The sequence below is a fragment of the Bacillus sp. HMA207 genome, from assembly GCF_003402455.1.
Classification (GTDB): domain Bacteria; phylum Bacillota; class Bacilli; order Bacillales; family Bacillaceae_G; genus Bacillus_A; species Bacillus_A cereus.
Window position 1 is genome coordinate 3,455,998 of the sequence record NZ_BEZT01000001.1, and the last position, 57,671, is coordinate 3,513,668.

Sequence of the window (57,671 nt, forward strand, 5' to 3'; positions counted from 1 at the left end):
AGATGGCCCAGCTCCCCTTCTGCCTCTTATGACTTGCAGTGGATTGACTCATAATGAAGCACGCCGAGAAGCCGGTTTAACAGGAATTGAAACATATGTAGCAGAAATCATTCACCGTCTTATTCCTGAACATAACGATATCGGTATCGGTGCTGGAGAAACGATGACAGAAGGATTTTACCGGGCACTACAACAACATTTAAACAATAAACTGTATGAGCGGCAGTCACATATGCTAGAAGAACTTACAACGATTGATTTAACTGATATTCACGATAAACATTGTAGATTTTATTACGATGCTCTTGCTACAATTCATGAAACACCTAAAATTGCAATGAGTGAAGAGATTCTCAGTTTTCCAGTCATTTGGATTGGTATAAATGATAGATGGTACGGTGCATCTAATATTAATATGACGTTAGCGTTACGAAGCGCACTACAACTATCACTGCTCCACATTCAAAGTGAAGAGACTCCTTACAGAGCTAATATCTTGCCTGAATCATCTATTATTTTATATGACACGGATTCTTTTAGAGTGGAAATACAAGCGGAAGAAGAAATTCCAAGTGTGCAATCTTTACAGCTTGCCTTACAGCATTTAGAAGAACATAATTTTTATCCCTTCGTGTTTGATTTAGCAATCGAACCATTTTTGAAAGAAAACTTAGACGGTGTGTATGGGGTATTAATTGCAAAGGAGGACGGTCTATGACTCAAAATATATTACTTATAGGGGATGGCCTTCTTGCAGACTATGTACATGATCAATTATGCAAACAATATTCCATCATTCGTCAGCATACCCTTACAGAAGAACTTCCTGAAAATATTCATCTCGCTCTCGTATTACATGACGGATCTCCTTCTACTATTCATCATGACGCTGAGCTAATTTTTCGGTCAAATCATATTCCGTGGTTACGTGGTTTTACTTCATTTGGCGAAGGTATTATCGGTCCTTACATTCATCCTCTTACGCCCGGATGTTCCCATTGTTCTGATGGACGCCGTTTTATCGCTGGCTTTGATCAAAAAGAAATGTGGGAACTACAGCGGAAATATGCCTTTAAAGCAGATAATGTAACGAGGCGTGATGTACGTGCCACCCAAAATGGAATGTTACAAATGTGCCATCTTATTTGCGCAGAAACAGAAAAAATATTAACTCATAACCATTCTTCTTTAGAAAATGAACTTATTTTACTAAACTTACAAACATTACAATGTACGCGGCATTCTTTTCTTCCAGATCCTCTCTGTCCTGTATGTAGTAATTTACCTGATGATACTGCGGATGCGGCGGAAGTTTCTTTACAACCGAGTTTAAAAGTAAGCACCGAAACGTATCGCTGCCGTTCCATTCATGAATTAAACACATTTTTAACGAGAGACTATTTAGATTATCGGGTCGGTATGTTGAACGGCAAAATGCAGCATTCTGTATTACCATTCGCTGACGTCATTATAAACATGCCATTGATGTTTGGAAATGAAGGTGTTGCAGGCCGAACCCATTCATTTGCAGTGAGTGAAGCAACTGCTATTTTAGAAGGTTTAGAACGATATTGCGGTATGTCGCCTCGCGGGAAAAAGACAAATGTGCATGGTAGTTTTCATGATTTAGAGGAACATGCACTAAATCCCCTCTCGCTCGGTGTACATACAAATGAACATTACAATCGTGATAATTTTCCATTTAAACCGTTTGATCCTGATTATGAGCAAAACTGGGTATGGGGATATTCTTTATCACAAAACAGACCGCTTTTAGTTCCTGAATCAATTGCTTATTATAGCCTCGGTCATCGAGATGCTTTCGTGTATGAAACATCAAATGGATGTGCAATTGGCGGTAGTTTAGAAGAAGCGATTTTTCACGGTATTTTAGAAATTGTAGAGCGTGATGCCTTCTTACTCACTTGGTATGCAGAATTACCTCTTCCCCGCCTTGATCTGAGTTCAGCAAATGATACAGAATTACAATTAATGATCCAGCGGTTACGTACGATTACCGGGTATGAATTACACGCTTTTAATGCGACGATGGAACACGGCATCCCGAGCTTATGGGTAATTGCAAAAAATACGCGTGAAAATGGAATGAACGTTGTTTGTGCGGGAGGCGCTCATTTAGATCCTATTCGAGCCTTAAAAAGCGCCATTCAAGAAATAGCAGGCATGTTACTAATAACAGACGATGAGCTCGAGCACAAAAGAGAATACTACGAAAAGTGCTTACAAGATCCTTATTTCGTTAATAAAATGGAAGACCATAGTATGCTGTACGGATTGAAAGAAACGGAAGAACGTCTTCACTTCCTTTTACGAGAAGATGCACCGGTGCAAACGTTCCAAGAAATAAATGTATCACAATCATTTGATATGGATTTAACATCCGATCTCCACCAACTTTTAAATCGTTTGCATCAATCTGACCTTGAAGTAATCGTTGTAGATCAAACCGTTCCCCTTATAGAAAAGAACGGACTACACTGTGTAAAAGTTATTATTCCAGGTATGTTACCGATGACGTTCGGACACCATCTTACTCGGGTTACAGGACTGGACCGGGTATATACCGTACCGATGACACTTGGATATACAGACGAACCTTTAACAAATGAAAGATTAAATCCACATCCACATCCGTTTCCATAGTAAAGGAGGGATTTCATGCAGCTAGATACTTTTTTACATCATCTCCATTTCTCTATCGATGAAATTATGCCAAATCATGAGGTGGACTGGAAAGACGCACCGCTTCCTTATAAATTATATCGAAATGTACCTACCATCCCGCTCTCCTTAGAAATCCCGTTATCTTTATCGAACTCTTCTACTACACCTACTCTAAATGAGATTGGTCACTACCTTTGGTATTCATTTGGTGTAACACAATTATGTCAGCTAAATAGCGAGAGAAATGTATTACGTAGATCCATTCCTTCAGGCGGTGCCTTATACCCGAATGAATTGTATATCTATTTAAAGATTGACGATTATCCAGACGGCATTTACCATTATGACGCCGCGCATCACCGACTTATTTTACTTCGCGAAGGAAATTTCGATTCTTATTTAGCAGACGCACTCGGTAATCGCTGTAACATACAGGATTGTTTCGGTGCTGCATTCGTATCCACTATGTTTTGGAAAAACTTCTTTAAATACAATAACTTTTCATATCGACTTCAAGGATTAGATAGCGGGGTCCTCATTGGACAATTGCTAGAATGTGCAAAGCAATTCGGTTATACAAACGGCGTATACTTTCAATTTCTAGACCGTGCACTGAACCATTTACTCGGATTGTCAGAAGGTGAAGAAAGTGTGTATGCCGTTATTCCTTTAAGTACAGAGCCAGAAACTAATTGGTTTCACAATGATTACCGTGAAAATAAAACAGTTACTTCTCATGAGTTGTTGCAACAAATTCCGCCGCTCGCACATGAACATTTCATTCGCTCAAAACATGTAGGTGAATATCCGATGATAACAAAAATAAATGAAGCTTCTATGATCGAATCAACAGCACACTTCCAAACACTACATCATGAAGAGCACTATCAACATAATCCGTACGCTGTACAGCTACCAAAAGTAGAACGGTTATCGTATGATTTCCTACAACTTTGTAAAAAACGATATTCTCCTGATGCGGATTTTATTTTAACGAAATGGGATGCAGCTGAGCTCGCTACTTTACTACAAGAAGCGAGTCTCTCCTTCCCCTATTACAACGACCTTGACGGTAAGTATACAAATGAAAATACACGCGTCTCCGTATACGGATGTTTTTATAACGTGAAAAATATTAAAAACGGGGCTTACGCTTATAACAGTAAAACACATTCCATACAACCAATTCGATATGGAGACCTTCGCTACCCACTTCAGTCTAGTATGACGATGGATAACGTAAACCTTTTTCAAGTACCACTTTGCCTACATGTAGTCGGAAAGAAAGATTATTATACAAATGCATTAGGCTATAGAGGGTACCGTATTCATCAAATGGAAGCAGGTATACTCGTTCATAAACTCGTTTTTGCAGCGACCGCGATGGGGATGGGCGGGCATCCTTTACTTAGTTTTGATACAAATTCATGTGATCAATTGTACGGAATAGATGCTGGGAATGAAACATCTCTTATTCAAGTTCCAGTTGGGGCATATCGAGCGCGGAATTGGTTAAAAGGGGCTTTGCATTGTTAGAAGCACGCCGTCTATCGGCGTGCTTTTTTACTAGATTAACTTAAAAATACTCTTAATTTGTCTTGCAAATAACCAATTTTTCGTACCGTAGTTATCATTTAAACTATCTAAATTGATAGATTGTCCGTTAGCAAACTTTAATTCTAACGTAGTATTTTTGTCATTTGTTTTTAAGTTACTATTTGTAATGTCATCATACTTTAATTTTTCAATCTCAATATATTCGTCTTTTTCTTGTCCAATCACGACATGGTCTTGGAAGAAGAAAAATACTTCTACTTTTTTACCGAAACAAAATACATTTTTCGTATAAATTAATGTCGCGTTATCAAGTCCGACACATACTTCTTTCATTTCTTCCACAACGTGTCCAAAGTCTTCTTCATGTCTTGTATTTGATTCAACAATCCATTCTTCGATTGTTTTCATGTTAATTGCCATACTGCGCCCCCTGGTTCGTTCATTGCTTCGTTTAAAAAATAAATACTATATGACAATATAAGCGATACGTACTATGTTTTCAAGGGGAAAGGGTATATTCAAAATAAAGTGAAACTTTATTTACTCCCTCATTGTAAAAAAAATAGCACTTTAAAAAGTGCTATTCCGCTCTCCTTGCCGCTTGCTGAATTGGGTCCCAAACGCTGTTATATGGTGGTGCATAACTTAAGTCGACATCTTCTAAATCGTGAATACTCATTTTATTGAAAAGTGCCATTGCAATCACATCAATCCGTTTATCTACGCCTTCTTCTCCAATTACTTGCCCGCCCAATAATTGTTTCGTATCGGATCGATATAGTAATTTCAAGTAAAGTGGTTTTGCATTTGGATAATAGCCCGCCATATTTGTAGAATCTACTTTAACTGTTTTATACGGGATGTGTAGCCCTTTCGCTTCTTTTTCATTTAATCCTGTTCTTGCAAGCGTCAAATCCATAAATTTAATAATACCTGTACCTAACGTACCTTTAAAGGCTCTTCGTTTATCCAGCATGTTCAGTCCAGCAAGTCGCCCTTGTTTATTGGCAGTCGTTCCGAGCGGGATATGATCATGAATTTCCTTTATAACGTGGTAATGTGTTGCGCAATCACCAGCTGCATATACGTCTTGCACATTCGTTTGCATATATGCATTTACTTCAATTGCCCCTTTATGATTCTTACGTATATTTGTCCCTTCAAGGAAATCAGTATTTGGCTTCACTCCGACAGATACTAAAACAAGATCCGCTTTATACGTACCTTTATCCGTTTCAACTACTTCTACTCGTTCATTCCCTTTGAATGCTTTTACATTTTCATTCGTTAAAATTTCAATATGATGCTTATCTGCTTCTTTATGTATGTACTCTGCCATATCTGCATCATAAATCGTACCGATATGATCATTTCGCTCAATCATTCTTACTTTCTTACCAAGTTCGACGAATGTTTCTGCCATCTCAAGTCCAATGGCACCACCGCCAATAATCGTTACATCTTCAACTTTATTCGTTTCTAGCGTTTTTAATATGCGCTCAGCATCAGGAATTGTTTTTAAAAGATGAACGCCTTGTAATTCCCGTCCTTCCCATTCTGGCATAACAGGACGCACTCCAGTCGCAATTAATAATCGATCGTACGGAAATTCAAAGACATCTTTCGTCTTCGTATGCTCTGCGTACACCATTTTCTTTTCCGTATCTACTTTCGTTACTTCATGACGCACTTTCGCATCAATTCCATATTTCTCACGAAACGTCTTTACGTTACGCGCGATTAACTTTTCAGTTGAAGCGATAGCACCACTAATGACGTACGGTAATCCACACTGAGCGTACGAATAAATTTCACCTTTTTCTAAAGTTACAACATTTGCATTTTCATCGTTTCTAACAATTTGCATAGCTGCACTCATACCAGCTGCATCTCCGCCAATAATGACATAGTTCACTTTACCACTCCTTCTTTTTTACATACTCTTTACGTTTTCCATATTTTATAGAAATAACACCTACTTCCATTGTAAAGAAAGAGAATTTCATCTTCAAATTTTGTGCACAAACCTATGCTTGAATAGGTAACTGTCGTGTCTTATAAACAATATGTTTAATATGCTATAACAGTAACAATTGAAAGTAGGTGAAACATACATGTGCGCCGGCCTTCTCGCTCAAACTCCAGAGGAACCGAAAGAACCAAAACCCGCCTTGTCGCTTGATCAAGAATTCTCTATTAACGCAACCATCTATAGTGCTCGTGCTTGGTTATCTAATGATGAGACTTTCCCACAAACGATTTGGAAAGGCTCTCGCTTCGCTTCAGCATCACACGCTGGCAAGTCCATCTTACCAATCGGCACTGTAAAAATTTTGAACTTATCTGATGATACAATAACAGTTACTGCATCATCAGAATCAGATGATAATCTCAAAATAGTCGTACCCCCTCATTCTGAAGGTGTTTTAACATCTAATGGTTTATCTGATGTGCAAGCAAGTACATCAGGAGGAGCAAGTAAAGTCACATTTCTCTTTCATATCTTTTTCTCAAGGGATCCTGGTTCAGATAAAAAACCATAAAAAAGGTACAGTTATGCACTGTACTTTTTTCATGTGTTCTATTCTCTTGATTTGATTAGTTCAATATTATAAGTTTCGATATCTGTTAACGTTCCTGTAAAGTAAGGATTTTCTCTATACCAAGACTGTTTTGCAAAATACGCTTGCATATCTTTCGTTTGAAAAATATGTCCATGCCTTGCATATATTTCATTTCTAGCAATTTTCAACTGCTCTTTCGATAAATATGTTAAATCTGCGCTCGTTAATTTTCGAATATCACTATCAGGAAAGATGAAACCATTATATACATACCCAGTCGCGGGCGTTGGAGTAACATTATAAACAACTGTTTTTTCTGTACTTTTCTTTTGGAATGGAAGATTATAAGACGAAAGTGCCGTTACCGTCTCTACTTGTGTCGTTTCCCGTCCGCTTTCTCCATTTCGTTCTAAATAAATCGTCGCACTTCCATCAGTCGCTACTGGCCCCCATGTAATTTCTTCTCCTGCCAGCGCTGTAACCGGTTTTTGATTTACGTACAATGTTGCACCCGGCGCGTTCGTTTGAACTGTAATATATTGACCTTGCAACGTTAAATCTATCGTTACGTTATTTTGGCTCTGTTTCATAAGTACAACCTTTTCCTCACGAGATAATTTTACATAGTCATTTTTATAATCTGATTGAAACACTTGATTTCCCGGAAGAAATGGCCCATATTGCTTCTCAAACCTTTTGTCATCTGTCTTATCAATTTCTTTTCCGTTCATTTTTAACGATACGCCTTTTTCATTTGTAAGCAAAGTTGTATAGTACGTCTTCGCTTTCAATTTATATCGATCAAATATAAAGAAATACTTTCCGTCTTTCGTTAATGAAAAATCAGCTCTTTCTATTCCGTCCCGTTGTTTTTCACCTTGTCTCAAATATCCTTTTAATTCATTTACGTAAGATGGATTTTCTTTTATATATGAAAATAGGGGCTTTACACTCTCTCTCGTTATCATAACCGATGGATCATCTGCCGTAACGATCTCAGCTAATTTCTCTCCGTCCCTCTCTTGTAAAATCGTAATCATCCGGTCTACTTGTGCCAGCTGCGTATAATACGACGATCCGTACAAATACAATCCAATAATCACTATAACAAATAGCGCTAACAGTGTAATGCCAACTTTTGCACCACCGCTCATGTTCTTCTTTACTACAGGACGTCCCCTCTTCGACCCGCAGTTTTGACAAAATTGCAAACCATCTTCAAACTGAACTCCGCACTTTGTACATACATTCATTCAGTCAACCACCTTTTCATTAGAAGCCAGTTATTCCCTGTGTTAAGGCTTGAATTATCGTGCTAATGTAAGACCAAAGTACAATGAACGTTGCAATTCCAATTAAAACATTTGCAATAATAAGTGTGTAAACGAGATCTAATCCGCCATTGTCTAGCTTTAATACGGCTACAGTTATACTAATCCCTATATAAGTTGCAGCTACGGATAATAATATAGGTAAGAAAAAGATTAATAAGAAACTAAAAAGAAAAGAAAGGACTAATATGACAATAGCCGGCGTCGCTATCGTTCCCCATATACCAAATACTTCAAGAAACGAAAAAGATGATTTCATCATCTTGCCACTTACAAAAATAATAAATCCGACAAATAAAGTTAAAATTAATAAAAAGAAAAAGACCGTTATAGATTCTCCAAAAAACGTGGGAGTAGATATATCTGGTGCAAATGTTCTCGTAACTGCTGATGCTGCACTCATCATTCTATAAAAAATACATGCTCCTAAAAAACAAATAAGAACAAGACTTACAATTCCATTTCGCACTTCAATAGCGCCGCTTTTCATAATCGCTGTCGGTGCTTGTAATGCATGTTTAAAAAATTGAAAATAGCCGCTCGCAAACCGTTTCGCTTGCTCTACCGTTTCATTTGGCCGAGCTTCCTTTGCTTGTGCCGCACGTGCTTGTTCCGGCCCTTCTTCTTGGCCACTACTTGCCACTACTTCTTCCGTTAACGAATGTCCACAATTCCCGCAAAACTTTGCCTCCGCTGCATTTTCTGTATGACATGACGGACATTTCATTCTCTTATCCCTCCTTAAGCATATACCATATAGGGTGTTACAAGTTCAATATATGACTTTGGACATAAAACATGACTACAAGAAAAAGATTCTGAAATCCTTCTTCCGAAAGAAAATATATGTGCTAGTAATCTTGAAAAAAAATGCTATTATGAAACAGAATAAATAATATTTTTAACAGATTGGATGACTGGCAATGGAATTGGTAAACTCAATTTTTCAAATACTCCTTACAAGCGTAATCCAATTATTATCTTTAATTGGCGTTATCATTGTAATTGGATTTCTATTAGGCTATTTAGAATCTCTCACACGCATGTATTGGTCGAGAGCTTTCGGAAGAAAAGGATTCCTATTAACGGCTTGGATTGGTGTTCCGATTCACGAACTTGGACATGCCATTATGTGCGTGCTGTTCCGTCATAAGATTGTAGCAACGCAGTTCTTCCCGACAGATACAAGTCAAGGGGCTTTAGGTTACGTACAACATCAATACAATCAAAAAAGTGTGTATCAACGGATTGGGAATTTCTTCATCGGCATTGGGCCTATTATTTCTGGTATTACTGCACTAATCCTTTTAATGCGCTATTTCGTACCAGAATCATATTTTTTATTTAATACAACTCTCGAAAAAACGATTGCTTCTACCTCTATTAATATAGAAATGATCCAAAACATGCTCTTGTCGACGTTTGTATTATTGAAAAGCTTATTTACAATCGGTAATTTATTGAATCCTTCCTTTTGGTTATTTTTATTTATCGCCATTTGCATTTCCGCACATATCGCTTTAAGTAAACCAGACATTAAAGGATCAATAGACGGAGTTATCGTCATGTTTATCGTTTTATTTTTATTCAACATCATCGCGGGACTGTTTCAATACGACAGTAACCAGCTACTTGGACAGGTTATGAAATATAATATGTATCTCATTGCGTTTTCTAGTGTAGCACTGCTTTTCTCTTGTATTTCTACACTTGTAAGTTTTGGGTTTTATAAAATAAGAAGAGGGCGTTCTTTTTGAACGCCCTCTTCTTATTAATTATTCCCCTTATAATCACAATGCTCAACCGGAACACGAGCATGCCCCTCTTCATCGGTACACCATGACTGTGATTGGAATGCAAGAAAGATACCAATCCATTCTTCTTCCTTCTCGAAGTGAATGAGTATTCCTCCGTCTTGCCATATGCCATCATCACCTTGCCATTTTTCTACATTCCCTTGATTCATGTGAATATCATGTATACCGTTTCCTGGTTTGAAATGAAAATAGGAATCTGGTGTATTTTCTTCTGGTCCCCATCTTTCGCCAAATGCGTAAATAATTGCTTTTTCTTCTATCGCTCGTTTTATATAACGTTCTATTTTTTCATTTAAATCATTATCTGCTCCTGCTTTTTCGGGAGGCAAAGGAATCATTTGTTTTGAGTCAAATAGATTTCCTCTTACATAATCTAAAGCTACTTTCGGTTCATTGTTTTTTATTTCTGTAAAACCGAATGGTAATGTCGGTAAAATATGAATCGCCTCTGACCTAATATTGTTACTCGCAAAATATAAAACTTCTGACGGATAACTTTGCGATTTTACGTTAATTGCAATACGATAATCTACTCCTGTCTCGCCCTGTAAATGAACTTGATAATGAGGTGTTTTCCCTTTTCCAATCTTTGATTGTATAACTGTACCTTTTAACACACCGTAGTTTTTTAGGGGCATACATTTCATCTCCTATTCATTTAGTAGCAGCTATTCATATTTAAATCATTATCCATTCATAAAAAAAATCCTCCTATGTTAGGAGGATTTTTAATTTCTCAACATATACCAAACAATAACCTCTACCACTACAAGTAAAACCGCACCAAAGATCATTAACGTCGTCTTCTTTAATAGTTCATTTTCACGGTAAGGGATATTACATAAGTAAGCACCTAATGTAATCCGTGATGGACAAGCGATTGTCGCTACTGATGATGCGGTGTTTTGAAGTGTTGTGACATATTGCCACGGGAGTGCTACGTTTTGTGCAGTTTGCATTTGTAGTTTTATAAACATTGCATTTGATCCTGCGTTACTACCTGTTAAAAATCCACCAATAGCGCCAATAAACGGAGCAACGAAAACGAAAAACGTTCCAAATGTGTCACCAGCTGTCTTTGCGAGTAATGAATGCATGCCTGATGCACCCATTAGTTCTGAAATGGCGATAAACATTGTCGTCGTAATCGCAAAAGGAATCCATTGTTTTATCGTTTGTGAGAGTGATTGTTTCATAATATTAGACGGGATGCGGAAGAAAATAATAGTAAATAAGCAAGTCATACCGAGCCAAAATCCTGGTGAATATAGTAACTCTAGTTTGTAAGAGTATGATTTCAAATCAAGAACCGCATATGATCTAAACAAATCATGTAATGCTGGAACGAGGCGGGAGAGTAAAATACAAACTGTTAGAAATATATAAGGGCTAATAATTTTTATAATGGATATTTCTCTTTCCGTTGCCGCCGCATGTTCTGTTATAAGATTTTGCCCACTTTTTCCTTTTAATTTAATGATAAGAAAGCCAAATGTAATCGTAACGATAGAACTTAATATCCCGGCTAGTTCAACACTTACGTACGCATTAGAAAGATAGATTCCGAGAGAAAATAATAGAAAGAATCCTACTCCTTCTTTCCACTTTTCTATAACCGCTTGCCAGCCGCCAACAACGTGTAAAGAAAGAATAACAAAGTAAGCAAACATCGGAATACTTAATAGCGCTGTATTTGTACCAAGTGTTGTAAGAGGCATATTTATTAGCTGCGAACCGATAATCGTACCAGTTGCCATTGCGCCCCATGAACTAGCTAGTAAGCCGATGAATGAGAGCAGTACAGCTTGAAATGGTTTATATCCTAGTGAAAGAAAAATAGGTGCTGCAACCATGAAGCCGATACCGAATCCACTTACTGATTCAATAAGCGGGCAAATGCCAAAACACATAAGCAGCATTTGTAATAAGCGATCCTGAGTAACTGCTTCTAGAAAACGTGCTACTTGATCGATGTACCCCATTTTGTTCATGAGGTGAAATAAAAAAATACCGAAAAATAAAACGTACCCGACAATAAAACAAATTAACCATCCTTTAATCGTTGCGTGCACAGTTTCACTTATCCCTAATTGAAACGTTGGCGAGAGTAAAACGATTCCAACAGACACAGCATAAGAAATTAACGAGGACCTTAATGACGTTTGTTTAAATAAAAATAAACAAATGAAAATCATCATAATTGGGATAAGTGCCAACAATATGGCCATGTTATCATCTCATTTCTTTTAAAATACAATTTTTAACTATTATATAACAGATGCTATAATTTTCAATTGTTTTTACAACAGATTCAAAAAAGGAACCAAACGGCTCCTTTTCATTCACTCCCATTTTCTATTATCCTGAAAAACTGTCTGCTTTCCGACTATTTCTTTCAACACAACAAACACAATGTAAGTACATATTGCTTGCAATATAATATTCCAAAATTTCATTAATGTAAATGAATGAATCCGTAGAAATAATTCGTTTAATAATACAATCGAAACGATACTAAATAATTCTATACTAATCGAAAATAGACATATTTCTAAAATAGACTGTTCTTGAATGCGATTTAAGTTAGAAAAGATGAATACATACCCTAAAAATAGAGCCATTAACTCTATTTTCGTCATGCTAATAAGCCAAGCGTATAATGGTACAGTTAAAAATAGATATAGTAATTTACGTCTTAGCATGCCTTCTCCTCCTCTGAATTATATGTATTTTCTGTATATTTTAACATTTATTACGCAAAACAAAAAGAAGAGACTACGCCTCTTCTTTTTGTTTTGTTGCATATATTAATTCACATATTTCTTCTCGCTTTTCATTTTCTAAAAGCTCAATGACCTTACTTCCAACGACAACTCCGTCGCATATTGTAACCATTTCTTCTACATGTTCTTTTGTTGAGATGCCGAATCCAGCGACTACTGGTAAGTTGACGTGTGATTTTACTTTTTCTAAGTAACTATGAATCTCCTCTTTAAAGTTTTGACGTACTCCCGTTACGCCCGCTACTGTAACAGCATAAACGAACCCTTCTGATTCACTCGTAATTTTTTCAATTCTTTCAATAGGACTCGTTACGGTAACGAGTGGAATGAGCGCAATGTTTACCTCTCGAAGTAACGACGCAATAATATTTTGTTCTTCATACGGTAAGTCTGGAACGATGATGCCGTCTACACCTGCTTCTATACAGTTCTCAATGAATCTTTCTTTTCCGAATGCAAGTACCGGATTTAAATATGTCATGAGTACAAACGGAATTTGCACTTCTTTCCTTACCTCTATTAATGCTTGAAAAATACCTTTTACTGTTACGCCGCTATCTAGCGCTCGTTTCCCTGCTCTTTGAATCGTTGGACCGTCTGCGACTGGATCCGAAAAAGGAATGCCGATTTCAACGATGCTCGCTCCTGCTTCATCAAGAAAACGAATTCTTTCTTTTAATTTTTCAAAGCCGCCATCTCCGCCCATTACGTACGGAATAAATGCTTTCTTTCCATTTTCAAACGCTGCTTTAATTTTTTCTACTCCCATTTTTTACACCTCTTCCATATAACGTTTTATACTCTCTACATCTTTATCACCGCGGCCAGATAAACAAATGACAAGCCCTTCATCTTTCTTCATTTGCGGCGCTAATTTTAATGCGTATGCGACAGCATGCGAGCTTTCTAACGCCGGGATAATGCCTTCTTTTTTCGTTAATAATTGAAATGCTTCTAATGCTTCTTCGTCTGTTATCGAATGATAAGAAACGCGGCCAATATCTTTTAGCAAGCTATGTTCTGGACCAACACCTGGATAATCAAGTCCTGCTGAAATAGAGTGTGCTTCTTGAATTTGTCCTTCTTCGTTTTGCAGAAGATACATCATTGATCCGTGGAGAACACCAACGCTTCCTTTCGTTAAAGTTGCTGCATGCTTTTCTGTATGAACGCCTTTTCCAGCTGCTTCTACGCCGTAAAGAGCAACTTCTCCATCGTGTACGAACGGATAAAACATCCCCATCGCATTACTGCCACCGCCAATACAAGCAACGACTGCTTCTGGTAACTTTCCTTCTAACGTCTCATATTGTTTTTTCGTTTCATTTCCAATTACACTTTGGAAATCACGGACAATTTGCGGGAATGGATGTGGTCCGAGAACAGATCCCATAATGTAGTGCGTATCATGCACATGTGAAACCCAGTAACGAAGCGCCTCGTTTACCGCATCTTTTAATGTACCGCTACCTGCCGCTACACTTTCTACTTTCGCTCCGAGTAATTCCATTCGGAACACATTTAATTTTTGACGTCTTACATCTTCTTCTCCCATAAAAATGACGCATTCTAATCCGAGAAGAGCACATACAGTAGCTGTTGCAACTCCGTGTTGTCCAGCTCCTGTTTCAGCGACAACTTTTTTCTTGCCCATTCGCACTGCAAGTAGTGCCTGACCGATTGTATTGTTAATTTTATGAGCTCCTGTATGGTTCAAATCTTCACGTTTTAAATAAATTTTTGCCCCACCGCAATACTTCGTCATATTTTCAGCATAATATAGCGGTGTTTCTCTTCCGACGTACGTTTTTAAATAATGATTTAATTCCTTTTGAAATGCTTCATCTTGCATCGCTTCTTTATATGCTTCTTCTAGTTCTAGTACAGATTGCATTAACGTTTCTGGAACGTATCGTCCTCCGTATATACCGTAATGTCCTTTTTCATCTGGATATGCGTAGTTCATTTGGAACACTCCTTTGCTTTTATAATAAATTGTTTTATTTTCTCTACATCTTTCTTTCCTTCTGTCTCTACTCCGCTGCTCACATCGACCATATAAGGCCGAACAGTTCGAATTGCTTCTTCTATATTAAGAGCGTTTAATCCACCAGCTAATATCGTTTTCTTTCGCAATTCTTTTGGCATATGCCCAAGTAGTTCCCATGAAAATGTCTTTCCATTTCCTCCATGAAACTTTTCTTTCGGGCTATCAAATAATATATAATCCGTTTCATACCTTTGAGCGTTTTTCATATCACTCTCTGAAGTTACTCCTAGCGACTTTATAGACGGAATATTCAATCTTCTAATTTGATGATTGTTTTCATCCCCATGTAGTTGTACATGTGTTAACCCACACTCATCTGCAATTTTCCGGATCACTTCTACTGATTCATTTACGAAAACACCAATTTTTAACACGTTGGCTGGAAGCTCCTGAATGATTTCTTTCGCTCTCTTTGGAGTGATTTTCCGTTTACTTTCTGCAAAAACAAATCCGAGTGCATCTGCGCCGTATTCGCACGCACTTTTCGCTGTTTCCACATCAGTGATGCCGCAAATTTTCACTTTCATATATTCACCTTACAATCTTCAAAAAAACTACTAATAGAAGATGATGTCATAAGCGCCTCTCCAACTAATACACCTTTGGCCCCAGCTCTTTTAACACGAATAATATCTTCTTTTGAATGAATGCCACTTTCACTAATCCAAAGTAGTTTCTCCTCATTCAATCTTTTTCCAAGCTTTTCAGTTTGGCTTAAATCTACTTCGAACGTTTTTAAATTACGATTATTAATGCCAATAACGTGCGGATTTAATACAATCGCAGTTTCTAATTCCTGTTCATCATGAACTTCAACAATCGCTTCCAATCCTTTTTCTAACACGTAGCTATACAACTCTTTTAACTTCTCTTTCGTTAACGCTGCTACAATTAGTAAAATAATATCTGCTCCCGCTTCATATGCTCTATCAATTTGAATCTTATCGATTATGAAATCTTTACATAAAAGCGGAATGTTACTTTCTTCTCTTGCTGTTTGTAAATCGTGAAACGACCCTTTAAAAAATTGACCATCTGTTAAAACAGATACTGTTCCTGCACCACATTTCTCATATGTTCCCACTTGTTTTCGTACGTCAACGTGTAAATTGATATCTCCTTTTGATGGTGATGCTCGCTTTACTTCTGCAATGACAGTAAACTGCTGTAACGCTTCTACAAGTGAATGTGTCTTTCTTTTTGTTTTTACTGGTGTATATATTTCATACAACTCCGCAACTTCCTTTTTCTTCTGTTCTACAATTTCATCTAAAATCGTCCCCACTTTAGTTCACCCTTTCTAATTTTTCATTGCTTGCTGCAATTAATAAGTTTAATTTGGTTAATGCTTTTCCAGAGTCAATGCTATGTGCCGCGAGTTTAATTCCTTCTTCAATCGTTTCCGTTTTTCCATTTGCGAAAAGAGCTAGACCTGCATTTAATAAAACTGTATCACGATAAACACTCTTTTCTCCGCTCAATACTTCAAGCGTAATCTTTGCATTTTCTTTTGAATTCCCCCCTCTAATTTCTTCATTTTTCACTCTTGAAAAACCATACTTTTCTGGATCAATACTCATTTCTACTATTTCATTATCTTTTAAAAGGACTACGTGATTTTCCCCTTGTAATGACGCTTCATCTAAAAAACCACTTCCATTTACGACAAGCGCTTGTTTCCGGCCTAACTTTTGTAATACTTCTGCAACTGGTAATAACATATCTCGTTTATAAATACCGACAAATTGTGTTTCTAAATTCACTGGATTTGTTAAAGGACCAATTAAATTAAAGATCGTCGGCACGTTTAACTCTTTTCTTATTTTCATAATGCGCCTTAGTGCTGGATGCATCACTGGTGCAAATAAAAATGCAATGCCCACATGCTCTAGTAAATAATCAATTTCGTTTGGCGTACTACTAATATTTACACCTAGTTCTTCTAATAAGTCTGCACTTCCTGTTTTACTAGAAACAGCACGATTACCATGTTTTGCAACCTTTACACCTGCTCCTGCCAGTACGAATGCTGATGTTGTGCTAATATTAAACGTTTGAGCACCGTCACCACCCGTCCCGCAATTGTCCATTGCTCCTTGTATATGGTTCGAAAACGGCAATGCCTTTTCGCGAAGAGCTCGAACGAGACCGTATATTTCTTCTGCAGTTTCACCTTTCGCTTTCAGTAAGACTAAGAAAGCTGCAATTTCACTTTCTAATATGTTTTCACTTAATAAAAGTAGTCCTGCTTTATACATTTCCTCTTCTGTTAAATGTTGACCCTCCACTAATTTACGAAGATAGTTATTCATACTCTTTCCTCCTCTTTTATTTCTGTTAAAAAGGCACGTATTAACTTTCCGCCTTCTTCTGTTGCGATTGATTCCGGATGAAACTGTAATCCGAAGAGCGGATAATAATTGTGACGGACTGCCATTATCTCTCCGTCGTCCATCGCTGTTGCTAATATGTCAAAACACTCTGGCAAGCTCGTTTGCTCTGCAACAAGGGAATGATAGCGCATTGCCGTTAGCGGCTGTGTAGCGTATGAAAAGATTGACGTTCCGTTATGTTTCACACGCGATGTTTTTCCATGTTTAATACATTCTGCTCTAACAATGTCTCCTCCAAATGCAGCTATGATCGCTTGGTGGCCAAGACAAATCCCTAATATGGGAACGTTCTTATAAAAATGACGGATGACGTCGATACAAATGCCAGCATCCTCTGGTTTTCCTGGTCCTGGTGAAAGTACAATTCCTCTTGGATTCACCTCTTCTAACTGTTCTATCGTTATTTCATCATTTCTTACAACTACAATTTCTTCTTCATGTTCGCCTAACAGTTGATACAAGTTATATGTGAACGAATCGTAATTATCGATAAGTACAATCATTTCATTACCTCCAAAAGCGCTCTCGCTTTATTTAATGTTTCTTCATATTCAGCTACTGGATCTGAATCGTAAACGACTCCTGCTCCTGCCTGAACATATGCTTTTTCATCCTTTACGACCATCGTTCGAATGGCGAGCGCCATATCAAGATTTCCTGAAAAACTAACGTATCCAACTGCACCAGCGTATACATTTCTTTTTTCATTCTCTAGTTCATTTATAATTTCCATCGCTCTAATTTTCGGAGCTCCAGAAACCGTCCCTGCTGGTAAGCAATACGCTAACGCATCAAATCCGCCCATTTGTTTTTGCAATGTTCCGTAAACTTCGGATACAATGTGCATAACGTGAGAATATTTTTCTACTTTCATATATTTATCTATCGTAACCGAGCCGATTTCACTCACTCTACCAATATCGTTTCGCCCAAGATCTACAAGCATCATATGCTCTGCTCGCTCTTTCTCATTGCCTAACAGTTCTTTTGCGATTTCCTCATCTTCCCTCTTCGTTTTCCCCCTCGGCCTTGTACCAGCAATTGGATTCGTCATCACTTTATCCTCCCTTACTGATAGTAAACTTTCCGGCGAGGAACCGAGTACAACATAATCTTGAAAATCGATATAGAACATATATGGTGATGGATTTGCAATTCGAAGTTTTCGGTATAACGCGAATGGATCACCAATACATTCACTTTGTAAACGCTGTGACAGTACGACTTGGAATATGTCTCCGGCTCTTATATGTTCTTTCGCCATTTCTACCATCCCACAAAACTCTTTTTCCGTTATAGAAGAAGTGAATGATAATGTGGATTGTATTGCATTTACTTCAGTTTCTTCTCCTTGTAGCACTTCCTCTTTGTATACTCGTAGCCTTTCGTATACTTCCTCATAATCTGCTGAATCATCTTCCCTGCATACATATACAAACGACAACCTTTGGCGTAAATGATCGTAAACGATAAACTCACGATATAGTAAGAGGTGTACTTCCGGAATATTTAATGGGTCGTGTAAATCCGCTCCAATGTTTTCATACTGCCGAATGACATCATATCCAATATAACCAACTGCTCCTCCGCAAAATGGAAATGGGCTGTCTACTTGTGATGGTGCGATTATTTCTTCTAATACTTGTAGTACGTTACCTTGTAACTTTTCTGCCCGGCCGAAAATCGTTCGTTCCACTTCCGTACCAACGCTTTTCACTTCTCCATAAGGATTACATCCTAAGTAAGAATAACGCCCTTTATCTTGATGAAGCTGTGAACTTTCTAATAAGAATTTCTTCTTCCCTTTCATACGTCTATATAAAGAAATTGGCGTAATGCTATCTCCTTCTTCTTCATCGATTACTAAAAATGTCTTTCTCTCTCTTTTTTGTTTTATAAATTCTTCTTTCGTCATCATGTCCTTCACCTCGCTCTGAAAAATAAAAAAGTCCTCTACATATCGAAAATATGTAGAGGACGATAAATATACCGCGGTACCACCTCGTGTTGGATGCAAAAGCATCCCGCTTTGTTCAGGTACAAAATTTATACCTTATCCTTGTAACGGCGGAACCCGGGTTGCCTACTGAATATAATTGTTCAGCATACCTCTCGTAAGCCCATTCCGTATATGGCACCGTACCGGGCTCCCACCTATTCCCGGCTCTCTGTAACGTCTCCAATATACGTACTCTTCTTACTTAAACGATTTCATTTATTTCATTTTTTATACACAAAAAGGGAGTACTCATCCTATAGAAAGGACGGGTACTCCCGTGGTGCCACCTTAATTCGTTACAAATGTAACGCACTTTACCGTATCAAAAACAATACGTGTCTCTTGTATCGATGAGATCATGTCGCCAAAGCCTACTTCTTTCGTTTCGGTTTGGAAGCTCCGAAGCCCATTCCACATCAATTCCATACTGATTCGCACCAACCATCAGCTCTCTGACATGTTCATCATGTGTACTCTTCTTCATCAACGCTTGCATTTTTTTAAGTTGCACTCATTATAGACCTGACTTTTTTCACAAGTCAATACTTTTTTAAAAATTTTATTTTTCTTTCCTTTCAATATTATATTGACAAAACAACCTCTTTTTATGTAAATATAATAAATACTCTATTAAAAATAAGGTTTTTTGTATGAATATTATATATTAAAAAAGTAAAATGACATCAAAAAACGCTTACATTTCTGAAAATTCATATTTCTATATGGATTTTCCAGAATAATCATGATAGATTATAAATATGCATAACGCATCAAAAGACATGACAAAAGGAAGGGGAACTACATGAGTACGCAGATGTTAACTTTAACTTCTATCTCTATCTACATGCTCGGGATGTTAGTAATTGGCTATTTCGCCTACAAACGAACGTCCAACTTAACAGATTATATGCTTGGCGGGCGTACACTAGGCCCCGCAGTAACAGCATTAAGTGCTGGAGCATCCGATATGAGTGGTTGGCTTTTAATGGGATTACCCGGTGCAATGTTTAGCGTTGGATTAAGTAGTAGTTGGATTGCGATCGGCCTAACACTAGGCGCATACGCAAACTGGCTTTATGTCGCTCCTCGCTTACGTACCTACTCAGAAATTGCAAATAACTCTATTACTATCCCAGAATTTTTGGAACACCGTTTCCACGACAAATCTCATATGCTACGTTTAGTATCTGGACTTGTTATTATGATTTTCTTTACTTTCTATGTAGCTTCAGGATTAGTTTCAGGCGCTGTATTATTTGAAAATTCATTTGGCATGAACTATCATGTTGGATTATTCATTGTAGCAGGCGTTGTTGTAGCTTACACATTATTTGGTGGTTTCTTAGCAGTAAGTTGGACAGACTTCGTGCAAGGAATCATTATGGTAGTTGCTCTTATTCTTGTTCCTATCGTAACAATTATGAATTCGAACGGACTTGGACCTGCATTTGATACAATTCGATCTGTAGATCCAACACGTCTAGATATTTTTAAAGGTGCCTCTACTTTAGGAATGATTTCTCTATTCGCATGGGGCCTTGGTTATGTCGGACAACCTCATATTATCGTACGCTTTATGGCAATTTCTTCTGTAAAAGAACTTAAAAGCGCACGAAGAATTGGTATGAGCTGGATGATTTTCTCTGTTGTTGGAGCTATGTTTACTGGTCTTATTGGTATTGCTTACTATTCACAACAAGAGTTAACATTATCTAACCCAGAAACAATTTTCCTTGAACTTGGGAAAATTTTATTCCACCCACTTATTACTGGATTTTTATTAGCCGCTATTTTAGCAGCAATTATGAGTACAATCTCATCTCAGTTACTCGTTACTTCTAGTGCCGTAACGGAAGACTTATATCGTACATTCTTCAAACGTTCTGCATCTGATAAAGAACTTGTATTTGTCGGTCGTATGGCTGTACTTGTTATTGCATTAGTTGGGTGCGCTTTAGCGTTTAAACAAAATGATACGATTTTAGCTCTTGTTGGATACGCTTGGGCTGGTTTTGGTTCTTCATTCGGACCTGCTATTTTATTAAGCTTATATTGGAAACGTATGACGAAATGGGGCGCGCTTGCTGGTATGATTTCTGGTGCCGCTACTGTTATTATCTGGACTCAATTCAAATTCTTAAAAGATTTCTTATATGAAATGATTCCAGGTTTCGCTATTAGTTTACTAGCCATCGTAATTGTTAGTTTACTAACACAACCTTCAAAAGAAGTTGAAGAGCAATTTGAGGATTTCGAAAAACAACATCGTCATAATTTATAAAAAAATCTCTGCTGTTATCGTAACAGCAGAGATTTTTTTACAGTTCGACAATCTTCTTATCAAATTTAACAAATTCTTTATGTTTCGTTAAATTTAACATAACACTACTCCTTTATAGTATGAATATCAGCACTTATACAGAAAGGGGACTCCAACATGTTAGCAGCTTTCCAGCAACAACAAACACGAAAATTTTCACCTATCACAAATACTTCTGCATCTTGTTTAAACATGCAACCTAACCCGCCTAAAATTTCAATTGCTCCTTCTGTTATTTCAGTCATCGGTGTTCATATGGAAAAACATAAATTAAAAATAAAAACGGGACAAAACATTGTGTTAGCAGCTTCCATTTTGCCAATACAAGCAACGAATAAAGAGCTTATTTGGTCAAATATGAATTCTGATATCATCACCATATATCCAAAAGGTGACACCGTGACGATTACTGGAAAAAGTGCAGGTAAAGCAGTCGTAATTGTCACAACTGCTGAAGGCAAATTCCGTGACCTATGTGTCATTCACGTACAACCTTATATGACAAACCCAAAGTAAAAGAGTGGCTTCGTAGCCACTCTTTTACTTTGTTTCAATATTTGAGTTTTTACTTTTTACAAAGTTAATAAATTGTTCTTTATTTCTTGGAGAAATAATTTCTGTTTTTATGTGTATCGTAAACAATTTCAAGTCAGTCAAATGATAATGCATGAGTTGCTATTGGATTTTTCGTATTTGAAATTTGTTTTATATCTCGTATAAATATACGTTTTGTAATGAGACCCGATCTAATCGTAATTGTTTCTTTCCCGGCAATATATTTTGCCAAAAATCAACTCCAACTAAACAACATTGCTAATGGAATTGTAAAAAGCAAAAGAAAATATTCTCTCCCTACAAAAATTGGATATAACCATGTATCTTTTTTGATGGAAATTCGATTTCCATCCCCCTTCTATGCCCATATTCCTATAAAACAAAAAGAGAAGTATCACAACTTCTCTTTTCTCCCCTAACACTATAATTCCTGTGTATACACCGGCTCGTTTACGACATTTTTTGCTGTTCGCTTTTGTTGCTGTAGTAAGAAAACCGATACACCAAACAATACGAGCATGCTACCGATAATTTGCATTGCATTTAATTTTTCTCCAAGTAAGAAGAACGCAAGTATAGATGCTCCAACAGGTTCTCCTAAAATACTCATTGAAATTGTCGTTGCATTTACATAATTTAATAGCCAGTTATTAATTACATGTGACACTGTCGGCACAACCGCAAGTAAAAGAAAAACAGTCCAATCCCACTTCGTATAACCTGTAAAGGGTACTTGTAATATGACATTATAAATCCCCATAAAAAGACCTGCGAACGCAAAGACTGTAAAGCTATAAATCCAGTGCGATACTTTCTTCACTGTCGTTTGCCCGATAAATAAATAACCGACAACCGCTATTACACTTAGAAAGGATAATATGTCACCATAAATTGCTTGCTTACTTAAACCTAAATCTCCCCAACCAATGCACATTACTCCTAAAATAGCAATTCCCATCGTTGCAATGGCTGAATATGTTGTTCTTTCTTTAAATAGAAAAAAACCTCCAACTAAAGATACGATTGGTTGAAGTGCCAAAATAATTGTTGAACTAGCAACTGTTGTATGCTTTAAAGATTCAAACCATAAAAGAAAATGAAGTGCTAAAAAGAAACCAGATCCAATTAAAAAGCCCCAATCTTTCATTTGAATCCTATTAAATTCCTCTCTTTTTTTCCATACGATAGGCAGCATAATAAGTACGATAATCCATAAGCGGTACATACTTAATATTGAAGATGGTGCTGAGGACATCTTTACAAAAACTGCTGCAAAGGAAATGGCAATTATAGAAATAGCCAATGGTAGTGCGATTGATTTTTCTTGTTTCAAATCCTGTCTCCCCTCTCACCTGTCAAAAATCCCACTTCATTATATCCGTTTTCTTTCGTAACTTAAATACTAATTTTTTAGATTCTTCGTACCATTATGGTAAAATAGAAATTAAGGCACCAATTAGTGAATATTTCTTTCCTTTTCACTACAAGCGTCGCTCTTACAATCGTTACAGTAAATTTTTATTTAGGGGGATCTACATGAGTCAAACAATAGGGAGAATTGAAGAAATTTCATTTTATAGCGCATCACTTCAAGAAGATGTTACACTTCTCGTTTATTTACCAGTAAATTACACACCACTGCACAAACATACAGTTGTAATTGCACAAGATGGTAGAGATTATTTTCAGCTTGGTAAAGCGCACCGTGTAATTGAGCGCCTTCGTGAAACCGAAGAAATTGACCGTACAATTATTGTCGGTATTCCATATAAAAATGTACATGATCGTAAAGAAAAATATTTCCCAAATGAAATAAAAAATGTTGCATATATTCGTTTCCTTGCTCATGAACTTGCACCATATATTGATGAAAATTATCCAACGTACCAAATGGGAAAAGGTCGTGTTTTAATTGGTGATTCTCTTGGCGGAACAGTTTCCTTTATGACTGCACTTATGTATCCGCATACATTCGGTAAAGTCGTTATGCAATCACCATTTGTGGATGAGACAGTGATGAACTTAGCAAAAGAATTCAAAGATCCACAGGCGTTAGAACTGTATCACGTCATCGGTACAGAAGAAACGGCTGTAAAGCGTACTGATGGACAAGTATCTGATTTCGTAGGGCCGAACCGTGAGTTAAATACGCTTCTTACAGATAGAAACTTCATCACGCATTACGAGGAATTTGAAGGCAATCATACTTGGAAATATTGGCAGACTGATTTACCGAAAGCCTTCTCTCATATTCTATCAATGAAATAATAGAGAGCAGTATTCAGAATAATTTGATATAATAGATAAAGAGATTTATTTATCTCAAAATCTAACTAGACTTACAAAGGGAGGAATTGGAACATGAAATTAGGCATTGTAATTTTTCCATCTAAAATGATTCAAGATAAAGCGAACGGATTGCGTAAACGTTATGACCCGCACTACGCATTAGTTCCGCCACATATTACATTGAAAACACCCTTTGAGGCGCAAGATGAACAATTAGAGTCGATTGTAAACGAGTTACATACAATCGCAAGTAAAACGAACCCTTTCACCCTTCATGTTGGGAAAGTTGGTTCATTCGCACCTGTTAATAACGTCCTTTACTTTAAAGTAGAAAAAACACCTGAACTTACTTTCTTAAATGAAGAAATGCATGGCGGGTTATTCACGCAAGAACGCGAATATGCTTTCGTACCTCATTTAACAATCGGACAAGGCTTATCAGACGCAGAGCATGCTGATGTATTGGGCCGACTACGTATGAAAGATTTCTATTATGAACAACCAATTGATCGTTTCCATCTTCTATATCAATTAGAAAATGGAACATGGACTGTACACGAAACATTCCGTCTTGGAAAGGGGAACAACTAATTTGCACGCACAGATTGTACAAACGGACGAACAACTAAGAGATGCATTCTCTGTACGTAAACAAGTGTTTGTAAATGAACAACGTGTCTCTGCTGAAGAAGAGTACGATGAGTTTGAAGAAACTTCAACACACGTTGTTATATATGACAATGATGTTCCAGTTGGTGCTGGACGTTTTCGCATCCTTGATGGTATAGGAAAAATGGAACGCATTTGCGTGCTAAATTCCCATCGCAAAAAAGGGATTGGAAAAATTGTTATGGATTCGCTTGAAGCGTATGCAAAAGAAAATTCGCTACCAAAATTGAAACTTCACGCTCAAACACATGCTGAAGATTTCTATAAAAAACTTGGATATGTAACAAGTTCTGATGTATTTATGGAAGCAAATATCCCGCACGTCGTAATGATAAAAGAATTGTAATTTGAAAGCAGGAGGTGACCCCTCCTGTTTTTTTACATTGCTATTTTCTTTTTCTTCCGCTAAAGTTAAATGTTGATGCTATAGTTTTGAAGGTGAACATATGACACAAGAAAAATTTTCACAAAAATCGTTAACACACGCTGATATTCCGCGTGCGACATATCATATTCCGAAAACATCTACCCATTTAATTATGGAAGAAGATGTAGATGCGGCTTATTTCCGCGCTCTTGAACAACAAAATGTTTTTTTAAACGAAAAACAATTAGAAGCCGTGCGCACAACAGAAGGTCCTGTTCTTACACTAGCTGGTGCCGGAAGCGGGAAAACATCTGTTTTAACAACTCGCGTTGGTTATTTAGTAAATGTAAAACAAGTTCATCCACGAAATATTTTATTACTTACATTTACACAAAAAGCAGCTGAAGAAATACGAAGTCGTGTTGCGAAGTTACCAGGCATGAATCATGCAGCAAGTAGCTACGTAGTTGCTGGTACATTCCACTCTGTTTTCTTAAAATTGCTTCGTAGCCAAGGGTATAATCAGCAAATTTTAGCAAATGAAAAACATAAACAAATTATGATAAAGAAAATCTTAAAAGAATTGCGTTTAAAAGACGATTATGATGCGGAAACGATGCTCGCGATGATTTCACTTGAGAAAAACAAATTAAATCGTCCGAAAGATGTAAAAGCGAAAACACCAGTCGAACAAGAATTTAAAGAAGTATACGAACGTTTTGAAGAGGTAAAACAAAGATACAATTATATTGATTTCGATGACATCTTATTGGAAACATATTATATGTTAGAAAATAATGCTCCTTTACTAACTCAATTACAACAACGGTTTCACTACATTGAAGTAGATGAGTTTCAAGATACATCGTATGCACAATATGAAATCGTAAAATTGTTAGCCACGCCAAGAAATAATTTATTTATCGCAGGTGATGACGACCAGGCGATATACGGCTGGCGAGGAGCAAGTCACCAAATTATTTTATCTTTTCCCAAAGAATTTGATAACACAACAATCATTGCACTAAATACGAATTATCGATCCAATCCCTTTATCGTCGGGCTTGGAAATGAAGTTATAAAATTAAATCAAGAACGTTTTGATAAAGAGCTATACTCTGTTCGTGAGGAAGGTGTACAACCTTTTTATGCAAGACCTGCTACGACTCTTGACGAAGCAAATCAAATTTTGCAGCTTATTCAAGAAAAAGTAGAGAGTGGTGAACGTAACTTTAAAGATTTTTGTTTACTGTATCGCACACATTCTGTAAGTCGTTCGTTACTTGATCAGCTTACCATTCATAAAATCCCGTTTATTAAACACGGGGCGAGCCAATCATTTTATGAACATTCTTTAATCAAGCCTGTATTAGATCATTTAAGACTCGTGATTGAGCCGTTTCGACTAGAATCACTTTCAAACATATTGCCGACGATGTATATCGGACGTGATGATTGTATTTCATTTATTGAACGTGAACAATGGAAATATGGTGAGGGACGCTTCCCTTCTCTTCTTCATTTCTTACTATTAAATCCAAGCTTAAAACCTTTTCAAGTGAAAAAGGTAAATGAGCGCATCGATTTTATTAAGTTTATTAAAGAATTAGAACCGAAAAAAGCATTAAAAGAAATCATTCATGGTAAAGGAAAATATTTAGAGTACTTACAAAGTAACGATCGTTCTTCCTTTACGATGCATAAAGACATACAAGAAGAAATGTTGGAAGAATTAATGGAGTCTGCAACTCGTTTCACCGATATTCCAGCTTATTTACAATTTATCGACGAGGCGATTCAAGGTCAAAAAGAAATGGAAGCATTAAAAACAATGCCGCAAAAAGATGCCGTTTCACTTATGTCAATCCATAACGCAAAAGGCCTTGAATTTCCATGTGTCTTTTTACTTGGAGCAAGTGATGGAATCCTGCCTCATACTTCTTCTTTAAAAGATGCAAATGATCGTGTTACGGAAACTTCTGAAGCGTTAGAAGAAGAACGCCGATTACTGTATGTCGCCATTACACGTGCGAAAGAAGAACTTTATATTTCTTCTCCGCAATTTTTCAGAGGAAAGAAATTAGATATATCTCGTTTTTTATATACTGTGCGAAAAGATTTACCTGAAAAGACATCCACTAAATAAGGATGTCTTTTTTTATATCACGTTATGTACATCCCTCCTATATAAATTCCTTGTTTTTATCGTGAGAATTAACGTAATATCAGCCATATTCCACTCATATTGTAATAGTGTATGTCAGAACTCACGAGAAGGAGTGAACATAATGAGCTGCAATTGTAATGAAGATCATCAACATGAGTGTGATTTCAACTGTGTATCGAATGTTGTTCGTTTTATACATGAACTACAAGAATGTGCAACGACAACATGTGGATCTGGTTGCGAAGTTCCATTTTTAGGTGCACATAACAATGCATCAGTAGCGAATACACGTCCTTTTATTTTATACACAAAAACTGGAGAACCTTTTGAAGCATTTGCACCATCTTCAAGCCTTACTAGCTGCCGTTCTCCCATTTTCCGCGTAGAAAGTATAGATGATGATGACTGTGCTGTATTGCGTGTATTAACTGTAGTTTTAGGTGATGGTACCGCTGTACCACCTGGTGACGACCCAATCTGTACGTTTTTAGCTGTACCAAATGCAAGACTAATATCAACCTCCACTTGCATTACTGTTGATTTAAGTTGCTTCTGCGCTATTCAATGCTTACGCGATGTTTCTATTTAAAACTAAATAATGAGTTAAGCATGGATTGGGTGGCAGATAATTCTGCCACCCAATCCATGCTTAAAGAGTATTCTTATGTAAATTTCTTAAAATTGGGAACTTGTCTAGAACATAGAACCTGTCCTTTTCATTAACTGAAAGTAGAAACAGATAAAGGAGTGAAAAACATGTTCTCTTCTGATTGCGAATTTACTAAAATCGATTGCGAGGCGAAGCCAGCTAGTACACTACCTGCCTTTGGTTTTGCTTTCAACGCGTCTGCACCTCAGTTTGCTTCACTATTTACACCACTATTATTACCTAGCGTAAGTCCAAACCCAAATATTACTGTTCCTGTAATAAATGATACAGTAAGTGTCGGAGATGGCATTCGAATTCTACGAGCTGGTATTTATCAAATCAGTTATACATTAACAATTAGTCTTGATAACTCACCTGTTGCACCAGAAGCTGGTCGTTTCTTCTTATCATTAAATACACCAGCTAATATTATTCCTGGATCAGGTACAGCAGTTCGTTCTAACGTTATTGGTACTGGTGAAGTAGACGTATCCAGCGGTGTTATTCTTATTAACTTAAATCCTGGTGACTTAATTCAAATTGTGCCAGTTCAGTTAATTGGAACTGTAGACATTCGTGCTGCAGCATTAACAGTTGCACAAATTAGCTAGTAAAAAGCGGTATTTCTAATACAGAAATACCGCTTTTTATATATAATAAAAAACACTCACAGTAGCATGAGTGTTTCATTCTTCATATTGTTTTATTGTGTTCTTCTTTTTCCCACAATTGCATCCCTTTTTCTTCACAAATCCTTGTTGTTGTAATTGTTCTTGATATGCCTGTTGTTGTGCTTGGTGTTGTTGCTGTATATGATACCACTGCTGCAGGTCATATGAATTTTGCCTTGGATTATTGCTCACAGCAAACATCTCCTCTACTGTCAATTCTGTCTATTTACTATATGAACAACTCTTTATTTCCGTTCCCTCATTCTTTTAAACTCCGCTTTTTCTCTTATTATGAAAATATATTATTCTCCCATAAAATATCCTGTAATCGTTTCAATGATTGCTGCTGCTCCTGCAATGGCTAATAATGCAAGTAACGGTTCTGCAACGATAGGAATCCAATTATATAAGACTAATAAAAAAGCACTAACCCATACACCTGTACACCAATAACAGCTTAACAATTCGCCAATCCACTTTCTTAATCCTTTACCTTTCACTTTTGTAAACGTTGATACACTTCCATCCGGCTCCGTAATCTCTAATTCATCAATAAATGGTCTTCGCAAAAAGGCTGTAATTTTATCATAAACAATTAAACGAGTGAGCCTAAAAGCAGCTAACGCAAAAATAAAAAATAAAAGCCAGCTTGTAAACAGCATGATTCCACCTTCCCTTATCCTCTTTCGCCTATTTAAAAAAAAAGGTCTTGAGATTGTGACCAAATCTCCTCGACTCCAATATCTTATTAATGTAAATACAAACAAGAAGATAAGGAGTGACATTAATGAGTTGTAACGAAAATAAACACCATGGCTCTTCTCATTGTGTAGTTGACGTTGTAAAATTCATCAATGAATTACAAGATTGTTCTACAACAACATGTGGATCTGGTTGTGAAATCCCATTCTTAGGTGCACACAATACTGCATCAGTAGCTAATACACGCCCTTTTATTTTATACACAAAAACTGGAGAACCTTTTGAAGCATTTGCACCATCATCAAGCCTTACTAGCTGCCGTTCTCCAATTTTCCGTGTGGAAAGTGTAGATGACGATAGCTGTGCTGTACTACGTGTATTAACTGTAGTTTTAGGTGACAGTTCTCCGGTACCACCTGGTGACGATCCAATTTGTACGTTTTTAGCTGTACCAAATGCAAGATTAATATCTACAACTACTTGCATTACTGTTGATTTAAGCTGTTTCTGTGCGATTCAATGCTTACGCGACGTTTCTATCGTAAAGTAAACTAAAAAACTATTGGGGTGGTAGAAGCTTTCTACCACCTTTACATATTTAAAAACCGGCCATACTAATCGATTGGATATCATCTATAGACAGCCTAATATCTCTCATACTATTTTGCGGCATAATAGATACAATGCCATTTCGATACGATATGATTGATCCAACATATGAGACTGTAGCTGTTTTTATTCTGCACCTTACTTTCGGAATGTAATGAGGGCGGTTTAGTAAAAAATGAATTTTTTCATCATTATTCATATCCTTAAATGATTTATTATACGGGACAGTTCTTACTGGTTCTGGTTCTTGCTCTTCTTGCTCTTCTTGTTCTGCGTGTTCTTCTTTTTCTTCTATTTTTTCTTCCACTTGCTGCTCTTCTTGTTGTTCTTGTTCTATTACCTCTTCCACAGCACTACTTACAATATTTTCTTGTCTATTACTTTTCTCTTTTTGATCTTCATTTTCAAAGTTTGTCAGGATAATCCTTTTTATTTTCGGTGCAGCAAGTTCTAAACTTACTTGCGTGATATATAACAACGGTTTTCCAACTGTTGAACTTTTATTTTTATTCTTCACACTCGTCCCTCCCACTTCCATACGTAGCTAAATAAATCGTGTACTATTATAGTTATATTCATCACCTGATAAGAACTTTCGTTAAAAATCGTTCTTTCTCAGAACAAATAAAAAGGACAATCTCATCATTTAGAGATTGTCCTTTAAAATTTAATATTATATTTATCCTAGGATATGATACCCTGAATCAACGTGAATGTTTTCTCCTGTTACACCTCGAGCTAAATCACTGAATAGGAATACTGCTGTATCGCCAACTTCTTCTTGCGTTGTTGTACGACGAAGTGGTGCGCGCTCCTCAATTTCTCTTAAGATTGAGTTGAAATCGCCTACACCTTTTGCAGATAACGTACGAATTGGTCCTGCAGAAATAGCGTTAACACGAATACCGTGTTGACCTAAATCGTTCGCTAAATATTTCACGCTCGCTTCTAATGAAGCTTTCGCAACACCCATAACGTTATAATTTTTCACAACGCGCTCGCCGCCAAGGTATGTTAACGTTAAAATATTTCCGCCTTCTGTCATTACTTTTTTTGCTTCTCTTGCTACAGCTGTTAAAGAGAATGCACTAATATTTTGTGCAAGTAAAAATCCATCGCGAGAAGTATCTACAAATTCACCTTTTAAGTCATCGCGATTTGCAAAAGCAATACAATGTGCTACACCGTGAATAGTACCTACTTCTTGTTTAATTGTTTCAAAGCAAGCTGTAAGTTCCTCATCATTCGTTACATCACAAGGTAATACAAGTGATTCTTGTCCTTCTAATGTGTCCGCTAATTCACGAACGTTTCTTTCTAAACGTTCTCCTGCATATGTGAATATTAATTTTGCACCTGCATTATGCAAAGAGCGAGCTATTCCCCATGCAATACTTCTTTGGTTCGCAACGCCCATAACAACAAATGTTTTCCCTTGTAATAGTTCCATGATATATCCTCCCAGAAATACTTATACTTGTTATTAGTACCTGATACTATAATTATAGTACCATAAAACCGCTTAAAGGCAAACAAAAAAGTCATTAACAGAAATTTGTTAATGACTTTTGGTTTCTATAAAAAACCGCTCTAATCCTTCTTCCCAAGACGGCATTTGTGAAAAACCATTTAATCTTAGCATGTTATGTTGAAAAATAGAATATTTGGGCCTCGCAGCCGCAGCCCCGAATTCTTCCGTTGAAACAGGTAATACATTCACTTTCATATTGGCGTACGAAAATATCTTTTGTGCAAATTCAAACCAAGAGCATGAGCCTCTGTTTGATACGTGGTATGTACCGTATAAAGAAGTATGAATGAGCTTATTAATAACCATATTCAAATCCGCCACATACGTAGGAGAGCCAACTTGATCCGCTACAACAGATATTTCATCTCTTTCTTTTCCTAATCGCATCATCGTTTTCACGAAATTATTCCCATATTTACCATATAGCCACGATGTGCGAACGATAAAATATTTATTATGTAACTCTTTGACGAACTGCTCCCCCGCATACTTAGAGGCCCCATATATATTTATCGGTGCTGGACTATGAAATTCGTCGTATCCATCTGGTCTGGCGCCTTGAAATACATAATCAGTACTAATATAAACTAGCTTCGCCCCTACTAATTGTGAAGCAACCGCTACATTTCGAGCTCCGATTGCATTTATTCTATATGCAAGATCCTGTTCTTTCTCCGCATGATCTACTTTCGTATAGGCAGCACAATGAATAATTATATGTGGTTTTATTTCTTGTACCACTTGTTGTATTCGGGATATATTTGTCACATCTAATAACTTTTTATCAAATGGATATATATCATATTCTTCAGAGTCTAACTCTTCAAATAGTTGCTTTCCTAATTGACCATTTGCTCCTGTTATGATAACCCTCTCTTTCATTTAACATGCCCCTTACTAATCTTTTAGTGGTTTCCACCATTCCTTATTCTTTTCATACCATTTCACCGTCTCTTGTAATCCTTGTTCAAACGTATATTTCGGTTCCCAATCAAATTCATTCTTCATTTTCTCTGCATCAATCGCATAACGACGATCGTGCCCTAAACGATCTGTAACATATTCAATGTCTTTTTTTGTTTTTCCTAAAAGAGTAATAATTTGTTCCACAACTTCTACATTTGTTTTTTCATTATTTCCACCTATATTATATACTTCTCCGACACGTCCCTTATGCAAAACAACGTCAATCGCACTGCAATGATCCGTTACATGTAACCAATCTCTTACATTTAAACCATCACCATATAACGGTAGTTTTTTTCCTTCTAGTGCATTCGTAACCATTAATGGAATTAATTTTTCAGGATACTGGTACGGTCCATAATTGTTAGAACAACGCGTTACTATAACCGGTAATTGATATGTTTTATAGTAAGATAGAGCTATCATGTCCGCGCTCGCCTTACTTGAAGAATATGGACTATTTGGAGCTAACGGCGTTTTCTCTGTGAACTTCCCTGTTTTTCCTAAAGAGCCATACACTTCATCCGTTGATACTTGCACAAGTTTTATATGCGAATATTTTTTAACTAGTTCTAATAAAGTGACCGTCCCAATTACATTTGTATCATAAAAAGGAATCGGATTTTCAATACTACGGTCCACATGTGATTCAGCTGCAAAATTTACAATCACTTGTACGTCCCGCTCTTTTATAACGTGTTCTAATAGCTCTCCATTTTGAATTTCTCCCTTTACAAAAGAGTAATTCGGGTGATCCAGAAGAGATTTTACGTTATTTAAATTCCCGCTATATGTTAATGCATCGTAATTAATAATTTTATATGTTTCATAACTTTGTAGCATGTAATGAACGAAATTACTTCCAATAAATCCAGCCCCACCTGTTACTAATATATTCATAAACAACGCTCCTACTTAAAAACTATCTTCATATTCCTCTAATAATGGTAATATCTGATCCTTATCGGACAATATAGGATCGGTTACTGGCCAAGGAATTGCTAAATCTTTATCTTCCCAAAGTAATCCTGAGTCATGCTCTGCGCTATAATATTCATCTACTTTATACATAACGATAGTATGCGGAACAAGCGTGCAAAATCCATGCGCAAACCCTTTTGGCACTAGTAATTGCCGATGGTTATCTCCACTTAAAATATATCCTTTCCATTGTTTAAATGTTGGTGATTTTTTTCGTAAATCAACGATAACATCATAAATTGCCCCTTGCATAACTTGAATGAGTTTCGTTTGTGCTTTCGGTTTTTTTTGAAAGTGTAGTCCCCGAATCGTTCCTGCCTTAGCCGAATAAGATACGTTATCCTGTACAAATGAATACGTTATCCCTAATGTTTCTAGCACCTGCTTATTATAACTCTCTGAAAAAAAGCCACGCTCGTCTCCAAACAACCTCGGTTCTAACAATTTTGCATCAGTAAAATTTGTTTCTACAACTTTCATATTCTCACCTATTCTCCGTTAAACTGTTTCCCAAAATTAATATCACGCGCTAACGTATTCGCCTTTTGAAGCGAAGCATGAGTTCCCGCATCAGTCCACCAGCCGTTCATTTCATTATAAGTAAGTACCCCTCGTTTTAAATACCAATTATTTATATCTGTAATTTCAAGTTCTCCCCGTGCAGAAGGTTTTAATTCTTTAATATAAGAAAAGACTTTCGAATCATACAAATAAATTCCCGTAACCGCATAAGAACTTTTCGGCTCTTTCGGCTTTTCTTCAATTTCAACTATTTTTCGGTTTTGAATATGTGCTACGCCAAATCTTTCGGGATCTTCTACAGATTGCAATAGCACTTTCGCACCTTCTTTTTGATTTGCAAACTCTTCAACATACGGAAGAATATCATCTGAAAAAATATTATCACCTAATATAACTACCATACGATCATTCCCGACGAAATCTTCACAAAGCCCTAACGCCTGTGCGATCCCGCCCGCTTTATCTTGCACACGATACGTAAAGGACACTCCAAATTCATGACCACTCCCTAAAAAGCTAACAACATCCCCCATATGCTCTTTACCTGTAATAATCATAATATCTGTAATATCGCATTGTTTTAGCTTATATACCGCATGATAAATCATTGGATATCGACCAACAGGAAGTAAATGTTTATTCGTTACTTTCGTTATTGGATATAATCTCGATCCAGTACCACCTGCTAAAATAATTCCTTTCACTTTGCATCTCTCCTTTATGATGGAGATAATATATCTTTGTAATGTTCTACAAACACTTTCCGGTACTTCTCATATGTATCCGCATCAAACTCATCCCCGTTGTAATGAATACACCATAAATTTGCTTGATTTGGGATACCGATTAAATAACCAGCCCTTTGAAACTCTAAAGACTGTGACACATCATAAAAGTGAAACCCTTGAAACAAATCTTCTCGCCACGGAATATCATACTGCGTTGCCATAAATAAACCATCAATTGCCTGAACTGACAAAAATGGTTGATTACCATAAAAAACCTGATCTAAATTTAATAATTGATAATTCTGTCTTCTATACTCAATCACTTTCCCTACTAAATTTTTTCCTTCCCACCATATCCCGTTATTCGGTAAAAACTGAGCTCCAGCGACTCCTATTAAACCAAGCTTTTCATTTTCTTTAAAAAGAGATATAAGTGTAGAAAACATGTCTCGATTAATAAGATATGTATCTTGATGTATATACACTTTGTATTTCGCTGGATATGAAAGGGCTCGGTTGTATGCACTCGCCATACTTTGTGCATCTCGTATCGGAAAAATTTGTACGACATAACCAGGGGGAACAAAAATGTTTCTTATTTGGCTCTCACATTGTTTGAAAAGCTCCTCATTATTTACACAGACAACGACTAATATTGTATGATCTTTCATTTTTGTCCCCCCTTTTATTCTTCCTTATTTACATCTGACATATATTGTTCCACAAATATTTTCCGATACTTTTCATAGTTCGTCATATTCACATCAAAATGATAATGGATACACCAAGCATCACGCTGTACAGGTACACCAACTGTATATCCTGCTTTTCTAAATTCAAATGATTGAGATACATCATAAAAATCAAATCCGTCAAATAAGTCTTCTCGCCACGGAACATCATATTGTGTGGCCATTAATAAACCATCAATACATTCTACAGGAATAAATGTTTTTGATTCATGATACGGTTGTTCTAAACTTGCCATATAAAACAAATCATTCATATAACCAATGACCTTTCCTACAATTCCACGCCCTTCGTTCCATACACCAGTCGGAGGAACATATTGCGCTCCAACCATCCCAATCATACCAAGGTGTTCATGTTCCTCAAATAATTGAAGTAATCCGTATAAAAAAGCCCTATTTATAATAAAAACATCTTGATGTAAATACACTTTATACTTCGCTGGATGCGAAATGGCTTGATTGTATCCACTCGTCATACTTTTCGCATTTCGAATCGGCATAAATTGTACAATATACCCTGGCGGTACTAACAATTGCAATATATGTCGAACGCAGTTTGCATACAATTTCCGATCATTTATACATGTAACAAATAATATTGTTTTGTCTGCAGTACTCATAATTGTGATTTTTCAGCTTCAATAATATACTGAAATACAACTGTCTCAGCCATGAAGCCACTTCCAAGACGATATTTTTTACAAATTCCATATAACTCCTCAATAAGCGGCTCATACATTTTATGATCAACATATACACGATCTACTTTACTAATTGAATATCCTGCTTTTAAAAACATTCTTAGCATTTCATTGAATGTAAAGAAACGAATATGTGTTTTATCTAATAAACCATATTCTGTATACGTCCAATTTCCAGCAAGCAAGGGAGCTAATACTGAAATATGAGCAACGTTTGGTATACTTGCTAAAATCACACCATTTTGCTTTATATATGGCTTTACTTTTTCTATTACAGCCCATGGATTAAATAAATGCTCTAATACATCCCCAAATATGACGCAATCAAATTGCCCCTCCTCATAAGGAAGATCTATTTTTTCTATATCCCCTAAAATAACATGATCTAGTCTTTCCTTCGCTTTTTCTGCCGCCTCTGGAAATGCCTCAATTCCTGATACACGTGTACCGTTTTCTTTAATAGCTGCTCCCAATGCACCGCTCGAGCAACCAATATCAAGAACTTCTTTCCATTCCTTTTTTATATGCTTTAATAAATTCGGATTCGCTGCATTATAATAATGCTCGGATTTTTCTTCATATAAAGAACTTTTTTCGCGACTCATTTCACACACTCCTTATGCAAATTGAATTAGAAATATAAATCTCATATGAATTCTATAAAGTGCAGATTTTGTTCATCCCCCACTGATTATTAGCCCACAAATAGTAGTATAAAACCTTTTATTTATATTGGTTACGTTACTGATACTCTAATATATAACCAATCTATTAGAGTTAGAATAACGATACATCATTTCTAAAAAACGAAACCTATTACACTTTATATGGTTTATCAAAAACTCCCCGAAAATATTTACGGTTATATTCAATTGCAGCATTATTCGGAACATAAGAAGCTGCTAATTCATTGTAATAATACGCTTTATCCTGCTCCCCTAACCTGCTATAACAAATACACATTTGTAAATAGGGTAGCCATGTGTAGCTAGCGGGACTATGGAAAGGACTCTCCGTTGCCATTGGTACTTCCGTTGCAAGTTTAAACCAAAATATCGCTTCATTATATTTTTCTTGTTCCATATATATATATCCTATTCTTGTACAATTCTCTCCTCTAGGGACGCCATACCGAAACGACTTCACACAAGATTCGATTGCCTTCTCCCACATTCCGAGCTTTGCATAGCAATCTCCTAACTTACCACATGCATAAATTTTCTCTTCATACCATCCTTCGTCTTGATTAAGAAATGTTTCATATAGAAGAACTGCATCATCATATTTTTGGTTATCCGTAGATTCATTTGCGTAATAAAATAAATCTCTCGGACTTAATTCTTCACCTGCCGCTACAGTATTTTGAAAAATTTTCAAATTACGATTTGTTACTTTTTTTTCTTTTTTATGTGTAATAGCAACATTACTACTAAAAACCTCACCAGAAATAGCTAAATACTCATGAACCTTTCCAAACCATTGGAATTGTTTTTCACGCTTTACAAGTCGATTTCTTTTTGTACAATATAAAGGTTTCCCGTTAGAATCCATCGCAAGATGATAAGGCATCGAAACAGCATCAATTTTAGGATCTAATTCTCTTTTTAAAAGTTTCAATGCTTCTTGAGCATCTTCTAATAATACGTCATCTGCATCTAGCCACAATATATACTCTTGCGTCGCTTTTGAAAAAGAAAAATTTCTTGCTGCTGCAAAATCATCAATCCACTGGAAATCATATATGTTAGAAGTGTATTTCTCTACGATTTCTTTCGTTCGATCGACGGAGCCTGTATCAACCACTATAATTTCATCCACAATTTTTTCAACTGTGTCTAAACAACGGGCTATTGTCTCCTCCTCATCTCGAACAATCATACATAAACTAATTGTAATTCCTTGCTTGTTCAACATAATCACCCTCTTCCAAATCAATCATATGTTATACATATACTAAACTTTCCATTTTTTTAAATTGTTCAAGTAGTTTAAGATTTCTTTTCAATAATTCAAATGTCCGTGTCATTTTCTTTCGGTTTTGCATCTACTATATAATGAACGCTTTATGGAGGTGAATTTATGTCAAATAATAATTATTCAAATGGATTAAATCCCGATGAATCTTTATCAGCTAGTGCATTTGACCCTAATCTTGTAGGACCTACATTACCACCGATACCACCGTTTACCCTTCCGACTGGACCGACCGGGCCAACTGGACCGACTGGACCAACTGGACCGACTGGGCCGACTGGACCTACCGGGCCAACTGGACCTACGGGGCCGACTGGGCCAACTGGACCGACTGGACCGACTGGGCCGACTGGTGACACTGGGACTACTGGACCTACGGGGCCGACTGGTGACACTGGGGCTACTGGACCTACGGGGCCGACTGGTGACACTGGGGCTACTGGACCTACGGGGCCGACTGGTGACACTGGGGCTACTGGACCTACGGGGCCGACTGGTGACACTGGAGCTACTGGACCTACGGGGCCGACTGGGGCTACTGGACCGACTGGACCATCCGGACTAGGACTTCCAGCAGGATTGTATGCATTTAACTCCGCTGGAATTTCTTTAGATCTTGGACTTAATGCTCCAGTACCATTTAATACTGTTGGATCTCAGTTTGGTACAGCAATTTCTCAATTAGATGCTGATACTTTCGTTATTGCTGAAACTGGATTCTATAAAATCACTGTTATCGTATATACTGCGGCAATAAGTGTATTAGGGGGGCTTACAATCCAAGTAAATGGGGTATCTGTACCAGGTACTGGGGCTACTTTAATCTCAGTTGGAGCACCTATCGTTGTTCAAGCAATTACGCAAATTACGACAACTCCATCATTAGTTGAAGTAATCGTTACAGGACTTGGGCTATCATTAGCTCTTGGTACAAATGCATCTATTATTATTGAAAAAGTTGCTTAATTTTTACTTAGCAGTAGAACTGTTATCAGTTTTACTGCTTTTTCAATTTTAAATTCAATCATGAAACATTCGCTATCTACATAATCATATTGTTGTATGACATTTTGCAGGAGGCACAAATATGGAAAGTAAATCTGCTGTTCAGCTTTATCTCGAATTGCTAAAGAAGACAATTTTATTTGAAATATGGTTAGAATATGAGGCATACTTACCGGCATCTCTACATATTTCGAAAGAACTAGAATTCGAACCAGTTACAGTCCCCCTCCCTTTATTCATTAAGCAATATGCCGAAAACCATAACTTAAAAATTGTAAAACCAAATGTCTCAAAAAGTGAACGTCATGATGGAATGGATTGGCCAAGAGCAGCACATAGCATGATTGGTCGAGAACGTATGAACCAATTACAAGAGGCGATGGAAACCGTTGTTCGTGAAAATATAGAAGGTGATTTTATTGAAACAGGTGTATGGCGCGGAGGATCATGCATTTTTATGAATGGTTTTTTACAAGCAAACAACATTACGGATCGTAATGTGTGGGTTGCAGATTCATTTGAAGGTTTGCCAGCACCGAATCTAGAGCAATATCCAAAAGATTACGGTGATTATTTACACACATTCGATTACTTACGCGTCTCTTTAGAACAAGTACAAGAGAATTTCAAAAAATATGATTTACTAAATGATCAAGTGAAATTTTTAAAAGGTTGGTTTAAAGATACTTTACCAACAGCACCAATTGAAAAAATAGCAATTGCACGGCTTGATGGTGATATGTATGAATCCACCATGGATGGTCTCGTGAACTTATATGATAAAGTTTCTAAAGGTGGCTACATAATTATCGATGACTACGGGCTACCACCATGCGCTGAGGCTGTGACAGACTTTAGAAATCAACGGAATTTAAAAGCCCCTATTACTAAAATTGATGTATTTGGCGTTTATTGGAGAAAAGAATAAAAAAGATTTAATCTATAGGAGATTCCATTTTCACTCATTCTTCTCTTACTTCTGATCCAATTAAGTATTCTTTTTCGGAATCTCCCTACATATAACAATTGTTTTCCTGTGTTCTCTCACTACAAATTGAAAATTTCATTAATAGAGTTACTGCATATTCTCACATAAGAAAGGGGTATACTCATGAGCGAATTTAACAAAGAAATGACTTTACTCCCCCCTCCTGAACTCGTCCAATATGTAGGTGGCGACTTCAAAAAGGTTGGAAAAGAGTTCCTAAAGCATTTTATTCAAATTGGCGCTTTAAAATCAAATGAAAAAGTATTAGATGTAGGCTGCGGTGTCGGCCGAATGGCTGTACCATTAATGAATTACTTAAATGATGATGGAGCGTATTATGGATTTGATTTGTTTAAAGATGGAATTACTTGGTGTCAAAATAACATTTCAACTATGCGTAATAATTTTCACTTTGAACATGTTGACATATACAATCAATTCTATAATCCGGAAGGAAAAGAAGATGCCTCTCAATATCGTTTTCCCTATGAAGACGGAACATTCGATTTTATCTTTTTAACTTCTGTATTTACGCATCTTCTCCCAAAAGAATTAGAACATTACGTATCTGAAATTGTACGTGTATTAAAAAAAGACGGGAGATGTTTCATTACATTCTTTCTTATAAACCCTGAATCGTCCTATTATTTAAATGCAGGACAAAGTACATTAGGTTTTTATCATCGAATCGAAAATTGCTACGTTGTAAATAAAGATATTCCGAATTTCGCAGTTGCTTATCCTGAGACAGATATTTGCAATCTATTGAATAAGTACGGCCTAGAAATAATCAATAAGCCGCATTACGGTTTATGGTGCGGCAGACATGAATATACAAGTTACCAAGATATTGTTCTTACAAAAAAAAGCTTCTGAAAGGAAGTTATGTATGATGAATGAAAAAAATCCACCTCTCGTTTCCATCCTTATTCCTACTTATAATCGGCCTCATTATTTCAAAATTGCTCTAGAAAGTGCATTGGCACAAACTTATTCAAATATTGAAATCATCATCGGAGATGATAGTACAAATGATGAAACAGCAACTTTAATACGCGAACAATACTTACCAAATTATAAAAATATAACATACATTCGAAATACCCCTACTCTAGGACAATTTCACAATGACCTTATGCTCATAGAAAAATCAAATGGTGAGTATATAAATTTTTTAATGGACGATGACGTGTTTTATAAGCATAAAATACAAAAAATGATGACCTATTTTGAGCAAGATCCCAATAAAAATCTTGCTCTTGTTACTTCTTATCGAGTACGCATTGATGATCATGGAAATCTAATCGGTGATTCCCATCCAACACAAAGGTTATATAGTGAAGACACCCCATTAAACGGGATATTTTTAGGTAATTGGATGTTAAAGGGCGGACACAACATTATCGGTGAGCCTACAACTACTTTGTTCCGAAAGGAATTGCTCACTGAACCTTTTGGCACCCTTAAAGAGCGACAATATTCTTGTAGTGTTGATATGGCCTCATGGATTTCTTTACTTTCTAAAGGAAATGCAATATACATTTCTGAGCCTTTAAGTCAATTTCGCTACCATGCTGGACAACAAATACACAATAAGCTCCTTCAAGGTTGTGAAGATTTCACACACCTTGTTATAACAGCAAAAGAATATGGCTTTTTACAAAATACTACGGACTATAGAGCAGCTCTACTTAGTGCTTACCAATGGTGTAAAAGTTCCTTAAAATACTATCTTCATCAACTAGATATTTTTCCTGACGCACATGTACGTCTCTCTCATTGTTTGGATATAATTATTAAAGAGCTAAACAATTAAACTACTCTGCAAAATTAAAAGTGTATGGACTATATGTGAATCATTCGTATAGTTCATACATTCTTTCTCATACTATAAAGTGAAACTTTAATCAGCTCTCACCAATCGGGCTTTTACGGGCAGTTGATCCCCCACCTAACTTCTTCGCTTTCGCTGAATTTTGAGGTGGGGGTCTTACTGCCCATTAATGCGGGATAAAATCCATTACTATAAAGAGCAGTAGAAAGGAATACCTACATTGAAAGATCCAAATTCTCAATATCAAATAGACTACGTATTACTATTTATTTTATTTGCCATTGGGATTGTTAGTTGTTGTGCTATTGCAAGTGCGCAAGCCTCTTTACCGCCATTTTTACAAAACGTCAATTTTGTACTAAAGCAAATCCAATGGTATTTCATTGGATTTATAGCCATTGGTGTTATTATGATTATCGACTTCGATCGTTATCAAAAAATTGCTTGGTATTTGTACAGCTTTGCAATGGTACTACTTATTGGACTAGAACTTCAAGTACCAGGTGCCGTTACAATTAAAGGCGCTACCGCTTGGTACAGGCTCCCAGGCATCGGAAATTTTCAGCCTTCTGAAATTATGAAATTGTTTTTAATTATCGTCATTGGACGAATTATAGCAAATCATAATGAGAAATATTTTTCCCAAACGATACATGACGATTTTTTACTACTTGGAAAAATATTTGCAACAAGCTTGCCACCACTACTACTTATTGCAAAAGAACCAGATTTAGGAAACACAATGGTCATTTCAGCGATGCTTGCAGCAATGATACTAGTTTCTGGCATACGATGGCGTTTTATTTTTGGATTAGTTTCAGGTACTTTCGTTGCTGGATCTACATTAATATATATTTTTTTTACTCACACAGATTTCTTTAAAGCACACATTTTAAAAGAATATCAATTAAATCGCTTCTACGGATGGTTAGCACCTTACAAATATGATGCACAAGGCTATCAATTAAGACAAGCATTCTTAGCGACTGGATCCGGAGAAATGCAAGGAAAAGGGTGGGAAAATGGACAAGTATATTTTCCAGAACCACATACAGATTTTATTTTCACTAATGTCGCTGAACAATTTGGATTTCTAGGCGCAAGTGTCATTATTTCTCTTTTTTTCTTACTCATTTTTCGAATGATTCATATTGCTTTAGAAAGTAATGACCCTTTCGGTAGTTACATTTGCGCTGGTACAATCGGAATGTTTACTTTCCAAGTATTCCAAAATATCGGGATGACAATCGGATTACTCCCCATTACAGGGATAACATTACCTCTTATGAGTTACGGAGGAAGTTCACTGCTTACATACATGATTGCGATTGGATTCATTTTAAATGTTCGCTCAAGAACGAAAATCTTTATGTTTAAATGAACAACACAAAAACGCTATATTTTTATCTCTATCCTTTTTTAGATATACTAATGAAAAATACGATGGAGGTTTAAATATGAAATATGACATTATAGGAGATATTCATGGATGCTTCCAAGAGTTTCAAAATTTAACAGAGAAGCTAGGATATAACTGGAGTAGCGGTCTACCGGTTCACCCTGACCAACGTAAACTTGCATTCGTTGGCGATATTACAGACCGTGGTCCTCATTCATTACGTATGATTGAAATTGTATGGGAACTTGTCATACATAAAAAAGAAGCTTATTACGCTCCTGGAAATCACTGTAATAAACTATATCGATTTTTCCTTGGGCGTAATGTAACAGTCGCTCACGGACTTGAAACAACTGTTGCTGAATATGAGGCACTTCCTTCTCATAAGCAAAACGTTATAAAAGAAAAGTTTATCACTCTTTATGAACAATCACCGCTCTACCACATACTAGATGAAAAAAGAGTAATCGTATGTCACGCTGGGATTCGGCAAGATTACATAGGAAGACGAGATAAAAAAGTACAAACCTTTGTATTATATGGCGATATTACAGGAGAAAAGCATGCCGATGGCTCACCTGTCCGTCGCGATTGGGCGCAAGAGTACAAGGGGCAAGCTTGGATTGTATATGGACATACACCAGTAGCAGAACCTCGATTCGTCAATCAGACAGTCAATATTGATACTGGTGCTGTATTTGGTGGCAAATTAACCGGATTACGTTATCCTGAAATGGAGACTATCTCTGTTCCTTCTTCTTTACCTTTTGTCGCTGAGAAATTCCGTCCAATTTCATAACTACCTTACTTAGCGAAAGATTACCGTATTATTTAGGCAGATCTCATATAAAACTAGGTAAAGTAATTAAAAAAAGATGCAATAAAGTGCATCTTTTTTTAATTACACTACATATAATGTCGCAGGAGGTGACAGAATGAAGAAAAAATCTTCTAAACAAAAAAGAAAATTTCCCCCTTTATATCTGCCCATGTACGGAATTAACAACTGGTGTAGTATTCGGGCTGCAGCGATAGAAGAACTGGAAGAACAAGAGTCATCAAAAAAAAGCAAAGTAAAACCAACATATGTCTCTTTAGAAAATGCTGTGATGAGCCGCATAATCGATCGCAGAAAAATAAAGATGCAACAAAAAAATAAACAGCTCTCAAATCAAGATGAACAGGTAATACATTCTAATCAAACAGAAGAAAAGACGGAAGAAAATATTTCTGTAGCAATAAATAAAAAAGTGGAACCAGAAATTCCAGCTGCTATTATAAACAAAGTAAAAAAAATAAAAGAGGCATTGGCTTCATCGAATGATATACAAACTGAAAAACCACTCATAATTGAGACACCTACACCTGAAAATACAAAAGTTAAAAGGGGCGGCCGATATGCATATGCGGAAGGGCTTCACTCTCATGCGGAGGGCATGGCAGCACATGCGGAAGGCTTATTAACACACGCAAAAGGTTCTTTCTCTCATGCAGAAGGATCAAACTCAAAAGCAACCGGACATAGTTCCCATAGTGAGGGAAGTGAAACGACAGCAGGCGGAGCTTATTCTCATGCAGAGGGGAAACAGACGATTGCTTTAGGCGAAGCAGCACACGCAGAAGGAACCGCAACTATCGCTAACGGATCCTCTTCTCATGCGGAAGGTCATCATACATCAACAGCTCATTTTGCAGGTAGCCATATTATGGGGCGCTTCGGCACTGCAGAAGAAGCTTATTCTTGGTTTATTGCAAATGGTGTAAGCGACACCGACCATAATATCGGGGCTAAATGGCTTGCCCATAATGGAGAAATGTACATTGAGGGTGCGTCTTACAATGCAAGTGGAACGGATTTTGCACAAATGTTTGAAACCGAAGATCATAAACCTATTGATGTCGGTTATTTCGTTACATTTAGTAGCGAAGAAAAAATTCGGATAGCTACTTCACACGACTCGTTCATTTTAGGAATATCTAGTGCAACCCCTGCCCTTATAGGAAATAGCGGGGCTTTAAGTTGGGAAAAACGTTATAAAACAGATAACTTTGGAAAACGCCAATATGTATGGACGGAAACCGAAGAAATACAACCTCTTTTAAATACAGAATGGGATCCAACTCGCAAATATGTAGCAAGAAAAGATCGCGCCGAGTGGCTTCCTGTCGGATTAATTGGACAAATGTTAGTACGTGATGACGGCACTTGCGAAGCACATGGATTTTGTCTTCCAAATGACAATGGCATTGCTACAAAAGCCGAAAGTGGATTTTTCGTTATAAAGCGTACGGGTGAAAACCAAATTTTAATATTATTCCGCTAAGAAAAAGGGAACAAAATTCTTTATAATATAAGAATTTTGTTCCCTTTTTAAGTATGCCGCAACACTTCTTGCATATCGCTTGGAAGCTTTATAGTGAAAGACATCTCTTTCTCTAAAATAGGATGATAAAACGTCAAAGATTTACTATGAAGTGCTTGCCGTTTCATTTCATCCCTTCTCCCTCCATATAAGCTATCACCAAGTAATGGATGTCCTATATGAGCCATATGCACACGAATTTGATGCGTTCTTCCTGTCTCAAGCTCAAGCGCTACATGTGTCTTATGATATGTACTATCAATTACTTTAAAATGAGTAACTGCCCTTTGTCCATCCTCACAAACCGTTCGCTCAATAATGCTATCAGATTTTCGACCAATTGGTGCATCAATCATTCCTTCTCGTTCTACAATCTTTCCGTGAACAATTGCTTCATACGTTCGTTTCACAGCTTTTTGTTGATGCTGCTTCGATAAAAGATGATGCACGAAACGATTTTTTGCAATAAGCATAAGCCCCGAAGTATCACGATCTAAACGTGTTACGATGTGCACTGTACTTGCAAGATGCTGCTTATCATAATGAGATAACAGCGCATTGGCAACACTTCCTGCCGGATGTTCTCTAGACGGAATCGTTGACATATTCGCCTCTTTATTAATGATAAGAACCGCGTCATCTTCATATATAATGCATAAAGGAATATCTTCTGCCATCATCCCTTCACTTCTTTCCTCCATTGGAAAAAAGACACGTAATTCTTCACCAGCACGCAACTGATGACGAACACTCGCATGTTGACCATTTACTTCAATTGCTCCGCCATGAAACTTTATATCCGTTAAAGCGGCTTTAGAAATACCTTTCGTTTTCAAAAATTCCCTAACTAAAGTTCCCTCTTTAGCCGGCCCTATATCCCATTTCAATGTAAATCTGTTCAAATATATAACCCTTTCTATTTATCTGCAACAAACGAGTCACGAACTCGTTTCCAGAACGGGAATGGACGGAAACGAACAAATCGTACTTTCTCGTTTGCGACGCGATACTGGATTGATTTCACATCTTGATGAACCATCGTTAAGTGATCCACTGTAATTTGTAAGTTCATCCCTGCAGCTGGCTTTAACACACATGTATGATGCTTCGGCAATACGAGTGGTGATCCTACAGTACGAAATACACGATTGTTAATGGACGCCATTTCTGCAATTTGAATCGCTTCAATAGATGGGTGAATAATTGCTCCGCCAAGCGCTTTATTATATGCGGTACTTCCTGAAGGAGTAGAGATACAAAGGCCATCTCCGCGGAATGTTTCAAAATATTCTCCGCGTATTTCTACTTCTGTTACTAATGTACCTTCTGCACTTTTTACAGTCGCCTCATTCATCGCTAAATACTGTGACTCTTTACTTCCATTCACATAGCGAATAATAACTTCTAAAAGCGGATATTCCACCACTTGGAATGGTGTTTTCGCAATCGCAATTACTAATTTCTCTACTTCTGTCGGTAACCAATCTGCATAGAAACCTAGATGTCCTGTATGTACACCAACAAATGCTGTTTCATCCAATCGATTATAATAACGATGAAACGCATATAAAAGCGTTCCATCTCCCCCAACAGAAATTACAATATCGGGTTCCTTTTCATCCATTATAAATCCAAAATCTAGCAAGTACTCTTTCATCGTGCTTGCCAGTGTATCTGATGATTGATCTCCCTTTGACATAATTGTAAATTTCATCGCCCAACACCCTTTAGTTTATGATTCGGAATCTTTCGTTTCTTGCTTTCTTGAAAAAGCCTTTTGCGCTTCTTGAATTTCAAGACGAATAGAAGACATTTCTTCATCTAATAAAAACGCCGCTTCAGCTGCACGTTGCAATCGTATTTTAATATCTTCAGGAAAACGTCCACTATATTTATAATTTAAAGAATGCTCAATTGTTGCCCAAAAGTTCATTGCTAGCGTGCGTATTTGGATTTCTACCAATACTTTTTGTTCACCTTGAATCGTTTGAACAGGATAACTAATGACAACATGATAAGAACGATAACCGCTATCTTTCTTTTGCGTGACATAATCACGTTCTTCCACGATTTCAAAGTCATTTCGTTTTCGAAGATATTCTACAACAGGCTTAATCTCATCAACAAATTGACACATCATTCTAAGCCCAGCAATATCCTGCATATCTTCTCTCAATCGGTCTAGCGGTACATTTCTCTTCTCCGCTTTATCAATAATACTTGCAACCGACTTTACCCTTCCTGTTACAAACTCAATTGGAGAATGCTCTGTTAACATTGCAAATTGAGTACGCATTCCTTTTAGTTTCACTTTTAGCTCTGCCACCGCTTGGTGGTAAGGTGCTAAAAATTCTTCCCAATTTCGATTCATTTCAACCACCACCAAAATCAATCCATTTGCTTATAGAAATACTTTTTCTACAGCAGTTACTAATTCTTCTCCGTAATTTGCATTACCTTCAATATTTTCAACTAAATATTCTACTTCTTCTTTTAATCCTTCTAATTCCATTTCAATGTCATTCACGCGAACGAACATAACCACATCGTTATTCATCGCTTCATGCATTGCTTCCCAGCATGTGTGCGGAATACTTACATAAATGAAAGATGATTCATTTTCTAAGATATATAAAAATGATAAATTGTCTGAGTCTACAAGTACGTGATTACGCGCACTTAACTCCTTTACCTCTATTTCACTATTTTCCGCACAAAAAATAAGAGCATTCTCTCTCTTTTCTACGCTCTTAACTTGGATTTTATTTTGCATGCTCTAACTCCTCCATCTCAACTTCCTGTCTTACTTAACAGTATTATTGTATCATAACATGGACGCAAACAAATAAAACATTGAACCAAATTTATGAAAAAGCGATAATGTGTAAAGAATTATTTTTCAAAAGGAGATTATACAATGACACAAGAAATTGAAATTGAATTCAAAAATATCGTTACAAAAGAAGAATTCGATACATTATGTAAATCGTTTTCTATTGAAGCATTTACAAAACAAGTGAATCACTACTTTGAAACACCTGACTTCTCGTTAAAAGAAGCTGGCTCTGCACTTCGTATTCGTCATAAAGGAGAAACTTATACGTTAACGTTGAAACAACCTGCAGAAATCGGTTTATTAGAAACGCATCAAGTCGTAACAGAAGACGAAGCAAAAATGATGATGGAAACAAACACAATCATTCAAGGAGCAGTAGTAGATCAATTACACAAATTACAAATTCCTGTTTCTGCTTTAACATATATGGGTAGTTTAACAACAGAAAGAGCAGAAACATTATTTAAAGGCGGAACGCTTGTCTTTGATCATAGTTTCTATTACAATCACGATGATTATGAAATTGAATTTGAAGTGCAAGATGAAGAAACAGGAAAAGCTGCATTTATTCATTTATTAACGCAACATAACATACCTGTTCGCCATACAAATAACAAAGTAAAACGCTTTTTCCTTGCCAAACAAAAAAAAGCACGCTAAAGTGAAAATTCCACTAGTGAATATGTTTCACTAGTGGATACATCTCACTAAAAAAGTTTACACCCGTAGAATAAGCAAAGAATCTTTGAGAAAGCTGTTTATTTGCCCTCTCGAACATTCCATTGCTACAATAGATATACATTTCATGGAAAAAGGAGTTTATAAAGGATGAGCAAGCAACCGATGACACCATTTGAAGCAATTGGCGGTGAACAATGCATTGCAATATTAGTAGATACATTTTATTCCTATGTCAGTAAACACCCTGACTTATCTCCCATCTTCCCGGAAGATTTAACAGAAACCGCTAGGAAGCAGAAGCAATTTTTAACACAATATTTAGGTGGTCCTAATTTGTACACTGAAGAACATGGTCATCCTATGTTAAGAGCACGCCATCTTCCGTTTGAGATTACTCCAAAACGAGCAGAGGCTTGGCTATCATGTATGGAGCAAGCAATGGATGATACTGGAGTTCATGGTCATATAAGAGAGTTTGTTTTTGAACGTTTAGCATTAACCGCTCAGCATATGGTTAATACTCCAAACGAAACAGGTGAAGTGTAATGGATAAGCAGGAAGCAAAGCATATAAATATGCCATCTCCTTCCGCATGCGAGCATAAGTCTGTAGAAGCATATTTATTTATTGATCCACTTTGTAAAGATTGCTGGGAAATTGAGCCTTTTATTATTAAACTATGGCTTGAATACGGGAAATACTTCTCTATTCGTCATATCGTAACAGGAAAAGTGGATGGAACGAACGCTTCCTCACACAAATGGAATAAACCTGCTAATATTCGATTTGTGTGGGAAAAGACAACCAGTTTACAAGGTTTTTCATGTGATGGAAAGGTACATATGCAAGAAGCATCGTCAACACCATATTTAGTTTCGATGGCAATTAAGGCAGCGGAGTTGCAAGGCCGAAAAGCAGGTTCGAAGTTTTTGCGAAAACTCCAAGAATACATTTTCCTTGAAAATGTATCAAACCCTGACTGCGAACTATTACTTGCATGTGCGAAAGATAGCAATATTGATGTAGAAGAATTTAAAAAAGATCTACATTCTGCTAGTGCAAAAAAAGCTTTCCAATGTGACTTGAAATTCACGAATGAAATGCATATTACAGAAATACCTTCCCTCGTCTTTTTTCATGCGAACTCAGATGAAGAAGGTATTAAAATCGCTGGAAATTATTCCTACGATGTATACGTACAATTATTGAAAGAACTTGTAAAATGTGAAATTGAGCCAGAACCATTACCACCTTTAGAAGTGTTACTAGAAGCAACACAATTTATATCTTCAAAAGAAGTAGCATTTATTTATGATTGTCCGCAACAAGAAATTGAACGCGAACTAAAAAAATTACAACTGAAACGAAAAGTACAAATGATAGAAGTAAAATGCGAACGTTATTGGAAATGGATAGCAAAAGAAAAATATTAAAGGGGATGGGAGAAATTTTCACGTTCAAACAAAGGGGTATATGTTTGTATGTGAATTCGTTCACGCTTATTATATTACAAGATTCGACGTCAGATGACAACCCCTTTTGTCGAATTTCACACTTTTGTCACATTCTAAACGTTTTCATTTTTGAATAAGCTATAAAAAAGGTCATTTAGGGGGTTTATTTATGAAAAAATCTTATATTGCTCTTCTCTTTCTAGCTGTCATCGTTTCTTTTTTCTTGTACATCCTCTCTCTACTACAAGCTTTTCCTAAAATTATTGCCTTACCTCTTTTATTCGGAATCATCGTTATCACTCTCTCTTATTTCAATTATAAAAAACGATTCAAAGGGTTTTAATTTTAAAAATCAGTCGTAAAACTATCCTTTCAGTTAGAAAAACAAAGAAATTCACCTTTCTCTCCGACAAATATCGACATTGAATCTATTCAACAAAAAGACGAGGATACAATCCCTCGTCTTTTTTCATTACTTTTCTTCAAATAATAATGCTTCTAATTCATTTAATTTCTCTTCAAATACTTGTAGTGCCTCTTTTACTGGTTCAGGAGATGCCATATCTACTCCTGCTTTTTTCAGCACTTCAATTGGATAATCAGAGCTTCCTGCTTTTAAGAACTCGTTAATATAACGTTCTACTGCTGGTTGTCCTTCTTCTAAAATCTGTTTAGATAGAGCTGTCGCTGCACTAAATCCTGTTGCGTATTGATATACGTAATAGTTGTAGTAGAAGTGTGGAATACGAGACCATTCTAAACCAATCTCTTCGTCGATTACTAAAGCGTCACCGAAATATTTCTTATTTAAATCATAGTAAATTTCCGTTAACATGTCTGGCGTAACAGCATGTCCTTCTTGTACTTTCTTATGAATAATATGTTCAAACTCTGCAAACATCGTTTGACGGAATACAGTACCACGGAACCCTTCTAAATAATGATTTAATAAATATAGACGCTCTTTCTTATCTTCTGTCGTTTTTAATAAATAATCATTTAGAAGTGCTTCATTACAAGTAGATGCCACTTCTGCTACGAAGATGGAATAATCACCATATACGTGCGGTTGTGTTTTTCTTGTATAGTAACTATGCACCGAATGACCAAACTCATGAGCAAGTGTAAATAAATTATTTACATTATCATGCCAGTTCATTAAAATATACGGATTTGTTCCATATGCACCAGATGAATATGCCCCGCTTCGTTTTCCTTTATTCTCATACACATCTACCCAGCGATTTTCATATGCCTCTTTCAAAATATCAACATATTCATCACCAAGTACGTTTAAAGATTTTAATAAAAGGTCTTGCGCTTCTTCGTATTTCACATTCATTTTCACTTCTGGTACAAGTGGTGTATATAAATCATACATATGAAGCTCATCAAGTCCTAGTGCACGCTTACGAATATCGATGTAACGGTGTAATAAATGTAAGTTGTCATTTACTGTTTCAACGAGTTGATCGTATACTGCTTCCGGAATATTATTATTGCTCAGTGCAGCTTGGCGAGCAGAATCATATTTACGAACACGCGCATTGAAATTATTACGTTTTACTGCTCCGCTTAACGTACTTGCGAATGTGTTTTTAAATTTTCCGTACGTTTCATATACAGCTTTAAATGCATCTTTGCGAACACGAGGATCATCACTTTCTAAAAACTGAATGTAACGGCCATGTGTAATTTCTATTTCTTCTCCGTCTTCCCCTTTAATAGATGGGAATTTTAAATCCGCGTTATTCAACATACCAAATGTATTGCTTGATGAACTCATTACTTCAGATGCTTCCGCTAATAAAGCTTCCTCAGCTTCTGATAATACGTGCGGGCGTTGACGTGTAATTTCTTCTAATGCATGTTCATATACACTTAAATCTCTATTTTCCTTCAAGAATGTTTGCAATGTATCTTCTGAAATCGATAAAATTTCAGGCACAATATACGCTGTGCTACTAGATACTTGTGAATATAAATTTGTTGCACGATCATTTAATGCTTGATATACAGAGTTTGTTGTATCTTGATCGTAACGCATATGAGCATATGTATATAACTTACCTAATCGCATTGATATTTCATCTTCATATTGCAATGCCTCAAGTAAATTGTCCGCAGAGTCACCAAGTTTCCCTTTAAATTCAGTTAACTTCGGTAATAGCTCTTTAATAGCTTGGAATTCTTTTTCCCATTCTGCATCCGTTTGGAAAATATCTTCTAATCGCCACGTACTTGCTTCTTCAATCTCGTTGCGATCTGGTAATGCTTTCGCTTTGTTTTGTTCAGACATTCTTTAAGCCCTCCTTTAAATATCTCTACTTAAGTACAATTCGTTTTTTTCTTATGTAATTCCTTCACAATCATTCTTTATTATATCCGCTTTTCCTCCTCTCATGTTAAAATTTGCCTCAAATAAAGATAGCGCATGTATTAAGCAAATCTCATCATGTTTCATAATTTCCTCCTCTGTTTTTAACATCACGGCATCCCTTATTTTTCGGTACGTATAAGTTCCCACTTTACGTAAAACACCTATATAGCATAAAAATGTCATATATTCAGTAACTGCCATTTTCCATATGTGCTGCGAAAAGTACGGAAGTATCCTCCTTTTCGTATACCTTTTTACATAACTACACACGTATTGAAGAGAAATACACTCTCCCACTGCAAGCTCCCCTATACACTTCATATATAGAAAAGCTTGCCATATAAATGGGTTTGTTTGAAAAGCAAATGCAGAAGGGAGTGGAACACCAATTTCAGAAGGAAAGCTCGCTGGGGTACATTTAAATTGATATAAGAGGCGTAATAATGACTTATAATTATAATTCCAAATCGGTAAGGCATTTTGGCGAAAGTTTTTCTTTCTCTTCTTCCACTCTTCACCCAATCTTTCTTTCCCGAAAGGAACAGGAGAAAAAAGCATTTCAAAAGTAGTCGCATCAGTTGGTAAATATATAGTATGTGAGAAAAAAACATTTGTAGAAAAGGGAGTGACAAATGCACATTTCATAAATGATTTTTGTTTCGGACAGAAGAAAATAAGAAGTGGCTGAGGATAAGATTGTAAGGAGAAAGCCATAAGTGAGGAAAATTTCATCCAATATGCAGATTGCTTTTTCAATTGATTTCCACCAACGATCCAAATGACCTGTATACCAGCTTGCCAATACGAATATGTTCTTTTGTACAGCTGCTCTATAGCGAGGTTTGCACATTGGTATTCAATTGCAATTTTTCTACCCGCCCTCTCTACAAAAACATCTGGTCGTTGCTTAATTTCTGGGAGGTAGTACTCTATATCCACCTGAAAGTTTTGACGTTTGAACCATCTATATAACAATTCTTTACCATGCATATGATACTTTGATTCCGCTTCATAAAAGGCAAGACATGAATCCACTTTTTTATGAGCAAAATGCCAACTTTTTTGTTTCCCTAATTTCATTTGCACTTCCTTTCCGCAAGCTACACAAAAGAATCGTTCTTGTTGACGCATACGGCGCAAAAGCTCTTCATTACAATTATAGAGTAAATGAATTTTTTCACCGTTTTCTCTTTTAGCGATAAATATCGTAATCACACCCTTTCAGCTCCTTATATTCTACAATTTGTTACAAATTCCTTTTAAAAAAGAGATGTCCCAATTTCGGACATCTCTTTTTATAATAAAGGTGATAATAATCGGTACGTTGATTCAACAATTCGTCTATGAAGACGTCTTTTATGAAAATGATCACCATGAATTTCACTTGATTCTTCTAAATCATCTTTAAAGTCTTGAACAAGTTTTCGAATGCTATCTGTATCATATAAAAAGGCATTTACTTCAAAATTCAAATGAAAACTTCTCATATCCATATTAGCTGTCCCAATTGAAGCTAAATCAGAATCAACGATGACAATTTTACTATGAAGAAAACCTTTTTCGTATTCATATATCTTTACTCCTGCATCTAAAAGCTCTGGGAAGTACGATCTCGATGCGTAAAAGACAGTACGCTTATCCGGTTTACTCGGCATTAATAAACGAACATCAATACCAGCAAGTGCAGCAACCTTTAATGCGGATAAAATATCATCATCCGGAATAAAATACGGCGTTGCAATCCAAATTGATTTCCGAGCAGAAGCGATCATTGCGAAATATAAATGCTTAATCGTTTCCCACTTATTATCGGGGCCACCTGCAACTAGCTGCACTCCTCCCCAATGATCACCCTCAACTGCTTTTGCTTGTAAATATTCAGGGGCTAGCACAGCCTCTCCAGTCATATAAAACCAGTCTTGAAGGAAAATAAGTTGTAAACTTTGAACCGCTTCACCACGTAAATACAAATGCGTATCTCGCCAAAAGCCAAAATATTTATTTTTCCCTAAATACTCATCACCGATATTTAATCCGCCTACAAACCCTTCGTTCCCATCAATCACAACAATTTTCCTATGATTTCGATAATTAATCTTATCGTTTAAAATCGGAAAGCGCACAGGAAAGAATGGAATCATTTCTACACCTGCATCGTTTAATTCTTCAATATACGATTTCGATAACTTAAAACTTCCAACCGCATCATATAAAAAGCGAACAACAACGCCTTCTTTCGATTTTTGTATTAAAATATCTTTAATTTCTGTTCCTAATTTATCATCACGCACAATGTAATATTCCATATGAATGTGATGTTTCGCTCGTTTTAACCCATTTAAAATAGCCCGAAACGTTTCATCTCCATTTGTTAATGTCCTCGTTTCAGTTTGAAATGAAATATTTAAAGCTCCTAATCGATCCGCTAAACGAAATAACAGTTCTTGATGCTTATGATTGCGTAAAATTCGTTCTTCGTAATCTTCATGCCCTTTATATTGTAAAAACGCCTGTTCATCAAGTAACGCCTTCTTTTGGAACATTCTTTTTCTTCGAAAATTTTGTCCAAATAATAAATAAGCAAAGAAACCAAATACCGGAAAAATCCCTAAAACAATTAACCATGTAAGTGTTTTAGATGGATGTCGATTTTCTAAGAAAATAACGCAACCAATTAAAAACGCAGATACTGTAAATAAAATACTAATAATACCTAAAATCGAAACATCTTTTATCCCAATCACATCTGAATAAAATGCTACATCAATAAACATACGTAACGAAACAAATAATGCGAACAATAGCAGTATAAAGAAAATCAGCTTTAACGTATTTTTCATCTCTTACCTCCTAACTAAGAAAGCTTTCCTATTCTTCATATAAAAAGCCGATTTCATACTACAGAAATCGGCCTACGTTTTAGCAGGAAAATTATTGCGAATCGTTTCAAGCGCATGCTCTTTCACAATTTGTTTTCCATACTCACTTACACGATGAATTGTTAAAGTTGATTCTTCTCCATATTCTAAAATAATACTTAAAATACGATCGATTTCTTCTTCATCATGTAGCACTTCATCGAATTCCACATATACATAATAGCGGTCCTCAAATGAATACAGCTCATCTTTTATATCTTCAAAGATAAGACGATGACTTAATGAAATGACATCTTCAAAATCATTAAATTTAATTAAAAAGCCAAACGTACCATCTTCATTAAAGTTTGTTCCTGTTTGTTCTTCTACCTCTTCGACTAATTCTTGTTGGAATAATGATTCGATGCCTTCATCTAGAGGAATATCTATAATTTTGTCTACCCCTATCGGTAGTTCCAGCTTTTGTCCGTCCTTTGAAAGCTCTGCTTTCGTGACAAGTACTTCAATCCCTTTATCGACTGCTTGCACTTGAATCCATAACGGTCCATCAATAAAGAAATCGTCATGATCACGAGCTTCGTCCATCATCTCCCAAAAGAGCTCTTCACTTCGTTCGCGATCATACCAAATTTCTTCACGATTAAATCCTCTATCCTCTATATCAATGTACGTAATAAAAAATTTCATCGTATGATCATTAATTCTTTCAATATCCAAAATACAACTCTCCCTTCCTGCTTAGAATTGTTATGAAGGGATTCCCCACTCATATGACAAATCAATAGATCCTTGTACTCTCATTTTATGATAAGATTCTCCAGAATGGAAATAAAATCGATTTATTTTACAAAAATAGTTATATGCCTATCTTTCCTCGATAAACTACATAAATATATTATTATAGCGATTTCTTACTTACAAAAAATTTGGACATACATTTCCACATTCCCCCGTACACTGTAATAAAGTGAAACTTCTATTAGAAGAGATTATTTAACAACAACTTTCTTCATCACATACATATAGTTCGCTTATTAAAACATCATAAATGGAGGCAGACGAATGGACTTAGAGTTTTTAACATCCGTACTAATGATTGTCGGTATCGATGTTGTATTAGGTGGTGACAATGCAATCGTCATCGCACTAGCTAGCCGAAATTTACCTGAATCGAAACGAAATAAGGCTATTTTGATCGGTACTCTTTTAGCGATTGTACTAAGAATCATCCTTACTATACTAGCTGTCTATTTACTCGACATTCCATTTCTACAATTGATTGGCGGGGTTTTACTTACATTAATTGCAGTCAATTTATTAACCGATAATAGCAACGATCTTTCTTCTATTCAAGGAAAAACAACTTTATTTCAAGCTGTGCGGACAATTGTTTTCGCGGATCTCGTTATGGGGTTTGATAATGTTATTGCCATTGCAGGTGCAGCTCACGGGAGATTTTTACTCGTCATAATCGGCTTACTCATTTCTATCCCGATTATTATTTGGGGCAGCAAACTTAT

61 protein-coding genes, 1 pseudogene and 2 other annotated features (2 of these 64 only partly in view) are annotated in these 57,671 nt (G+C 36.4%); of the genes and pseudogenes, 26 read left to right on the forward strand and 36 right to left on the reverse strand.

Features of this window, described 5'->3' with window-relative positions; all coding sequences use genetic code 11:
* The 3 genes in view from HMAS_RS17845 to HMAS_RS17855 are tightly spaced (at most 15 nt apart) and all read left to right on the forward strand, a layout consistent with a single transcriptional unit that may run on beyond the window.
* Positions 1 to 718, forward strand: the 3' portion of a protein-coding gene (locus HMAS_RS17845; protein ID WP_044307144.1) for a putative thiazole-containing bacteriocin maturation protein. It extends 1,202 nt beyond the left edge of the window; only the last 718 of its 1,920 coding nucleotides appear in the window; its start codon lies beyond the left edge, outside the window; it ends in the stop codon at positions 716 to 718.
* Positions 715 to 2,664: a TOMM precursor leader peptide-binding protein gene (locus tag HMAS_RS17850; protein ID WP_044307145.1), complete on the forward strand. Its 1,950-nt coding sequence runs from the start codon at positions 715 to 717 to the stop codon at positions 2,662 to 2,664. Before HMAS_RS17845 ends, HMAS_RS17850 begins: the two co-directional genes overlap by 4 nt.
* A gap of 15 nt (positions 2,665 to 2,679) precedes the next feature.
* Entirely contained in the window at positions 2,680 to 4,221 is a 1,542-nt protein-coding gene (locus tag HMAS_RS17855; RefSeq protein WP_044307146.1) for a SagB family peptide dehydrogenase, read from the forward strand.
* A 30-nt stretch (positions 4,222 to 4,251) separates the two neighbouring features.
* Here the strand turns inward: HMAS_RS17855 and HMAS_RS17860 are convergent, their stop codons facing one another.
* Together HMAS_RS17860 and HMAS_RS17865 are read right to left on the reverse strand one after the other, a co-directional pair.
* Positions 4,252 to 4,662: a DUF3908 family protein gene (locus tag HMAS_RS17860; RefSeq protein WP_000996808.1), complete on the reverse strand. Its 411-nt coding sequence runs from the start codon at positions 4,660 to 4,662 to the stop codon at positions 4,252 to 4,254.
* Between the two features lie 160 nt (positions 4,663 to 4,822).
* A complete protein-coding gene (locus HMAS_RS17865) occupies positions 4,823 to 6,157 on the reverse strand; it encodes a CoA-disulfide reductase (RefSeq protein ID WP_025709879.1) in 1,335 nt (444 codons plus the stop codon).
* A 199-nt stretch (positions 6,158 to 6,356) separates the two neighbouring features.
* Between HMAS_RS17865 and HMAS_RS17870 the strand changes: the two genes are divergently transcribed.
* Entirely contained in the window at positions 6,357 to 6,785 is a 429-nt protein-coding gene (locus tag HMAS_RS17870) for a hypothetical protein (RefSeq protein WP_000332414.1), read from the forward strand.
* Between the two features lie 38 nt (positions 6,786 to 6,823).
* Here the strand turns inward: HMAS_RS17870 and HMAS_RS17875 are convergent, their stop codons facing one another.
* Positions 6,824 to 8,059: a TcaA 3rd/4th domain-containing protein gene (locus HMAS_RS17875; RefSeq protein ID WP_025709878.1), complete on the reverse strand. Its 1,236-nt coding sequence runs from the start codon at positions 8,057 to 8,059 to the stop codon at positions 6,824 to 6,826.
* Between the two features lie 19 nt (positions 8,060 to 8,078).
* Positions 8,079 to 8,864 (reverse strand): zinc ribbon domain-containing protein, encoded by a 786-nt coding sequence (locus tag HMAS_RS17880; RefSeq protein WP_000650087.1) that lies wholly within the window; start codon positions 8,862 to 8,864, stop codon positions 8,079 to 8,081.
* A 196-nt stretch (positions 8,865 to 9,060) separates the two neighbouring features.
* On the opposite strand from HMAS_RS17880, the gene HMAS_RS17885 reads away from it, so the two are divergent.
* On the forward strand, positions 9,061 to 9,894 hold the full coding sequence (locus HMAS_RS17885; protein WP_000424525.1) for a hypothetical protein: 834 nt from the start codon (positions 9,061 to 9,063) through the stop codon (positions 9,892 to 9,894).
* Positions 9,895 to 9,908: 14 nt separating this feature from the next.
* On the opposite strand, the gene HMAS_RS17890 is transcribed toward HMAS_RS17885, so the two are convergent.
* The 10 genes from HMAS_RS17890 to trpE all read right to left on the reverse strand — a co-directional run bounded on the left by HMAS_RS17890 (position 9,909) and on the right by trpE (position 19,098).
* Complete coding sequence (locus tag HMAS_RS17890) at positions 9,909 to 10,592, reverse strand: DUF2278 family protein (RefSeq protein WP_001128608.1); 684 nt, start codon at positions 10,590 to 10,592, stop codon at positions 9,909 to 9,911.
* 90 nt (positions 10,593 to 10,682) lie between these two features.
* Positions 10,683 to 12,182, reverse strand: a complete 1,500-nt coding sequence (locus HMAS_RS17895) for an L-lactate permease (RefSeq protein WP_000996258.1) — start codon at positions 12,180 to 12,182, stop codon at positions 10,683 to 10,685.
* 114 nt (positions 12,183 to 12,296) lie between these two features.
* A complete protein-coding gene (locus tag HMAS_RS17900; protein WP_000946131.1) occupies positions 12,297 to 12,656 on the reverse strand; it encodes a DUF4029 domain-containing protein in 360 nt (119 codons plus the stop codon).
* 73 nt (positions 12,657 to 12,729) lie between these two features.
* A complete protein-coding gene (gene trpA, locus HMAS_RS17905) occupies positions 12,730 to 13,506 on the reverse strand; it encodes a tryptophan synthase subunit alpha (RefSeq protein ID WP_000537816.1) in 777 nt (258 codons plus the stop codon).
* A 3-nt stretch (positions 13,507 to 13,509) separates the two neighbouring features.
* The gene (trpB, locus tag HMAS_RS17910; RefSeq protein WP_001105040.1) at positions 13,510 to 14,703 is read right to left on the reverse strand and encodes a tryptophan synthase subunit beta; all 1,194 of its coding nucleotides are present in this window, start codon (positions 14,701 to 14,703) and stop codon (positions 13,510 to 13,512) included.
* Positions 14,700 to 15,314 (reverse strand): phosphoribosylanthranilate isomerase, encoded by a 615-nt coding sequence (locus tag HMAS_RS17915; RefSeq protein ID WP_044307147.1) that lies wholly within the window; start codon positions 15,312 to 15,314, stop codon positions 14,700 to 14,702. The genes trpB and HMAS_RS17915 overlap by 4 nt, the downstream gene beginning before the upstream one ends.
* Positions 15,311 to 16,072, reverse strand: a complete 762-nt coding sequence (gene trpC / locus HMAS_RS17920) for an indole-3-glycerol phosphate synthase TrpC (RefSeq protein ID WP_000536676.1) — start codon at positions 16,070 to 16,072, stop codon at positions 15,311 to 15,313. The genes HMAS_RS17915 and trpC overlap by 4 nt, the downstream gene beginning before the upstream one ends.
* A gap of 1 nt (position 16,073) precedes the next feature.
* Positions 16,074 to 17,099 (reverse strand): anthranilate phosphoribosyltransferase, encoded by a 1,026-nt coding sequence (trpD, locus tag HMAS_RS17925; protein WP_001067365.1) that lies wholly within the window; start codon positions 17,097 to 17,099, stop codon positions 16,074 to 16,076.
* Positions 17,096 to 17,683: an aminodeoxychorismate/anthranilate synthase component II gene (locus HMAS_RS17930; RefSeq protein WP_000636322.1), complete on the reverse strand. Its 588-nt coding sequence runs from the start codon at positions 17,681 to 17,683 to the stop codon at positions 17,096 to 17,098. The genes trpD and HMAS_RS17930 overlap by 4 nt, the downstream gene beginning before the upstream one ends.
* The gene (trpE, locus tag HMAS_RS17935; protein ID WP_116344947.1) at positions 17,680 to 19,098 is read right to left on the reverse strand and encodes an anthranilate synthase component I; all 1,419 of its coding nucleotides are present in this window, start codon (positions 19,096 to 19,098) and stop codon (positions 17,680 to 17,682) included. Before trpE ends, HMAS_RS17930 begins: the two co-directional genes overlap by 4 nt.
* A 52-nt stretch (positions 19,099 to 19,150) precedes the next feature.
* Positions 19,151 to 19,395, reverse strand: a binding site (T-box leader).
* 42 nt (positions 19,396 to 19,437) lie between these two features.
* Positions 19,438 to 19,675 (reverse strand) — a binding site (T-box leader).
* 306 nt (positions 19,676 to 19,981) lie between these two features.
* Here trpE and putP point away from each other — a divergent pair.
* A complete protein-coding gene (putP, locus tag HMAS_RS17945) occupies positions 19,982 to 21,460 on the forward strand; it encodes a sodium/proline symporter PutP (RefSeq protein WP_000107210.1) in 1,479 nt (492 codons plus the stop codon).
* Positions 21,461 to 21,616: 156 nt separating this feature from the next.
* On the forward strand, positions 21,617 to 22,015 hold the full coding sequence (locus tag HMAS_RS17950) for an Ig-like domain-containing protein (protein WP_000878730.1): 399 nt from the start codon (positions 21,617 to 21,619) through the stop codon (positions 22,013 to 22,015).
* A 24-nt stretch (positions 22,016 to 22,039) separates the two neighbouring features.
* On the opposite strand, the pseudogene HMAS_RS28125 reads toward HMAS_RS17950, so the two are convergent.
* A pseudogene (locus HMAS_RS28125) lies at positions 22,040 to 22,399 on the reverse strand (PH domain-containing protein).
* 76 nt (positions 22,400 to 22,475) lie between these two features.
* Complete coding sequence (locus HMAS_RS17965; protein ID WP_000806939.1) at positions 22,476 to 23,387, reverse strand: DMT family transporter; 912 nt, start codon at positions 23,385 to 23,387, stop codon at positions 22,476 to 22,478.
* Positions 23,388 to 23,590: 203 nt separating this feature from the next.
* Between HMAS_RS17965 and HMAS_RS17970 the strand changes: the two genes are divergently transcribed.
* The 6 genes from HMAS_RS17970 to exsF all read left to right on the forward strand — a co-directional run bounded on the left by HMAS_RS17970 (position 23,591) and on the right by exsF (position 28,806).
* The gene (locus HMAS_RS17970) at positions 23,591 to 24,322 is read left to right on the forward strand and encodes an alpha/beta hydrolase (protein WP_025709872.1); all 732 of its coding nucleotides are present in this window, start codon (positions 23,591 to 23,593) and stop codon (positions 24,320 to 24,322) included.
* Between the two features lie 93 nt (positions 24,323 to 24,415).
* A complete protein-coding gene (locus HMAS_RS17975; RefSeq protein ID WP_000765862.1) occupies positions 24,416 to 24,934 on the forward strand; it encodes a YjcG family protein in 519 nt (172 codons plus the stop codon).
* 1 nt (position 24,935) lies between these two features.
* Positions 24,936 to 25,358, forward strand: a complete 423-nt coding sequence (locus HMAS_RS17980) for a GNAT family N-acetyltransferase (protein WP_000543295.1) — start codon at positions 24,936 to 24,938, stop codon at positions 25,356 to 25,358.
* Positions 25,359 to 25,458: 100 nt separating this feature from the next.
* Positions 25,459 to 27,525, forward strand: a complete 2,067-nt coding sequence (locus tag HMAS_RS17985) for an ATP-dependent helicase (RefSeq protein ID WP_000191204.1) — start codon at positions 25,459 to 25,461, stop codon at positions 27,523 to 27,525.
* A 142-nt stretch (positions 27,526 to 27,667) separates the two neighbouring features.
* Entirely contained in the window at positions 27,668 to 28,135 is a 468-nt protein-coding gene (cotY, locus tag HMAS_RS17990; RefSeq protein ID WP_001277719.1) for a spore coat protein CotY, read from the forward strand.
* A gap of 167 nt (positions 28,136 to 28,302) precedes the next feature.
* Complete coding sequence (gene exsF, locus HMAS_RS17995) at positions 28,303 to 28,806, forward strand: exosporium protein ExsF (protein WP_000492939.1); 504 nt, start codon at positions 28,303 to 28,305, stop codon at positions 28,804 to 28,806.
* Between the two features lie 75 nt (positions 28,807 to 28,881).
* Here exsF and HMAS_RS18000 read toward each other — a convergent pair whose 3' ends face one another.
* The gene (locus HMAS_RS18000; protein WP_029948404.1) at positions 28,882 to 29,067 is read right to left on the reverse strand and encodes a hypothetical protein; all 186 of its coding nucleotides are present in this window, start codon (positions 29,065 to 29,067) and stop codon (positions 28,882 to 28,884) included.
* Between the two features lie 101 nt (positions 29,068 to 29,168).
* Positions 29,169 to 29,528 carry a DUF1360 domain-containing protein gene (locus HMAS_RS18005; protein WP_000899662.1) on the reverse strand — a complete coding sequence of 120 codons (360 nt, stop codon included), beginning with the start codon at positions 29,526 to 29,528 and terminating at the stop codon, positions 29,169 to 29,171.
* Positions 29,529 to 29,653: 125 nt separating this feature from the next.
* Between HMAS_RS18005 and exsY the strand changes: the two genes are divergently transcribed.
* A complete protein-coding gene (gene exsY / locus HMAS_RS18010; RefSeq protein WP_001277744.1) occupies positions 29,654 to 30,118 on the forward strand; it encodes an exosporium assembly protein ExsY in 465 nt (154 codons plus the stop codon).
* Positions 30,119 to 30,166: 48 nt separating this feature from the next.
* Here the strand turns inward: exsY and HMAS_RS18015 are convergent, their stop codons facing one another.
* The 10 genes from HMAS_RS18015 to HMAS_RS18060 all read right to left on the reverse strand — a co-directional run bounded on the left by HMAS_RS18015 (position 30,167) and on the right by HMAS_RS18060 (position 38,272).
* Complete coding sequence (locus HMAS_RS18015; protein ID WP_002023550.1) at positions 30,167 to 30,715, reverse strand: spore coat CotO family protein; 549 nt, start codon at positions 30,713 to 30,715, stop codon at positions 30,167 to 30,169.
* Positions 30,716 to 30,856: 141 nt separating this feature from the next.
* Positions 30,857 to 31,627 (reverse strand): enoyl-ACP reductase FabI, encoded by a 771-nt coding sequence (fabI, locus tag HMAS_RS18020; protein ID WP_000421886.1) that lies wholly within the window; start codon positions 31,625 to 31,627, stop codon positions 30,857 to 30,859.
* Positions 31,628 to 31,735: 108 nt separating this feature from the next.
* On the reverse strand, positions 31,736 to 32,590 hold the full coding sequence (rfbD, locus tag HMAS_RS18025; RefSeq protein ID WP_000664653.1) for a dTDP-4-dehydrorhamnose reductase: 855 nt from the start codon (positions 32,588 to 32,590) through the stop codon (positions 31,736 to 31,738).
* 15 nt (positions 32,591 to 32,605) lie between these two features.
* The gene (gene rfbB / locus HMAS_RS18030) at positions 32,606 to 33,574 is read right to left on the reverse strand and encodes a dTDP-glucose 4,6-dehydratase (RefSeq protein ID WP_001024160.1); all 969 of its coding nucleotides are present in this window, start codon (positions 33,572 to 33,574) and stop codon (positions 32,606 to 32,608) included.
* A 15-nt stretch (positions 33,575 to 33,589) separates the two neighbouring features.
* Positions 33,590 to 34,135 carry a dTDP-4-dehydrorhamnose 3,5-epimerase gene (rfbC, locus tag HMAS_RS18035; RefSeq protein WP_000869418.1) on the reverse strand — a complete coding sequence of 182 codons (546 nt, stop codon included), beginning with the start codon at positions 34,133 to 34,135 and terminating at the stop codon, positions 33,590 to 33,592.
* A gap of 8 nt (positions 34,136 to 34,143) precedes the next feature.
* On the reverse strand, positions 34,144 to 34,881 hold the full coding sequence (locus HMAS_RS18040) for a sugar phosphate nucleotidyltransferase (protein ID WP_000676157.1): 738 nt from the start codon (positions 34,879 to 34,881) through the stop codon (positions 34,144 to 34,146).
* 14 nt (positions 34,882 to 34,895) lie between these two features.
* Complete coding sequence (locus tag HMAS_RS18045) at positions 34,896 to 35,576, reverse strand: glycosyltransferase family protein (protein WP_000651524.1); 681 nt, start codon at positions 35,574 to 35,576, stop codon at positions 34,896 to 34,898.
* Between the two features lie 14 nt (positions 35,577 to 35,590).
* On the reverse strand, positions 35,591 to 36,277 hold the full coding sequence (locus tag HMAS_RS18050; RefSeq protein WP_025709871.1) for a glycosyltransferase family protein: 687 nt from the start codon (positions 36,275 to 36,277) through the stop codon (positions 35,591 to 35,593).
* Positions 36,274 to 36,963, reverse strand: coding sequence for a class I SAM-dependent methyltransferase (locus HMAS_RS18055; RefSeq protein WP_000085805.1), 690 nt, complete (start codon positions 36,961 to 36,963; stop codon positions 36,274 to 36,276). Before HMAS_RS18055 ends, HMAS_RS18050 begins: the two co-directional genes overlap by 4 nt.
* 211 nt (positions 36,964 to 37,174) lie before the next feature.
* Entirely contained in the window at positions 37,175 to 38,272 is a 1,098-nt protein-coding gene (locus HMAS_RS18060) for a glycosyltransferase (RefSeq protein WP_000932908.1), read from the reverse strand.
* Between the two features lie 165 nt (positions 38,273 to 38,437).
* On the opposite strand from HMAS_RS18060, the gene HMAS_RS18065 reads away from it, so the two are divergent.
* From HMAS_RS18065 to HMAS_RS18095, 7 genes are all read left to right on the forward strand, one after another.
* Positions 38,438 to 39,298, forward strand: a complete 861-nt coding sequence (locus tag HMAS_RS18065) for a BclA C-terminal domain-containing protein (RefSeq protein WP_116344948.1) — start codon at positions 38,438 to 38,440, stop codon at positions 39,296 to 39,298.
* A 121-nt stretch (positions 39,299 to 39,419) separates the two neighbouring features.
* Positions 39,420 to 40,265 carry a TylF/MycF family methyltransferase gene (locus tag HMAS_RS18070; RefSeq protein WP_000444381.1) on the forward strand — a complete coding sequence of 282 codons (846 nt, stop codon included), beginning with the start codon at positions 39,420 to 39,422 and terminating at the stop codon, positions 40,263 to 40,265.
* Between the two features lie 183 nt (positions 40,266 to 40,448).
* Complete coding sequence (locus HMAS_RS18075; RefSeq protein WP_001288765.1) at positions 40,449 to 41,201, forward strand: class I SAM-dependent methyltransferase; 753 nt, start codon at positions 40,449 to 40,451, stop codon at positions 41,199 to 41,201.
* 13 nt (positions 41,202 to 41,214) lie between these two features.
* Positions 41,215 to 42,141: a glycosyltransferase family 2 protein gene (locus HMAS_RS18080; RefSeq protein ID WP_000980807.1), complete on the forward strand. Its 927-nt coding sequence runs from the start codon at positions 41,215 to 41,217 to the stop codon at positions 42,139 to 42,141.
* A 238-nt stretch (positions 42,142 to 42,379) separates the two neighbouring features.
* Positions 42,380 to 43,540, forward strand: a complete 1,161-nt coding sequence (locus tag HMAS_RS18085) for an FtsW/RodA/SpoVE family cell cycle protein (protein ID WP_000654702.1) — start codon at positions 42,380 to 42,382, stop codon at positions 43,538 to 43,540.
* A gap of 76 nt (positions 43,541 to 43,616) precedes the next feature.
* Positions 43,617 to 44,357, forward strand: a complete 741-nt coding sequence (prpE, locus tag HMAS_RS18090; protein WP_000872700.1) for a bis(5'-nucleosyl)-tetraphosphatase PrpE — start codon at positions 43,617 to 43,619, stop codon at positions 44,355 to 44,357.
* Positions 44,358 to 44,493: 136 nt separating this feature from the next.
* Positions 44,494 to 45,882 (forward strand): peptidase G2 autoproteolytic cleavage domain-containing protein, encoded by a 1,389-nt coding sequence (locus HMAS_RS18095; protein ID WP_000730518.1) that lies wholly within the window; start codon positions 44,494 to 44,496, stop codon positions 45,880 to 45,882.
* Positions 45,883 to 45,929: 47 nt separating this feature from the next.
* On the opposite strand, the gene HMAS_RS18100 is transcribed toward HMAS_RS18095, so the two are convergent.
* The 4 genes from HMAS_RS18100 to HMAS_RS18115 are packed head-to-tail and all read right to left on the reverse strand — an operon-like array spanning position 45,930 to position 48,694.
* On the reverse strand, positions 45,930 to 46,823 hold the full coding sequence (locus HMAS_RS18100; RefSeq protein ID WP_025709868.1) for an RluA family pseudouridine synthase: 894 nt from the start codon (positions 46,821 to 46,823) through the stop codon (positions 45,930 to 45,932).
* 14 nt (positions 46,824 to 46,837) lie between these two features.
* On the reverse strand, positions 46,838 to 47,635 hold the full coding sequence (locus tag HMAS_RS18105; RefSeq protein WP_000673190.1) for an NAD kinase: 798 nt from the start codon (positions 47,633 to 47,635) through the stop codon (positions 46,838 to 46,840).
* An 18-nt stretch (positions 47,636 to 47,653) separates the two neighbouring features.
* Positions 47,654 to 48,292, reverse strand: coding sequence for a GTP pyrophosphokinase (locus HMAS_RS18110; RefSeq protein ID WP_001081482.1), 639 nt, complete (start codon positions 48,290 to 48,292; stop codon positions 47,654 to 47,656).
* A 30-nt stretch (positions 48,293 to 48,322) separates the two neighbouring features.
* Positions 48,323 to 48,694 (reverse strand): hypothetical protein, encoded by a 372-nt coding sequence (locus HMAS_RS18115; protein WP_001180003.1) that lies wholly within the window; start codon positions 48,692 to 48,694, stop codon positions 48,323 to 48,325.
* 144 nt (positions 48,695 to 48,838) lie between these two features.
* On the opposite strand from HMAS_RS18115, the gene HMAS_RS18120 reads away from it, so the two are divergent.
* The 4 genes from HMAS_RS18120 (at position 48,839) to HMAS_RS27750 (ending at position 51,235) form a co-directional block, all read left to right on the forward strand.
* Positions 48,839 to 49,417 (forward strand): CYTH domain-containing protein, encoded by a 579-nt coding sequence (locus tag HMAS_RS18120; RefSeq protein WP_000191121.1) that lies wholly within the window; start codon positions 48,839 to 48,841, stop codon positions 49,415 to 49,417.
* 168 nt (positions 49,418 to 49,585) lie between these two features.
* A complete protein-coding gene (locus HMAS_RS18125; RefSeq protein WP_000043386.1) occupies positions 49,586 to 49,984 on the forward strand; it encodes a hypothetical protein in 399 nt (132 codons plus the stop codon).
* Positions 49,984 to 50,871 carry a ClpXP adapter SpxH family protein gene (locus HMAS_RS18130; RefSeq protein ID WP_116344949.1) on the forward strand — a complete coding sequence of 296 codons (888 nt, stop codon included), beginning with the start codon at positions 49,984 to 49,986 and terminating at the stop codon, positions 50,869 to 50,871. Before HMAS_RS18125 ends, HMAS_RS18130 begins: the two co-directional genes overlap by 1 nt.
* A gap of 190 nt (positions 50,872 to 51,061) precedes the next feature.
* Positions 51,062 to 51,235 (forward strand): hypothetical protein, encoded by a 174-nt coding sequence (locus HMAS_RS27750; RefSeq protein ID WP_000750355.1) that lies wholly within the window; start codon positions 51,062 to 51,064, stop codon positions 51,233 to 51,235.
* A 129-nt stretch (positions 51,236 to 51,364) separates the two neighbouring features.
* Here the strand turns inward: HMAS_RS27750 and pepF are convergent, their stop codons facing one another.
* The 4 genes from pepF to mecA all read right to left on the reverse strand — a co-directional run bounded on the left by pepF (position 51,365) and on the right by mecA (position 56,868).
* Positions 51,365 to 53,191 carry an oligoendopeptidase F gene (gene pepF, locus HMAS_RS18135; protein ID WP_000003348.1) on the reverse strand — a complete coding sequence of 609 codons (1,827 nt, stop codon included), beginning with the start codon at positions 53,189 to 53,191 and terminating at the stop codon, positions 51,365 to 51,367.
* A 51-nt stretch (positions 53,192 to 53,242) separates the two neighbouring features.
* Positions 53,243 to 54,487: a competence protein CoiA gene (locus HMAS_RS18140; protein ID WP_000628315.1), complete on the reverse strand. Its 1,245-nt coding sequence runs from the start codon at positions 54,485 to 54,487 to the stop codon at positions 53,243 to 53,245.
* An 80-nt stretch (positions 54,488 to 54,567) separates the two neighbouring features.
* Complete coding sequence (locus tag HMAS_RS18145) at positions 54,568 to 56,112, reverse strand: cardiolipin synthase (protein ID WP_000799194.1); 1,545 nt, start codon at positions 56,110 to 56,112, stop codon at positions 54,568 to 54,570.
* A gap of 72 nt (positions 56,113 to 56,184) precedes the next feature.
* Positions 56,185 to 56,868: an adaptor protein MecA gene (gene mecA / locus HMAS_RS18150; RefSeq protein WP_000350713.1), complete on the reverse strand. Its 684-nt coding sequence runs from the start codon at positions 56,866 to 56,868 to the stop codon at positions 56,185 to 56,187.
* 345 nt (positions 56,869 to 57,213) lie between these two features.
* Here mecA and HMAS_RS18155 point away from each other — a divergent pair, with 345 nt between their 5' ends.
* Positions 57,214 to 57,671, forward strand: the 5' portion of a protein-coding gene (locus tag HMAS_RS18155; RefSeq protein WP_000362607.1) for a TerC family protein. 217 nt of this gene lie beyond the right edge of the window; 458 of the gene's 675 nt are visible here — the first part of the coding sequence; its start codon is at positions 57,214 to 57,216; the stop codon falls past the right edge of the window.

Bases quoted from the DNA above. Each gene is read 5' to 3' on its own strand.
- HMAS_RS17850 (WP_044307145.1), top strand. From the start codon at position 715: ATGACTCAAAATATATTACTTATAGGGGATGGCCTTCTTGCAGACTAT.
- HMAS_RS17855 (WP_044307146.1), top strand. From the start codon at position 2,680: ATGCAGCTAGATACTTTTTTACATCATCTCCATTTCTCTATCGATGAA.
- HMAS_RS17860 (WP_000996808.1), bottom strand. From the start codon at position 4,662: ATGGCAATTAACATGAAAACAATCGAAGAATGGATTGTTGAATCAAAT.
- HMAS_RS17870 (WP_000332414.1), top strand. From the start codon at position 6,357: ATGTGCGCCGGCCTTCTCGCTCAAACTCCAGAGGAACCGAAAGAACCA.
- HMAS_RS17875 (WP_025709878.1), bottom strand. From the start codon at position 8,059: ATGAATGTATGTACAAAGTGCGGAGTTCAGTTTGAAGATGGTTTGCAA.
- HMAS_RS17880 (WP_000650087.1), bottom strand. From the start codon at position 8,864: ATGAAATGTCCGTCATGTCATACAGAAAATGCAGCGGAGGCAAAGTTT.
- HMAS_RS17885 (WP_000424525.1), top strand. From the start codon at position 9,061: ATGGAATTGGTAAACTCAATTTTTCAAATACTCCTTACAAGCGTAATC.
- HMAS_RS17890 (WP_001128608.1), bottom strand. From the start codon at position 10,592: ATGCCCCTAAAAAACTACGGTGTGTTAAAAGGTACAGTTATACAATCA.
- HMAS_RS17895 (WP_000996258.1), bottom strand. From the start codon at position 12,182: ATGGCCATATTGTTGGCACTTATCCCAATTATGATGATTTTCATTTGT.
- HMAS_RS17900 (WP_000946131.1), bottom strand. From the start codon at position 12,656: ATGCTAAGACGTAAATTACTATATCTATTTTTAACTGTACCATTATAC.
- trpA (WP_000537816.1), bottom strand. From the start codon at position 13,506: ATGGGAGTAGAAAAAATTAAAGCAGCGTTTGAAAATGGAAAGAAAGCA.
- trpB (WP_001105040.1), bottom strand. From the start codon at position 14,703: ATGAACTACGCATATCCAGATGAAAAAGGACATTACGGTATATACGGA.
- HMAS_RS17915 (WP_044307147.1), bottom strand. From the start codon at position 15,314: ATGAAAGTGAAAATTTGCGGCATCACTGATGTGGAAACAGCGAAAAGT.
- trpD (WP_001067365.1), bottom strand. From the start codon at position 17,099: ATGAATAACTATCTTCGTAAATTAGTGGAGGGTCAACATTTAACAGAA.
- HMAS_RS17930 (WP_000636322.1), bottom strand. From the start codon at position 17,683: ATGATTGTACTTATCGATAATTACGATTCGTTCACATATAACTTGTAT.
- trpE (WP_116344947.1), bottom strand. From the start codon at position 19,098: ATGATGACGAAAGAAGAATTTATAAAACAAAAAAGAGAGAGAAAGACA.
- putP (WP_000107210.1), top strand. From the start codon at position 19,982: ATGAGTACGCAGATGTTAACTTTAACTTCTATCTCTATCTACATGCTC.
- HMAS_RS17950 (WP_000878730.1), top strand. From the start codon at position 21,617: ATGTTAGCAGCTTTCCAGCAACAACAAACACGAAAATTTTCACCTATC.
- HMAS_RS17970 (WP_025709872.1), top strand. From the start codon at position 23,591: ATGAGTCAAACAATAGGGAGAATTGAAGAAATTTCATTTTATAGCGCA.
- HMAS_RS17975 (WP_000765862.1), top strand. From the start codon at position 24,416: ATGAAATTAGGCATTGTAATTTTTCCATCTAAAATGATTCAAGATAAA.
- HMAS_RS17985 (WP_000191204.1), top strand. From the start codon at position 25,459: ATGACACAAGAAAAATTTTCACAAAAATCGTTAACACACGCTGATATT.
- cotY (WP_001277719.1), top strand. From the start codon at position 27,668: ATGAGCTGCAATTGTAATGAAGATCATCAACATGAGTGTGATTTCAAC.
- exsF (WP_000492939.1), top strand. From the start codon at position 28,303: ATGTTCTCTTCTGATTGCGAATTTACTAAAATCGATTGCGAGGCGAAG.
- HMAS_RS18000 (WP_029948404.1), bottom strand. From the start codon at position 29,067: ATGTTTGCTGTGAGCAATAATCCAAGGCAAAATTCATATGACCTGCAG.
- HMAS_RS18005 (WP_000899662.1), bottom strand. From the start codon at position 29,528: ATGCTGTTTACAAGCTGGCTTTTATTTTTTATTTTTGCGTTAGCTGCT.
- exsY (WP_001277744.1), top strand. From the start codon at position 29,654: ATGAGTTGTAACGAAAATAAACACCATGGCTCTTCTCATTGTGTAGTT.
- HMAS_RS18015 (WP_002023550.1), bottom strand. From the start codon at position 30,715: ATGGAAGTGGGAGGGACGAGTGTGAAGAATAAAAATAAAAGTTCAACA.
- fabI (WP_000421886.1), bottom strand. From the start codon at position 31,627: ATGGAACTATTACAAGGGAAAACATTTGTTGTTATGGGCGTTGCGAAC.
- rfbD (WP_000664653.1), bottom strand. From the start codon at position 32,590: ATGAAAGAGAGGGTTATCATAACAGGAGCAAATGGTCAATTAGGAAAG.
- rfbB (WP_001024160.1), bottom strand. From the start codon at position 33,574: ATGAATATATTAGTAACAGGTGGGGCTGGATTTATTGGAAGTAATTTC.
- rfbC (WP_000869418.1), bottom strand. From the start codon at position 34,135: ATGAAAGTTGTAGAAACAAATTTTACTGATGCAAAATTGTTAGAACCG.
- HMAS_RS18045 (WP_000651524.1), bottom strand. From the start codon at position 35,576: ATGAAAGATCATACAATATTAGTCGTTGTCTGTGTAAATAATGAGGAG.
- HMAS_RS18050 (WP_025709871.1), bottom strand. From the start codon at position 36,277: ATGAGTACTGCAGACAAAACAATATTATTTGTTACATGTATAAATGAT.
- HMAS_RS18055 (WP_000085805.1), bottom strand. From the start codon at position 36,963: ATGAGTCGCGAAAAAAGTTCTTTATATGAAGAAAAATCCGAGCATTAT.
- HMAS_RS18060 (WP_000932908.1), bottom strand. From the start codon at position 38,272: ATGTTGAACAAGCAAGGAATTACAATTAGTTTATGTATGATTGTTCGA.
- HMAS_RS18065 (WP_116344948.1), top strand. From the start codon at position 38,438: ATGTCAAATAATAATTATTCAAATGGATTAAATCCCGATGAATCTTTA.
- HMAS_RS18070 (WP_000444381.1), top strand. From the start codon at position 39,420: ATGGAAAGTAAATCTGCTGTTCAGCTTTATCTCGAATTGCTAAAGAAG.
- HMAS_RS18075 (WP_001288765.1), top strand. From the start codon at position 40,449: ATGAGCGAATTTAACAAAGAAATGACTTTACTCCCCCCTCCTGAACTC.
- HMAS_RS18080 (WP_000980807.1), top strand. From the start codon at position 41,215: ATGATGAATGAAAAAAATCCACCTCTCGTTTCCATCCTTATTCCTACT.
- prpE (WP_000872700.1), top strand. From the start codon at position 43,617: ATGAAATATGACATTATAGGAGATATTCATGGATGCTTCCAAGAGTTT.
- HMAS_RS18095 (WP_000730518.1), top strand. From the start codon at position 44,494: ATGAAGAAAAAATCTTCTAAACAAAAAAGAAAATTTCCCCCTTTATAT.
- HMAS_RS18105 (WP_000673190.1), bottom strand. From the start codon at position 47,635: ATGAAATTTACAATTATGTCAAAGGGAGATCAATCATCAGATACACTG.
- HMAS_RS18110 (WP_001081482.1), bottom strand. From the start codon at position 48,292: ATGAATCGAAATTGGGAAGAATTTTTAGCACCTTACCACCAAGCGGTG.
- HMAS_RS18115 (WP_001180003.1), bottom strand. From the start codon at position 48,694: ATGCAAAATAAAATCCAAGTTAAGAGCGTAGAAAAGAGAGAGAATGCT.
- HMAS_RS18120 (WP_000191121.1), top strand. From the start codon at position 48,839: ATGACACAAGAAATTGAAATTGAATTCAAAAATATCGTTACAAAAGAA.
- HMAS_RS18125 (WP_000043386.1), top strand. From the start codon at position 49,586: ATGAGCAAGCAACCGATGACACCATTTGAAGCAATTGGCGGTGAACAA.
- HMAS_RS18130 (WP_116344949.1), top strand. From the start codon at position 49,984: ATGGATAAGCAGGAAGCAAAGCATATAAATATGCCATCTCCTTCCGCA.
- HMAS_RS27750 (WP_000750355.1), top strand. From the start codon at position 51,062: ATGAAAAAATCTTATATTGCTCTTCTCTTTCTAGCTGTCATCGTTTCT.
- pepF (WP_000003348.1), bottom strand. From the start codon at position 53,191: ATGTCTGAACAAAACAAAGCGAAAGCATTACCAGATCGCAACGAGATT.
- HMAS_RS18145 (WP_000799194.1), bottom strand. From the start codon at position 56,112: ATGAAAAATACGTTAAAGCTGATTTTCTTTATACTGCTATTGTTCGCA.